The sequence below is a fragment of the Brevibacillus sp. NPDC003359 genome, from assembly GCF_042878995.1.
In the GTDB taxonomy this organism is placed as follows: domain Bacteria; phylum Bacillota; class Bacilli; order Brevibacillales; family Brevibacillaceae; genus Brevibacillus.
Genome location: NZ_JBIAOR010000011.1, coordinates 57672 through 115112, shown reverse-complemented (window position 1 = coordinate 115112; position 57441 = coordinate 57672). Strand labels below are relative to the sequence as shown.

Genomic DNA, 57441 nt, shown 5'->3' with positions numbered 1-57441 from the left:
TCCGTTCATTGATCTTATTGTACGGAATTTCCGTCCTATGAACTTCCATCATCAGGTTGGAACCAACTCATCCTGAAGTATGAGTTGACGCCTCCTACTAAAAAGACCCAGCGACTTAAAATGGCTGGGCAAGTATGGGGTATTTTGGCGGGTACCGTCACCTAGCCAAATCCACAGGCTGAGAATCGCCACCCGGTTGATCCGGTGGAGGTGCGTCATCCCCCGGTTCCTCTGGAGTTGGCGGTGCCAGACCGCTTGACTCCGTCGGTGGAGCTGTAGGAGTGCCGTTATCTGTTGGCGGTGGAGGAGGCGGTTCCGTTGAGCCTCCTCCAGGAGCAGGCGTATCAGGAGTTCCCGGCTGACTCGGTTGACCCGGCTCGGTCACTTCGCTCACATCCGATTTACTCTTATATGATGTTCGCAGCGTCAACGGGATTTTGTGCGTGTAGAAACCACCGAGGGCCGTTATTTGCAGCTCCCCTTTTTCCGTTTTCGATTCTCGTCCGACCATATGGCGGTTATGACCAATGCGAAACACAATTCCTTTTTCACCATCCATTGCCTCGACCACTTCTACTGTAACTTCTCCTTCTGAAAAACCTGTTACAGTTATATTTTCCGCACTCAATGTCAGATGTTCCCGCTTGGGTATAAACGAAATCCGTTGGACGCCTTCATGAACAATCAATCTGCTCTGCGAAGACTCTGAACTAGTGCCATCCGCATTTTTCTTCCTGGTAACCTTCATTTGCTTGATGACCTCTGTTTTCAGAACGATCTGCTCCGTGTCGGTCACAAAAACATCTTCATTGGTTCCAGTCGTGATCGGCGACTGCTGCTTTTTTTCGCTGGTCAAAAATGAGAAGGTTGTATCGAGGTGAGCGATGTTCAGCACAAAAGTGACTGTCACCAGCCCAATCGCCAGTTTTTTCAAGATCTCATCCCCTTATTCCGCAAAAATCGAATCAGCCGTCGCCTGCTTCGCTAAAAACCGTAGCTCCAGTTGCGCGCTCAAAGACTGAAAACTGTGGTCGACACCTTCTTCTGGCAGGTAAATCGTAAGGAAGAAGGCCTTATCCGCTTCATCCGCATGCATGACTTCTTCTGTGCTGTCGGAACGAATCATGCCGGGCGCTCCCTGGTGCAAGTCGCGCACCAAGCCTTCATAAATGACATCCTTGTCTTGTTCGATCTTGATCCGCAATACCTCTTCCAGCTTTTGAGCAGAGCCTGGCACTCCGGCATCCTTTACTTTCGCAATGATCTTGTAAATGAAATCAAGATCACTGGCTCCATTGGAAAGGGTCGCCTTTATTTTCCGAGTGTCACCAGGAATCATCCGGGACAAATCAACTACCTGATTACCACCACTCACTACCTGCCACTCATCGGCAAAGCGACTATCCGAGATATCGAGCAATCCGACGGCAAACTCATGCCCACCGTCCTTGGCTTCTTCCCACATCCAGCTATAGGTCGTAGCAGGCGGTCCCCACAACGAAAAGGTCACTCCCATCAAAAAAACACAGCCGATCACCTGATCACGCAGAGCTCTCCTGTTCGCCCGCGTTTTCGTCCTACTCATACTTGTTGTTTTCGAGGTACAGGTCCGCTTTCTGCAGATGGAGAGCCAGCTTCGGTGTTGTGTTGCCTTTTTGCGCGATCTCCTTAAATCCGTCAATGCCATCACCTACCCGGACTCCGTTACTTTCAACCGCGTGCTTGTTCACTTTCGTAAAATCGTTATTCACGATTTGGACTTGTGTTGCTTCTGTGTTTTCGATCACCACTGCATGATCCCCGCCATTGAAGGTGTTGTTAGCCAAAAGTACCGCCCGGATTGCCTGATCGAGGACAATTGCCTGCGCTGGTCCCTCAAAGACGCTGTCTTTTACCGTCAAGCCTTCCAAGTAGTTGCCTGCTTCTGTATTGGAGTCGGCCTCTGTTTGAGCTTCAGGCTTCTTGCCACCTGATTGGGTCCGGATCGCTACATCCAATCCGCCGTCAAATGTACAATTGCGGAAGCTGACATTGGAACCGACCAGGATGCCTGTCCCGCTGCCATCAAAGCGGATTCCTTCAAAAGACGCATGGCTTACTTCCAGCTCGTTTGCGTTGATGACGACTTTCCCTTCTTGCCCTGGGGCCGCTTTCCACGTACTATTTTTCGGCAAATCCAAGCCGCTCAAATCATAAGAACCTTCCGCCAAAATAAAGGTCATTCGTTTTTGTCCCACACTGTCTGCATCCTTCGCACTTTCTTCCTTTTCAACTCGTTTGGCTAGTTGCATCGTCGAAAGTAGTGCCGAGCCGCTCAAATCAGCAGGCGTAAATGTCATGACGGGCCCGCCTTGCGCGAAGTAATCTCCATTTTCTTGCTGGGTTGCGAGGAATCCGAAATTGACTTCTGCTGATTTTTCCTGAACTTCATTTCCAGTGCTCTCTGGGAGATACACCGTATAATTCAATTCATCCCGTCCGCCCTTTTCCAGCTCAGGAATGACGACATTCGCTTGTGTCAGCGTGCTGATTCGCCCATGGTACAGCAATTCACCATCACTGCCCCTACGAATCTCCGCCACGAGCTGATTATAGACAACATCATCACCCGCTGCTTTTTCTGCCAACAGGGCGTACTTCACTGGCACATCGCTTTCATTCTCGACACGCAATGTCTTTTCCAGTCGGACACCTGGTAAAAACGGTTGGTCATCCGCCGCTTGAAACTTCGCCATACTCTCTCCCAGGTTGATTCGCAGTTTGCCAGCAGCAAAAGTCGCATTGCTCTGTTCCTGACTCGTAAAGTAAGCATATGTACCAAAACTGGTGCTGGCAGCAATGGAGCTAATGAATGCTGTCCCCACCAAAATTCGTTTCCACGGCCAATTTTTCACTTGTTCCCACTTCATGCTTTTCATGCTTGTCTCCCCCTCTACGTTCGTTCAGGTTTGAATCGGTTCTTGGCTGTTACTCGGCTGGTTCGTCGCTCGTCTTTTGGAGGAAACGAGGTATATGACAAAACCTGCGAGAATCAGTAGCATGACCAAAGGCTGTTTGATAACCTGTTGCAACGTAGCAGCAAACGGAATCGTGAAGATGACCTTGCCAATCAGTCTGTTCGGATCCGTCCAGCCGCCATCTGCCTCTTGGTTGGCATCCCCTTTCGTTTGGAGATAACCGTTTTCCAGCCGCTGTATCACACGGTGGGTAATTAAAGAACGAGATTGTTCGTCCTTCCAATACGTAACAATATCGCCCGTCTGCGGGACGGTACTCTCATAGCGCTCCACGATAACCATGTCCCCGGTGTTAATCGCTGGCTCCATACTCCCTGTCAAAACAGAGAGTACCTTCCACTTGCCGATTCCCGGAATCCCATCAGCGTTCAGGCGGCTGCTCGTGAATAAAAAGAGATTGATGATCATAAAAAAGGCCAGTAACACGATGCCTGTACGCTTCACCCAGATTCTTCCCACACCGCTCACCTCTTTGTCTCATTGTACGTGGATTGTGTAGACTTCATCTTCCACCACCGGAAGGACTGTGCACACTCAAAAGGTGGAACATTTTTAGCGTTCAGCATGACCGGATCTCATACTGAAGGAGGAGGGAAAACAAAAAAACTGCCGCGTGGGCAGTTTGCGCTAACAGCTGGTATCTAGTTTTCCATCACGCAAGAGGAAGTGATACGTGCCTCGTGAAGGAATAAAATCAGCATCGTGCTGGGCAGGGATCGCCTTTTGCCTCGTAAGATCTGTTCCGCAATACGGGCAAAACCATGAATACGAGTCGCCACTACTGTACGAGATTTTTTTACAGACCAGACATTCTTTCTGCAACATGGTCACGTTCCTCCCCTCTCTCCTATTTTCCCAAGAGGAGAGGCACATGCCTATCGGAAATCAGATGGGTTGTGAGGTAGCCGTCAGTCTGATATATTACCCGACCATCGGCGGTACATTTGATACCCGGGTAGGGGAATGAATCTGTACAGCACGGGTAAACGCACGTACTACTTTTTCGTCGTAGGCCGTACCCGCCATCCCGCAAATCTCTTCAAACGCCTCTTCCAGGCTCACCGTTTCCCGATAGGCTCGCGGCGCTGTCATAGCCAGGAAGCATTCCACAATTCCCAGTATTTGCGCCAGCAAGCGGATTTCGTCGCCTTTTAGCTTGTTCGGATATCCTGACCCGTCGTATTTCTCATGATGATCCTGCAAGGCAAGCACTACGCGGGTAAAGGCCGGGTCATCCCGAAACATCTCAATCCCGAACATGCAATGCTCCTGAATGATCTCGAATTCAAACGTCGTCAGCTTCTCCCCTGTCTCGAATACATAGTCGGGAAACTTAATCCGACTGACGTAATGCAGAAGGGAAAGGAGCTTGATTTCCCAGTCTTGTACTTGTTCTTGCGGGAATTCGAGCAGCATCCGTTTCATCAAACGGCTCATTTGTTCAATTTCTTTGCTGCTCGTCTGTGTCTTCCTCTCCACGATCGGCACGAGCGTATTCAACAGCGTAATGGCCGCCTCCCGATTGTACGCCTCTGCCGATAGCTTGGACTCCCCCGCCACCTTTTTCATGGTAAGGTGTCCCGCCCAGGCACATAGCGCACTTCCTCCTGCCAGGATGAGCGAAAAGAAAATGTTCAAGGTGATGGTCTCTTCGTTTTCATAACCAAGAGAAAACGTAAAAATGAAGTAGCTGATCGCTCCCCAAACGACCAGAAGCAATCGATCAAGAAAGAAGCTAAGGAAAATCGGATAGAGCAAAAAAACAAACCATATACCCGTGAACTGATGCGGATTGTACAAGCATAAGAATAGCAACAAGGACATTCCCAAAAAGGCGGAAATATGATTCGAGTAAAGATCCGCAATCACGTAACGTTTGTGTAGCACATATACGGTCCAACTGACCGCAGCGCAGGCCGCTAGACCAACTTGTATGTTCCACTCCGATGCCATCATGCCTAATACATGTAACAAGAATGCCATGAAAGAAGTCAGGCTGACGAGGATCGAGATCCAGTAAAACATCCCATTCGCCAAAGTTGTGGAGTAGTTCCGGTTCTTCATTCGGAGTTTCATAGACAACCCCCTCTTCACTGTTTTCTAGGAATGCGGGTAAGTCATCTGTTAACGTGGAACTTTGACAAGTCCCTTTTTCAACGCATACAACACGGCTTGGGAGCGATTCGGCTGTCCCGTTTTTCGTAAAATACTGCTGACATGCGTCTTCACTGTCGCTTCCGAAATGTAGAGCTGCCCGGCGATTTCTTGATTGCTCAGATTCTCTACGATCAATTGGAAGATTTCCTGCTCCCGCTCTGTGAACGCGATCGCGTTTTCGTCCTTCTTTTTTCGCTGGAGCTTGGACTGAAAGCAAGAGTAGCCCATCATGACCATGTCCATGGTATGCAAGATTTGTTCAGGCACCGTATCTTTCATGATATAGCCGTCTATATTCGATTCCAATGCGCGGAAAACGTCCTCACTCTCGTCATATGCCGTCAGAATCAGCAGCTTGATATCGGGGAGTTGCTCCTTTAGCATTTTGCAGCTGTCAATAACGGACGCCCCAGGCATTTTCAGATCGGAAACGATCAAATCAGGCTTAAGCGCGAGCGCCTTTGTGACCAGCTCATCGCCATCGCTCGCCTCATCGATTACCGTATACCGGGGAGAGCTGTCCAAAATCATCTTGAGACCCTCACGTACAATTCGATGATCATCCACCAATAACAATCTCACTTTATCCAAACATCTCCACTCCTCTTCTCGGTATGATCGCCGTGATCTCGGTTCCTTCTTGGGGCTTGGAGCGAATGTGTAGGGTTCCTCCTACTTCATTGATTCGCTCCTTCATCCCGATGACTCCGTACGTATTCGCTCCTTCTTTCTCTTCCGGTAAAAATCCGATCCCGTCGTCTTTCACACGTACTTTTACTTGCACCGAGGAAGCCTCCACACTGACCGACAAATTCTGGGCACGAGCATGCTTGATCGCATTTGCCGTAGCTTCTTCCACCATCCGGTAGATCGCATCGAGAACCATTAGCTCCTCCTCGATCACATGTCCTTTGGCGGAAAAGCGAATTTGCAGATCTGTACCAGCCGTCATTCGTGTGAGTAATTGCTCGATCGCTTCTGCAATTTGCTCCGACTCCCGGAATTGACGCAAATGGGTAATGGTATGTCTGACTTCTTGATGACACCACTTAATCCGCTCTTCCATCTGCCCCAATCGTTCTGCTAGCGTATCCCTGATTTCCTCCGGGACGGCACGCTTTAGCTGGAACAGCTGGGCAGATAGAAAAAACAACTGCTGGGCAAGACCGTCATGCATGTCCTGCGCTAGCTTTCGCCGCATGTCGTTATGCAGAGATTGCGCCAGTTCATAGCGGGCCCGATTTTGCTTCCCATGCTGACAAATGACAGCAGATATAAAAAGCAACAAGATCCGATCTATCCGGTAAAAACCTCGCTTCGGATTAATCGAATAAATCAAGCAGCCCCACGCTTCTCCATCCAGTTGAAGTGGAATACAAGCATACGTATCCTCTTTGCCCGTATAGTCATTAAGTGTCTGTACAGAAAAGCGTCTCCACTTGTCTGCTCCGGCATCGAGCAAGGTATAGAGAAAAAATTCGCGCTTCCAATTCCCCTCAGCATCATGCTCTTGATACAAGCATAGGTACGCTTGCTGTGCATGGAACACCTTGCGTATCATGTGCTCCGTCACGGAACATAGATAGCTGGCAGGTACAGATGCGACTTTTACGAGGAATAGATAGACTTGATAGGACTTGGCGTAGAGATACCTCATCAGGCGTAAAACAGCCCGGGCCCAAAATAAAACACTGACCCAAATGGTGATGTCTAGCAGCAAACGAAGTTGGTTGAGTCTGGTTTGAGAGAGGATCATGGTGAAGTCAATGAATTCCGGGAGAAGGGAGATGACAATAACGAACAATCCGACAATGAGAAGAAGCTGCTCTAACCGCAGAATAAGCATGAGCCAAAGCAGTGTCGTGTAGGCGAAGAGCATAAAAGGACTGTCCCATTTACCTGTCTGGACGATAAAAAAAATGGCAATAGCCATGTCGATGAGTCCGAGCAAAAACCATAGCCTCTTCGGAATGGCATAGGCGAGAATGACCGCATAAACGGAAGTAACCATGAGAAACACGGTAAACACACGGTAATCCCAATTCGGCGCATTCATGTAAAAAAAGAAAAAAGCCAGTAGCAAGACCCATTGGAAGAGGTACATGACAAGGCGGAACTCATATAATAGTCGATTCATTCAAGTTAGGCTCCAATCCTATTGTCCTAACAAATCTGAAAAAATACATTTCTATCGTACCGTAAGTGAGCGAAATAATACAATATATGAAAAATGTCGAATAGCAAAATAACTTTTTAGACATATAGACCTATCACTTTGTAACACGCCGAAACCATCGGTAGGAAGATAGTCTTGCGCGTCCTTATCTGATATTCCGTTCGAAAATAGTTGAATTTTACATTCGGTATTTTTATAATACTATCATTCAAGAAAATTTTGGGAGAGTGCATAGACGTGAAAGTTTTGAACATCGGAAGTGAACGGAAAACGTATCGGGTGGAGATCTTGTATTCCCCTTTATTCGAAGCTGCCTTGGGAATCGCTGCCGCTACCTACGATCAATTGCACCACACGATGGAACACCCTCCTACCTATTGGCGTCAGCTGTTGAACGAGCTAGCGCCTTCTGTACGGCAAGAGGTCAACTATGCGAAGGAGCACAATACGTGGAAGACGCTTTTGCAACTGCTCGATCTTTGCCCTTTCGCTGATCTGGATTCATTTCTCTCGTATATCAGAGAGCTCTCAACAGAACAGCTCCGATACGAGGCCCTCCCTTATTTGGGTGAAAATATGCAGGAAGCACGGCGGAATGCTGCACGAGGAAGCAAGGATGATTGTGCCGCTTTGCAGGAAGCGTGCCGTGCGCACCTCTTTTTCGAATCGTACATCGGACATATTACTTCTGTTGATGTAGAAGAGCTGCGGAGTCATATTCTCAGACTGATGGAAGGCTGGTATACCACTCACATCAAGCCGCAAGAGGACGCGATCGCTCGCATGCTAGAACGGGATTGGTCGCAAAAGCAAGCCAAGCTAGGAAAACTCAGCCCGGAAGCCTTGGTGGAGTATGCGACGGGATCGAGCTACCTCCCAGAGCCTGCCGTGACACGCGTACTGCTGATCCCACAAGCGATCTATCGCCCGTGGACCGTACAAGCCGATGCTGTCGGGACGAAAATATTTTATTACCCTGTTGCTGACGAAAATTTGCACGATGCTGTAGATCCTTATCAGCCACCCCCTTCACTGGTGCAAGCCTTAAAAGCACTCGGAGATGAGCACAGGCTGCGCATGGTCAAAATGCTGGCGGAAAAGGATCTGAGCCTACAAGAGATAACAGATCAACTCTCCATGGCAAAATCGACCGTGCACCATCACCTATCCATGTTGCGTTCTGCCCATCTCGTTGAAACAGCAGGCTCCCGTTACAGACTCCGCCGTCATACGCTAGACAAGCTCCCCCTGTTGTGGGATGAATTCCTGGACAGGAGCAACCCATGAACCAAACCGTCGTACAAGCCTCTGTCTGGCAGCAGCGTTCTTATCGTTGGATTCTTTTCGGTCAGCTCATTTCAGAACTCGGCGCCTCACTCGGTACACTCGCCAATAGCTGGTTAATCTATCAGGCAACAGGCTCACAAGTTGCCGTCGGACAAATGTGGCTGCTGTATTTCTTGCCGTCGCTCGCCATTCAGTTGGTAGCCGGACCGTACATCGACCGATTTGACAAGAAGCGTGTCATGATTTTTTCTCAATGGATGAGGGCTGCTGCGTTTTGTTTGTCCTTTGTGGTTATTTCTTCCGGGACCGAATCCCTCTGGCCGCTGTATTTCACTGCCTTGATCAACGGTCTCGTTCAACCGCTGTATGTCCCAGCCAGTCAGTCGCTCCTCCCTGCTCTTGTCAAAAGAGAGCAGCTCCTCCAAGCCAACGCCTATTTGGATAGTGTCCTGCGAATTGCCTTGATAACAGGTCCTCCTTTAGGCGGGATTCTCGTGGCTGGTATCGGCGGTGAATCGGTACTCGCATTGGTCGCGATCAGCTATGCGTTCAGCGGTTTCTTTCTGGTTCTATGTCCAATCACCCCTATGGATACCGCCAACAAGAAGCAATCGTGGTTCGTCATGTTTAAGGCTGGCCTCGCAATTTTTTGGCAGAAGCCCCTTCTACTCTGGCTTGGCCTGTACTCCGCTCTCGTCCAATTTGCTGTCGGGGTCACGCTCGTACTAAACCTGCCTTTTGTAGTCGGCGAGCTACAAGGAACCTCGCTTCATGTGGGCTTGTTTTTGGCTGGCTATCCATTGGGATATTTCTTCGGCTCCATGCTCGTGCCACGCTTCGGAAATAGCTTCGGACAGCCCCTGATCATGTTGGGATCACTGGTATTAGGTGGCGTAAGCTTTGTTGCGATAGGCTTTACCCATGACATGTGGCTCGCGATTACCATCGAACTACTGGCTGGTCTGTTTGCTCCCTTTTTCCAGGTACACAGCACAAGCCTGTATCAGCTTCACGTTCCTTCCGAGCTAATGGGGCGTGTACTGTCTGTCCGCCTGCTCATCGTGCGTGCGACGATGCCCGTCGGTATTTGGCTCGGCGGACAGCTGAGCGATCAGGTCGGGATTCGCCCTCTTTACATCTCCGTAGGTGCCCTCATCGTGCTCGCTGCGCTGACGGGAATATTATTTCGAAAATTTGTAAATAACAGGATATTCCATATATAATGAGAACCGTATGACTCCTAAAATTTGAACGGGAAAAGGAGAATTTTCATGACTCATCCGACATTGGATAACCTTCAGCATGCCGTCAGCAGCGTCATCGTGGGAAAAGAAGGCCAGATTCGCCTTTTGGTAACGGCCTTGCTCGCCCGTGGTCACGTTTTACTGGAGGACTTGCCCGGAATGGGAAAAACCGTGCTTGCCAAGACATTGGCGCAAGCGATTGGCGGCTCTTACAACCGCCTGCAATTTACAGCGGATCTACTGCCATCTGATGTCGTCGGTCTACACGTATTCAATCAAAAAACAAGTGAATTCGAACTGCGCAAGGGACCTGTTTTTGCGGATGTCTTGCTCGCAGATGAAATAAACCGGGCCACTCCCCGGACGCAATCCGGCTTGCTGGAGTGCATGGAGGAACGCCAGGTTACGATTGAAGGCGTCACCTTGCCGCTTCCTTCCACTATGCTGGTCATTGCTACCCAAAATCCGATTGAATCAGAAGGCACCTATCCGTTGCCGGAAGCTCAATTGGATCGCTTCCTTTTCAAATTGTCTCTTGGCTATGGTACGAGAGAGGATGCCAAAGAAATTTTGCGGAGATTCCGCAGCGGTTCCCCATTAGAGGCCGTCGAGCCGGTCATCACTGTCGAGCAAATTGCGGCTCTGCAACGCGAGGTCACGACCGTTCATGTCAGCCAAGTGGTGGAAGACTATGTCATCGATCTGACAGAAGCGACTCGCCAGCATCGCTCGGTTGAGGTGGGCATTAGTCCACGCGCGATGCTTGCCCTGTTGCGATCCGCCCAGGCTTACGCGTTCGTTTCTGGTCGTACATATGTTTTGCCCGATGATGTGAAAGTGGTGTTCCCGAGTCTAACCGCTCACCGCATTCGCCTCTCCATGGAAGCAGAGCTGCATGTGACAGAGCAGGAAGTCGTGGAGCAAATCCTGACTAGCGTCCCCGCTCCCGTCGAAGAAAGCGTGTAGCGCTATGATCACCAAGCAAACCTTTCACGTAATCGGCTTTGTCTTGTTACTCTTCGCCCTTTTTTCCGGCCACTGGTTTTTCTTTCTGTTTGGGGGCTTTTTCTTTTTTCTCCCTGCTGCACAAGACTGGTGGGTCAAGTCCATGTCCAAATGGGTGTCACTCGAATGGTCCAGCGATCATACGCGCGTTCTGTCCGGGACACCCGTGCATGTTACCGTTCGCTTGCACAATCGTTCGTGGCTCCCATTGCCTGCTACCTGGCTTCGCTTCACACTGCCGGAGCATGTCGTAGTGGAAGGGGCAGACGAGGTGCGAACCCTCAATCACCGGACCAGCGTTCGCCTTCGGTTTGATCTGCCGATGCGGCAAAGTGCTACACGCACATTGATTCTCATCCCGAACAAGCGAGGCACAGTCTGGATGACTGATGTTCAATCCGAGACATTGCCGTTATTGGGCGAGGAGCCTACTGCGATGACATTGTCGATTTCCTTTTCCTTGCTGGTCTATCCGCTGCCTCTTGCTCTTTCTCCTGTCGTGCTCTCTGAAACGGAACCGGACGGGAATCGGCTTTCTCGTCAGCGTCAACAGGACGATGTCACGTTTCAGCGTGGTGTTCGGTCGTACATGCCAGGCGACCGCTTCAAGCACATCCATTGGAAAGCCACCGCCAAAACAGGCTCACTGGAGACGCGCCTTTTCGAGTTTACAGCCCATCCGAACTGGCGAATCGTCGGGCATATCCTGCCCTCCTATGAACCGATGATGCAAAAGTATAACGATACCACCAATGAACGGACGATCTCATGTCTTGCGGCTTTGTCTGGCCTGTGTAGGAGAAAATCGGTCGGATACGAGTTGTACCTCACCGTAAAGCAACGAGGACGTGAGCATTTTCATTTGCCTACGGGAAGTGGCAAGGCACACCACCTACACGTTATGACTCAGCTGGCGCAAATGCACCATTTTGTGACGACGTCTCTGGCACCTGTTCTCCGCCGTCTAGAAGGGGCACCCGGTAAGGAAACCATTCTCATTGTGACACCACGAATGGACCAATCTGTACAAGCCTCGGCGGAGCGTCTTGTTCAATGCGGTCATCAGGTTGCTGTGCTAGATGTCTCATCTGATCCTGTCACCATCCATCGTTTTGAGCATGCTCGCTTGAAAAAAAGGAGCGTGATGATGTTGCGATGACACTCTCGTTGATGGGCCGGTGGACGCTCGCCTTTTGGATGGAGGCACTGCTTACAGGTGTTTTCCTGATATTGTTTGGGTATATGACGGCAGGCTTTGGTCAACTACTCTCGTTTTGCTTGGTGGCTGCAATTCTGCTCATGGTTGGGAGCTGGTTGTATTATGGCGGTGGAGGACGTTTTCTGCTCCATCTGTTGCTGTATCCCATTGTGTTTGTCATAGGAATAGGCAGCTTCTACTTTTACGATTCCTGGCTCATCGCTCTGATACTAGCTGCTGTTTATTTTTGGAGAGTACAAAGCGCTGCCCAGGAAGGTTATCGACATGACAGTCTGCAACGCAGATTTGTTCTCGCGCTAATGGCGGGCCTGATACAGCTCGTAATAGCAGGACTTTACACCTCAATCGTCGACCCGGGGTCCTATTCGCTCGCAGCCTCTTTTTCCATGCTTGTCCTCATCACTCTCAGCTATTTTTTGGTGGCGATCGGGGCGTTCGTGTTGCGGGAAGGATCACTTTCTACGAGTCTGCCTGCTCGCGTCAGTTTGATTCTCGGCAGTCAAGTACTCGGCACTCGTATTCTTTTGATCGCGGGTTATTTGGCTGTCGGGTCTATCGTACTTGGTCTCTTTTATTGGATATGGACTTGGATAAAAGGACCACTCACCGCTGGACTGTACATACTCTTTGAGCCTGTACTTATTGCTATTGTGGAATTATTCGAGCGTTTGTACGAGAGAGCGAACCAAAAACAAGCAGGCATGCAGTTACTCATGGAAAGTACAGGGCAAAAAGCTGATAATCCCATGGTACAAATGCAGCTCGAAGAACCGCTCTTTTCTGTTTTGCAGCCATACTTAATCGTTGCCTTCATCCTCGTCTGTGTGATCCTGCTCGGCCGGTACATATGGAAAAAGCGCTTCAAAGCAACAACTACTCCGGATCCAAAAGCGATGGCTGCACAAAATACGGTGTTGACCACTATTCCCCCCTCTGCCAGCGAAGAAAGTACAGGGGACGGGGACGATACTGCTAAATGGTTCAAGCAGCCCATTGGCCCAGAGGATGATCCCACCCGATACGCCTACTATCAATTTCTCGTCCTCATGGAGCAGCAAGGAATGCCAATCGAGCTACATGAGACACCCCAAGAATTTCTCCATCGCCTACGCGAGCAGTCTTTGCTAGATGCAAGTCAAATCGATGCAGTTGGGCGCATTACACACTACTATCAGCAGTATCGCTATCAGGAGCAGTCGCTTCCCGAAGCGGATTTGACAGCGATGCAGCATGCCGTGCAGGCACTCGGCTCTCGTTTTTCTGAGACTTAGAACCGTTCCACAACCACGTGCTACCTTTTAGCCGTGGTTGTTTTCTTTTTCTCTTGACATCGAGCTGCCCCTCCGGCATAATTTCTTCAATTTTGCCCACTTCCAAATTGAATTCACCAACTGGTTAATTGAACAAGAAAGGAGAATGCTCGGTGCAAGATTTGCCTGACTGGCTGCGTAAGCATCTTCACGTCGCATACATACCCGGCTATGAGTTTTTCTTAAGTCTTCATGTACTTGCAAAGCCGGAGCATCACAGCGCCCGCTTGCATTGGGCGGAGGAGTTGCTCACTACCTTACCGCCCACGTTCTTGGAAAAGCTTCACTATTTTAGTTCCATGTCCAACCAGTTTCTCGATGCCATGGACTTTCTGGCGCCTTGGGAGGAGTGCTTTGAGCATTCTGTTGAGGCCGCACTGGAGCGTGTACAGGCGTTGGATGCTGGCGAGTTTGCCCAACTCATGATCGGTCCTGTCTATCATCCCAGACAACTTCATGCTTGGATGCAAGGACGTACGGACGAGATTTTTGATGAACTGAAACCGGAGCATCGGGAGCTTTTGCGCCATCCACTCTCGACCAAGCGCAGTTTTCTGGAGTTTTGCTACGACTATCTGCCTTTTTTCCAGACAGAAGAACGGCGGATTGAACCGTGGCTCGTCCGCGCTGTACATGAGGCACAAGAGCAGATCAAGCTTGATCCGATTCCGTTTTTGTCGCAGGTGCACCCGCGCTTGAAGGTACACGAAGACTTCTTGCAATTTCACAAGGCAAAAACGTACACATTTGACTATTCAAAGCTCGCTCGTATTCATTTGCGTGTCTCTACTTTTGTCTCGCCGCATTTGTTGCTCGGCATTTACGACGACCATATCTCGGTGTGTTTATCCGTTGACGTTCCCGGTACCTCAGCCACCTCGGTTATTCCCGCTGACTTCATCACCAAAATGAAGGTGTTCAGTGATCCGACGCGGACGGCGATTCTCAAATCGTTATTGGCTCATCCTTACTGCACGCAGCAGTTGGCTGACCTGCACAACATTAGTGAGCCTGCCGTCAACAAGCACTTGAATCTGTTGGTAGACACAGGTTTTATCTGGAGTGAACGGCGGGGAAGGTATGTGTTTTACCGCGCGGTTGCATCACGTCTGGAACAACTCGCCGTCGATCTGCATGAGTTCATCGATATGCCTGTTCCCGGCCTTGCCTCTCCACCTGCTTCATCACATCCCCCAGAACGGAGGAAATAACGTGTTTCATGTCGCCAAAGCTACCTTTATCCGCAATACCCGCGTAATGATGCGTGCTTACCCGTGGTCGTTTGTCCTCGGCCACATTTTTTCCGGGGTGTATACGGTGTTGTTCGCCTTCTTTGCCTATCACTATGTATTTGCCGGACAGCTGGACGGGAATTTCGTACATCTCACTGGCTCGTCCGATTACTTGTCGTACGCCATCCTCGGCGGAGCTTTTTATGCATTTGCCGTCTCAACCTTGATGAATGTCAGCCGCTCACTCATTACAGAGCTACGGGAAGGGACCTTGGAGGCTGTTTTGCTCACCCCTTCCTTGCGCAGGGGGTACTTTTTGGGGAATGTCACCCAACAGTTCATGCGTACTTTATTCGAATTTTCGGTGATTGTGCTTGTAGGGGCGTTGTTCGGACTCACCCTCTCTCATACGAACGTATGGAGCGCCACTCTTGTCTGGATATTGTCTACAGGGGCTTTCTTTTGCCAGGCACTCGTTTTGGGCAGTCTCATGCTTTACTTCCGCGATACGTACATCACACAAAACACGCTGTTTGCCATAATGGCCTTTGTCAGTGGGGTGACGTTTCCGATTCCGTATTTGCCTGAATGGCTGCAACCGCTCGGACTCATCATGCCGCTCGCGCCAGCTCTAGATGCTTTTCGGCAATGTGTGATTCAAGGAGCGCCACTGCAGGCCGTTTCACCACAGCTATTTCATATGGCGGCCCTATCCCTCATCTACCTCGTCATCGGAGTGTGGGGCATACGTAGGATGGAAAAACGCGTCATGGAATCGATTTTTGGATAACGAGGAGGACGACGATCATGCTGATTGCAGAAAATGTTCGGAAGGTATACCGGGTGAAGGAGAAAAAAGGCTGGTTTCGCCAGCAATGGACAGAGGTCGAGGCTGTTGCTGATCTGTCCTTTCGCATGGTACCCGGCAAAATCATCGGGTTATTAGGCATTAATGGGGCAGGAAAAACAACAACGATCAAGATGTGCTCCACACTACTCACCCCGACCAGCGGCACAATCACAGTAGACGGATATGATGCGGTAAAGGACGATCGGTTCGTCAAGGCGAAGGTCAACATGATCGCAGGGGGCGAGCGCATGCTGTACTGGCGGCTAACGGGGCGGGAAAACCTGCAATATTTCGGCAGTCTATACGGTTTGCAAGGACAGGCCTTGCGCAATCGGATCGATTCGTTGCTCTTGCAGGTTGGCCTGTATGAGTCCGCCAACACCCCTGTCGAGCGTTATTCCAAAGGCATGAAGCAACGACTGCAAATCGCCCGCGGACTGATCAATGATCCGCGCTACCTGTTCCTTGACGAACCGACGCTCGGCTTGGACGCTCCCATCGCCCGGCAGCTTCGCAAGCATGTGAGTGAGCTCGCTGCGCAGCATGGAAAAGCCATTCTGTTGACCAGCCACTACATTCATGAAGTCGAAGAGCTTTGCGACGAGGTATACATCATCGACAAAGGAAGGCTTGTGGCGCATGATACACCGGAGAACCTGACCAAATCACTCCGCTTGGATACAGCCTTACAGGTAGTGATCCCCTCTCTTTCCGACTCGCTCGATTACGATTTGCGCCAGCTGGCTCAAGACTACGGCGGCTCGCGTGAAATCGCAGAAACAGACGAGCAGACCTGGGAAGTGACGTTACGGGGAAAAACGGATATGACAACTCCGCTGCTTTCCCTTTTGGCTGCTCACCAATCCCCTGTCCTGCGCCTCTCTACCCAACAGCCATCACTGGAGGATGTCATCCTGCACATGGCAGATCGGAGGGGGGCATGAAACAGCTAGGCAGTCTGCTTTTGGCGGAAATCATCAAGGAGCATCGCCATTCGTTTCACAGCAAAATGATCTACTTCTCGCTCTTGGTCTGGCCCGTCATCAATTTCGTGACCGCGTATTATTCGTTTGCCCCGTTCCGGATGGGAGCTGATTCCCCTCTAGCCCGGTTCATCAGCTACGAGCAGTTGCCGTTGTTCCTTTTGACTGGCTATTTAGGCTACATCTTTTATTGGTGTCTGGTGCAATCGTCTTGGCAAATGAGCTTTGAGAGGCAAGCGGGAACCATGGAAATGATCTTCATCAGCCCGGTCAACCGACTCGCTTTTCTGTATGGACGTTCGCTTTCCTCGCTGATCGAGGGGGTCTGGCTGTTCTTTTGCTTTGTCCTATTAGCCTTGTTTTTTGTCGATGGCATTCAGCTGAGCGGCTGGTGGGCGCCTCCACTCGCCTTCCTCATTTTGCTGGTATCGGCCATCGTCTGGGGCGGCTTTCTCTGTGTGCTCTTTCTGTTTTCACGCGATTCGAGCTTTCTGTACACCGTTCTGGACGAGCCCATGCTGATTTTTTCCGGTGTACGTCTACCCCCGATGGCCTTTCCGGTTTGGGCCAAGGTCATTTCCTTCTGCTTTCCCCTGACCTACGCGCTTCAGTTGATTCGTGAGCTGCTGATGGAGGGAGCGTCGTTGCAAACCATGTTGCCGAATATGGGACTTCTCGCCGCTGTCTTACTGGTGCTCGTGACAGCGACCGTCGTGTTATTGAAGCAAGCGGAGAAGCATATGAAAAAGACCGGGAACATGGTGATGTATTAGTAAGGCAAAGAGAAGTTAATTAAAGAACGCCCTTTCCTAATTGGAAAAGGCGTTTTCTTATTTCCCTCTTACTCCACCGTAAGCAGCTTCTCCACAAATCCTCCAATTTCTCGTTCCCGATCAATAAAATGAACCTCCAAGATCCAATCACGCGGGTGTCCGTTATGATCCGGCTCACTCATTGGCTTGTGATTGTCAGGGTGAATATAGTTGACGATATCCTCCCCTTGAATTATTTCATGCGGGAATTCGCCGATGAGATGCCCTGCGTGCGGCCCTCCGAACTCCCAGCCGTATGCTTTGGCGCGCTCGCACATGTAGGCAAACAGCTCGCTGCTAGTTATATCCCGCTTGGACAAAAAGTAAGCCTTGCCCTCGTCCCACACTTTTTCAATATCGTCGCGCAGCTTTTGTTTTACCGGATCATTTCCAAGCACATACGTCCGCCCAAGATCGGCTTCCCAGTCCTCAAAAATTGGCCCGAAATCGAGAAAGACAATATCTTCGGGAGCGACAGTCAAATTCGTGGGTTTTCCCTGTACGGATACAGCGTGTTTCTTCCCGCTCGCACAATTCTCTTATGCCAATATTTTTTGATCCCGAACAATTGAAAGGCCAGCTCGTAAATCTCCTTGTTGATATCTTTTTCTGTCACATCACTGCGAATGATGCTCTTCTCTTCGATGGTGGCAAATAAAAACTCAGCTTTGGTCTCTGCTTCGCGCAGTGCCTGATGTCTCTTTTCCAATAATGGATTCATCATTTGATGGCCTCCTTTTCGGTTTACGGAAGAGCTAGCTCATACTTCTCGCCCAGCTCCCGCAATTTTGCGATAATGGACGGCTCCACCTGATCATCCATGGTGATTTTTTCTTTTGCTAGTGAAAGAAGCGGTTCATACTCGCCAATCAATACGGAATGATGCGCTTTTTCAAACAGTGGCAAATCATTCATATCATTGCCAAAGCAGATGAACGGCTCCCCTGCAACAACGAACTGATTCAGGGCAGCCCATTTGTTCACTCCCCGATAAGTGAGGTCGAGAATGCCTTCCGCCGAATGATAATGCAGCGTAACGTCGAGTTCCTTGATTCTCGCCATCAATTCTTCATAACGGTCACACGATAAAATCAGGATTTTCAGGACGGCATTCAATTGATCCACATCCACACGACTGGCTGACCGATTGGGATCGATTTGGCTCAAAAAAGGATGGGTCGACACACAATTATGTGCGTAATTCCACGAGTCATCGATAAAATACTGCGCCCGATAATCATCGAGAATGCTTATGATTTCATGTGCCAAACGATCCGGGATCGGCACGCAGCCCTGCAAGCTCCCTTCATGATGTGTCATCGCCCCATTCGCGCCAATGAGAAGATGATTGGCAAACCGCTCATCAAGGACAGGCAGCATGTCACGATATGGTCTTGCAGAGGCGAAACCTACAGTATGTCCCGCTTGCTCGAGTTCAAGTAGGCTATCCAAAATGTTCGTGGAGATCGGCTGACCCTTGAAACAGATCGTCCCGTCCAGATCAAAAATGAACTTCATTTTTTCCACCCTTTCTAATCGCTGTCCAGTCCATCGTAATGGATAGCCGTCCGAGGCCAAAGGGACAGATCGTTCAAGATGAGTGGGACAGAAAGCTGTGCTCTAATCGAACCAGGCGCTAGCCAACAAGCGAATCCCCTCCCGAATATCATCGGGGGTCAAAGCTCCGTACCCTAGCAATACCGTTGGATGCTCCCTTGTATCATGCAGCCAGTATCGGGCAGTTCCGTAGATTTTTACACCTTTTTGATAGGCACGCTCCATGAGTTCCGCTTCCGTACGCTGACTTTTCACGGTCAAAAATACATGCAGCCCCGTATCCTTCCCTTCTATTTCCACACATCCGTCCATGTAACGAGCTACTGCCTGAAGAAACACCTCTCGCTTTTCCACGTAGTTTTTTCGCATGTGCTGCAAGTGTCTGTGCCAATAACCATCGGACAAATACGCCGCTAAAGTCAGCTGGTCTAATCGGGAAACAGGCTGATCGTATTCAGGCATGCGCTGGTGAAAACGCGATAACAGCTCGTAAGGTAGGACGACGTAGCTGACGTTTACGAGCGGCAGCAATGCTTTGGAGAGCCTCCCAATGTAGACAACCTTTTGAGGAGACAGACTCTGGATCGAAGGGATGTAGCTCTCTTGATATTTGAACTCCCATTCGTAGTCATCCTCCACCAGATAAGAATGCAATAAGGATTGCGCCCACAGGGTCAATTGGTTTCTTTTTTCCAAAGGCATCGTCATTTTGTTGATGAATTGCTGTGAAGGGCTCACGTACATGACGCTCGCCCCGCTTTGCCTCAGCTCTTCTATGGATACCCCGTCTGCCTCCAAAGAAATGCCGTGTACACGGTAGCCACCGTTGAGAAACGTATTTCTCGCACCATCATAGCCCGGATTCTCCACGCCAATCACATGCTTCTCTCTGTCCAGCAGCTGGACGACAATCGACACCAACTGTTGCGGTGTGGCTCCAATAACGATCTGCTCCGGCGTGGCGAGGACTCCTCTCGTTTCATGCAGCAATTTCGAGAGTTCCTTTCGCAAGACGTACTCGCCTTGATCCAGCCCCTCCACCATATACGTGCGCTGATGGTAGGAAATGAGCTTGTTGCGCAGCTTATTCCACGGATGAAAAGGGAATGCCCCCAGTTCGATGTTGCCGTAGCGAAAGTCATAGCGAATCGGCGGTATACGAGAGTCTTCCAGTTCTGCTGCAGGCTGCCCGGAAGGAGGTCCTGCCGTGTACGTCACCTGATACCCTTTTTTCGGAATACTGCTGGCGTACCCTTCCGATACCAGTAGCTGATAGGCAGCTTCCACCGTGTTTTTGCTGACCGCAAGCGATTGGGCACAGCTTCTGATCGAGGGGAGAAATTCTTCGTACGTGATTTGGTTACGCAATATTTCGTCTTTTATAAAGTGATAGATTTGGATGAACAGTGGCTCTCCCTCTGTAAAACGAATGGCAGAAAGCTCTCGCAACGAACAGGCCCCCTTCCTTTTTGGCTTTAGTCTACCACATATTAGATGAAGCCTGATTGAACTAAGGTCAGCTATCCGCGAAAAGGCTCTGTCTCTTCGCCTTACCGAACTGAAAGTAGTAGAAGATCATAAGACACACGTGCATAAGGGCCATCATTAAATAAATATTGCTGTAAATGAAGCCGCTCGTATATGGATTCACCGGGTTCCAATTAGTTGTCGCGCCAAGATCGATAACCTTGCTGTATACCGCAGACGCGATCCCCATGGAAATGAAGCTCAGCATCGAAAACATTCCCATACCTACTCCCGCCTGCTCCTTCGTCAACGTCCTCGAGATCGAGTTCGCCATCGTAATTTGCATAAAAGACTGCCCCACATTACCTAGGATCAAAAAGAGCGCAATGCCTAAAAATGAGGTGCTTGTGAAAGTGGACAGCAAGCCAAAGCAGCAAATCAGTAAGCTAGAGGCAACGAAATACAGAAAAGCATTCCCCCGCCTGTCTGCGAGCTTTCCCCCCAAGCGTCCGAGCAATGCCGAAGCAATGGCCGCGGGAACCATCACAAAGCCGATCCAGCTCGTCGATAGCTGCTGCACCTGAGCCAAGAGCAACGGACTGAGATAATAAAGCGATATCCCCATTCCACTCAAGAGAAATGCCATAAGAATTCCGACTGTATACTCCTTGTTGGCAAAAACCTTCGGCTGAACAAACGGATCAGCTACCGAACGAATCCGTACGACAAACAGGAGCAAAGTAACCAAACTGCCCAATGCAGACCACCACGATCCATTCGTTACCCCCAAGAGCATTGACGTCACGCTGATCGCAAGCAAAGAGCCACCCACCCAATCAAACTTCCCACCAGACGCTTTCTCCTCGTCCTCCAAATATTTGCGGTAGAACGGCAGCGTAAGCAAGATCAGAAGCGGTATAGAAAACAGCCAGCGCCAATGGGCAAAGCTGACGACTAACGCCGCGACCACAGGGCCGAGTGCGCCGCCAAGAGCCAATCCTACTGCCGTTCTTCCTAAAACAGAACCCCTGCGCTTAGGCGGGAAGTATCGCAAAGGAATGAGCATCGCGGTAGCTGGAATGACAGCCGCCCCTACTGCCTGCAAGCATCTTCCGAAGAGGGCCATCGCAAAGGAATCGGAGACCAAACCGAAAAACGAACCAGCCGTAAACACTACGAGTCCAAACGTCAACAAATTCTTGAGCTTGTAACGATCCGCCAGCTTGCCATACGTCACGGTTCCGATTGCGTATAACAATCCATATGCGGTCGATAGCCAGCTCACCTGCGCTATGCTCAAACCAAATTCCTTGCTAATTTCGGGGAGTGCAATGTTAAACACCAAAGCACTCATGGAGGAAATGACCAATGTAAACATCAAGACCCGGATTAATATTTCCCTGTTTTGCTGCGTTTTTGTCGCTTCCATGCCGCATCTTCCCCTTCACTTTGTTAGTTACTTATTGACTGTCAGTACTGACTGACATTCGAGTGATAAAAAAACTAGGGAGTCAAACCCCTAGCAAAAACCTCTATACTCTCTTCGATAAATGCATCCAGCGATACCCCTGAAAAATTGCTTGTGCCATCCAGATCGTTCAAAAACGCCCCGAAATTCATTACCATGAAAGCAGTCGCCTGAGCCTCAGGGTTCGTCTGGATCAGCTTGCCTTTATTGCCCATCTCTTTGAAGTAATCCGTAAACAGTGCCATTAACTGACGGGGGTGCTTTTGAGTCCGCTCGCGGAATCCGGGCAAATGAGCCTCATCCTTTATGCTAATCAAAATCATTTTCCGATTGCGGTTCATCATTTCGTGATATGTTCGGCTGATCAATAGCAAATCCTCGCGCAAATTCCACACAAGCTTCTCCGCGAAAAGCTTTGTCAATCCTTCCGTGTAATGAAAACGGTCAAAGGCGCACTCAAGCAAATTCCGCTTGCTGCCGAAGTGACGAAACAACGTCTTCTCGCTCAATCCTGCCGCAGTGGCAATTTCTTGCGTGGTTACGCCGTTGTAGCCCCTTTCCGCGATGAGATCGATTGCGGCTATCATCAGTTTTTCGCTGCTTGTAAGACTTTTGCTGCTGCTCATTGCGACCCTCATTCCCGAAAACGATTGTCAGTACTGACTGACATTTATCATAAATGGATTGCCAAAAAGTGTCAAGGGCTCACATTACAAAAGGGCTCTCCTCCGACCGATGCAGTCGAAAGGAAAGCCCCTCGCTCTTTTCCTTGATTAAAACGCTCTTGAATATTGCTTCGGTGGCTGGAGTTCATCCGCCGACAGCTCATGAATCGCATGCAGTGCCCAATAAGGATCACGCAGCATGCCTCGTCCGACTGCTACCAGATCCGTATCGCCATTGCCAATCGCCGCTTCCGCTACCCTCGGATCATCGAGGTTGCCGACTGCAATAACTGGTACATCCAATGCCTGCTTAATCGCGCGTGCCAATGGTACCTGATAGCCAGGATGAATACCCGGACGGCCTCCTGAACCAATCGGTCCTTCCCCGCCACTGGAAAGATGGAAAATGTCTACGCCTGCTTCCTTGTAACGGCGGCACAGCTCTGTGCTGTAATCCAGCCCATATCCGCCATCCACGTACTCCACGGCAGATACGCGCATAATCAACGGCATGTCGGCTGGAATCACCTGTTTAATCGCCTGAATAATTTCCACACCAAACAGCGCTTTATCCCGCCCGTACTCATCGTCTCGCTGATTCGTCAGAGGGGAGTGGAACTGGTGAATCAAGTATCCGTGCGCACCGTGGATTTCAATGGTATCCACGCCAGCTTCCACCGCACGTCTTGCTGCGTCCTGGAACTTGACGACCATTTGCTTGACCTCTTCCGTCGTCAACGCCCGTGGCGTTTTGTAGCGTGCCCCTGGGAAAGCAATCGCGGACGCAGATACAGGCACTTCGGCGTCTTCCGCTTTGCGGCCCGCATGAGCAATCTGTATGCCAATCTTGGCCCCATACTTATGAACCTCGGAGACAATCCGTGCATACGCCGGAATCTGTTCGTCAGACCACAAGCTCAAATCGCCGTTGGAAATTCTGCCATCAGGCTCGACATCGGTCATTTCTACGATGATCAGACCTGTTCCGCCTACTGCGCGAGAAACATAATGAACGAAATGCCAGTCCGTTGGTGTTCCATCGTGTGCATCCACAGAGTATTGGCACATTGGTGGCATGACAATCCGATTTTTCAAGCTAAGTCCTTTGAACTGAAACGGTGTAGACAACAACGCCATTTGCTCCACTCCTCGACTCTTACTTTTTTTTATTATCATGCCAAAAGTAAGCATCTTCTGCAATCCCAATTTGCACTTTGTGAAAACGATATAATACTTTGTCCGGCTGTTGTGGTGGGGAGGAAACAGGAGAAAACGCTCAGCTTCTTGTCCCACCCGCTGAGGGATTCACTGCCCGCCTCCATGAAAAAAAGCGAAACCCGCGTCCAAAGTGGTCCATTCAGGAGGCGTCTCAGAAGTGGCCGCTAAAAGCTTGTTTCTCTTTTTTTCATTGCGTCTCGGTCGGTGTACCAAAGATCTTCGCTTATTTCTCCTGTTTCCTCTACGAGCTTTCCGTGTTAATCATTTTAAAAACCTTAAATGAATGTAGAATTTCATCAGTAACGCCAGAGAAGAATATTTCCAGACGTAGCGACTTGTGGAGTCCTACCGAGCGGAGAAGGGATTTGCGGGCAACAGAAACGCAACGTGCCCACGCGACGAAGCGGCTACCACTTTTGCGTTTCCCCGCGAATCCCTTCGGAGCGGGCAGTCTAATCCCCCAGTGGGACGGAGCCTGGAGCCTAGACTGGAAATATTCTTCTCCCCACCGCAGCCACATTTATAAACACGAAAAAAAGCTACCCGCATAACGGATAGCTTTCATGATAAACGTCTCGATTATTCTGGCATCGTGCCGATATAATTGGATTGCGGGCGAATAATGCGGTTTTTGCCTGCCTGCTCCAGTACATGCGCACTCCAACCGACCACACGGCTCACGGCAAATGTCGGTGTAAACAAATTGTCGTCCAAGCCCACCGCGCGCATGACAGCTGCGGCAAAAAACTCTACGTTTGTATTCAGTTTGCGGCCTGGTTTGTACTCTTCCAGCAGCTGCAAGCCAACTTTTTCTACGTGTGTCGCCAGATCGAACCACGGATCGTTGGACGACAGCTCGGATGCGACGACGCGCAGAGCAGTTGCACGCGGATCAATCGTTTTATAGACACGGTGTCCGAAGCCCATCAAGCGTCCGCCGCTCTCCAGCTTATTGCGCAGCCACGGCTCAGCATTTTCCTTCGTGCCGATAGCCTCGATCATTTCCGTCACTTCAGATGGAGCACCGCCGTGCAAAGGACCTTTCAGGCTTCCGATTGCCGCCGTAATCGAAGAAATCAGATCGGATTCGGTCGAGCTGACGACACGACCGGAGAATGTGGATGCATTCATGCCATGCTCCTGCGTCAAAATCAGGTACGCATCCAGTGCGCGAACATGTGCCGCTTTCGGCTTTTCGCCCTTGAGCATATATAGATAGTTCGCTGTATGATCCAGCTCCGGATTCGGTGCCAATGGCTCGCGGCCCTCCAGACAAGCGAAGCGATAGGCAACGATTGTCGGCATCTTGGCTGCCAGCGAAATCACTTCATCAATAGTCGGCGGGAAGCCGTGCGAGGAACTGCCCAGTGCGGAAACACCTGTACGCAGTACACTCATCATATCTACATCTGCCGGGATCAGCTTCAGGATTCCCTTTACGTGCTCCGGTAGCTCACGGTTTGCTTTGAGCTTATCTTTTAAACCAGTCAACTCCTGCTCGCTTGGCAAATGTCCGAACCAGAGCAGGTGTGCCACTTCCTCAAATGTGTGGTGAATAGCCAAATCACGCGCCCAATGACCGCGGTACACCAGCAGTCCATTAATCCCATCCACCAAACTAAGGTCTGTTTCTGCTACGGCGATACCATCCAAGCCGATAGCCAAAGGATGTTGTTTTGTCATCATCACCACTCCATTTTCGTCTCTTTTCTCTCCAGTATATCGATTCATAATCGTGAAGGGAAATAGAAGAAAACCGGAGTTTTGATCACGTTTTACAATCAGTTAGCAGGAGCTGGAACTATCTTCTTTTTACGTCCGTACGTCAGAAAACGCCACAGCTTTTCCATCGGTCCTCGGTTAAAACGCTTCAGCCATAGCCAGCTTGCGAGTAATTGAAACGCATAGATCGGCAGCGCGAGCAAAAACCAAGAAGAGAGTGGCATTGCCGTAATACCGAACAAAGGAATCAGGATGGTCATGATGACTGTCTGCCCCAAATAAGTCGTTAACCCCATTTGTCCTGTGTAGGCAAATGGCTGGAGAACCTTCCGTACCAGCTCACGATCCAGCAATAGAAACAAGCTGGCTATCAAACACAGCGCCATAGGCAGCGTACTCAGATCAACCAATATTTTGTTCACTTGTTCAAGCTTTGGACCAAAGCCGACACCGCTCGCCCAAACAATGCCTGCTGCGATTGGAAGACTGATTGTTAAGGTAGTAGCAGCGATTTTTTTCAATAACGGCTTGTGTTCGCGAATTTGAGCAATCAAACCGCGTTTTCCCGCATACAAACCAAACAGGAACATCACGAAAATTGGTATCATTGTCGACTGAAATGATGCGATAAACGGATAGACCTCTTGATTATTGAGCGTCTGCACGAGCGCCACGCCTTGAGTGAGCATGTACACTCCTCCCAGACTGGCCGCCCATGCTAGAATCGTAGAAGGCTTTCTTCGATAAAAAGGCATAAGTAAAAAGCCGAGCAGTGCATACACCGTCAAAATATCTCCAAACCAAAGAATGACGTGAATCACACCAATGAAAAACATCGCGAGCAACCGTCTGCTGAAGAGACGAAATACTTTTTGTCCACGCTGTTCAGCCCGTGACATGAAAATGTAAAAACCCAAGCCAAATAGAAATGAAAAAATCCCGAAAAATTTCGTCTGAATGAATAAATCATAGCTCAAGCGAAGCCATGCATCGATCCCTGCCTCTATTGGCATACGAACATCTTCCGAATACATGATAAAGCCCGGCAAGTTCACCAGCAAAATCCCGAACAAAGCCAATCCCCTTACAATATCTATAGAATAAATCCGATCCTTCTGTGCGATTGGTTCGGCCTGCATATTCGTCATTCCCCCCTGCTGTCATCTAGCAGGGATCAGTATAGGTTACATATACTGGTCAAAACTATCGATTCACCTTACATCTATCTTACAGGCTTGTTATCTTTTATGTCCGTCCACCCGACAGAACAAGCGGCATCGGTGGATACAACGATTGCAATATCTCCATAAAATGCTGTGCTGGCTCGCTAATCCCTGCTTTGGGTACCAGCAAATAAGAAGCGACCTTCGGCAAAACAAGGCCAGGTGTGGGCAGTTCAATAAAGCGGTTTTCAAATAAATCCCGATCGATAGCCGTCCGAGGCAAAAAGGAAACGCCCAATCCATCCTCGATGAATCGCTTCGTAATGTCTACCTGCGAAACAGCCATCGTGCGCAAGGAAAGCCCTCTCTGACGCAAAAGCAACAGCAACTCATCCCAGTAGCCCGGGTGATTGTGGGTCAGCAAACGGTTCGATTGCACCTCTTGCTCCCAATCAGGCAAAGGCGCTTCCATATCTCCGCCGCTGTGAGGAACTGCAAAAACAATAGGATCTTCGTACAAAAGATACGTAGACAACTGGAATTCTCCCGGCACCATCCGGGTTAAGCCCAGATCAGCCTGTCCATTTTGAACCAGCGGGCCGATTTCCACGGAGTCGACAATTTTTATCGAGATATCTACATCGGGATAGAGCTTGGTGTAACGGTGCAGCAAATGGGAAAAACGAGCACGGGCAATAATCGGTGAAACAGCCAGTTGAAACTTTTCCCGATAGCCCTGTCTCCAAGCCTGCAAGTCCTCCATACTGTTATGCCACTGTTCGAGAAGCCCTTTTGCATGTGGCAAGTAGCGTTTGCCCGCAGCCGTTAACCGAACGCGTTTGCCAACCCGTTCAAACAGCTTGATCCCCAATTCCTTTTCCAATTGTCGTATATGCTGGCTGACAGTAGGCTGCGCAATGAACAACGCTTCTGCTGTCTGGTGAAAATTTTCTGTCGTGGCCGCCACCACAAACGTTTGCAGCACGCGAAAATCCACGTGATCTCCCCCCTGCTGTCGCATTTTCTTTGTTCTATATGCATACAAAAGAAGGAAGAATGCAACCATTTGGGTCTTTCTTCCTCTTTTTTGAAGAATTTTACTGGAAATCGTTCCCCTTCATCCTCCTTATGGTACAATACAAAATCGAGTGCGCAAAATCATTACGCACATCGTACTCACCAAAGAGAGAGAGCAAAAAGGGGAGAGAAAAGATGGAAACTGCAACAAACGTGAACCCACCGCGCAAAAGTAAGAAAAAAGTATGGTTGATCGCGGGGGCAGCGGCTGTCGTTGTGTTGGGTGGATTAGGTACCGCCTATGCCAAGTACGATTTGTTTAAGAGCGCAAAAACGATTTACCTGCAAGCGGAAGCGGAGAGCATGATGAAGTTTTCAAGCGACGTATCCAAAGCTTACGGGGAATACCAAGACTACATGAAGCCATACCTGGAAAAACCAGTTCACTCCACTACTGAGGTGAGTGAAATTGCCCTAGATGCAACCATCCCAGACCCAGAAGCGCAAAAAATTGTCGACATGCTGGGCAAAGCGAAGCTCGTGATGCAAAGCAACATCGATGAACAGAAGAATCAGCAATCAGGGAACCTGGAAGTTCACCTTCAAGATAAAAAACTGGCTACTCTTGAGTACTTCATGAATGATTCCGTGATGGGCTTTAAGCTGCCAGAGTTTTACTCGAAATACGCTTATATGGACCTGAAAGATCGTGATGCACTTAAGGAAAAGATGGGCGGCGAGGAACTGCCGAAGCGCTTCGTAAGCTATAGCGATTTGTATGAAGCGATCAATTTTAACCAAGATGAACTCAAAACGGTCATGACTCCGTATGCCATGCTGTATGCTGACAGCATCAAAGACAGCCAGGTAAGCATCAAGAAAAACGTTTCTTTCTCTGAAGAAGGTCTCAAAGAAGATGCGCGTGAGATCACGATTACTTTTAACGACGCAGAAGGTGCAGCTCTGACGAAGCAAATTGCAGAGAAGGCAAAAGCTGACCAAAAGCTGTTTGACCTGATCTACAGCCGCTACCACAATGTGGCTACACTGATGCTCGACAGCGGCTACAAAGTAGAAGAAATCAGCAAAGAAGAATTCAAGAAAAATTACGAGCAAGCCTTCGATGACATCATCAAGGATACAAAAGATGCAGACGCCAAATCAACAGATCAATTGAGAATGGTCGTGCTCGTAAATAGCGATCATCAAATCTTGTCCCGCAAACTCTTGGTCGATGACAAAGAGAAAAAAGATCAATTGGTCTACAGCAGCGCTTCTTACGATAAAGGCGCAGAAACGTACTACCGTTACTCCCTGCACAACCTGTCTGATCAGCAAAGTGGCGAAATGTCCTTCACCTACAGAGCGACAGAAGAAAAAGACAAGACAAAGGGCAAGTTCAGCATCCTGGCGAAAGAGACCGACCAGCCAGTTCTGGACCTCGCGACTACTTTCGAGACAACCAAGCAAGACAAGACAAAAACCGGAAAGTATGACTTTGCACTCGTAGTGGCAGACGAATATTCCTCCAACCCTGTTGCTCTGACTGGTAATGTTACCGTGAACGAGACGAAGACGGACAATGGTGTAGATTCTGACGGCACGGTAAAAGTGAACTTCTCGAACCCTACTCCAGATATGCCAAAAGGCTTTAGCTTCAAGCTGAAGTCCAAAGCAGAATTCGGCAAAGCACTGGAAATTCCAGCTATGTCTGCTGACAACTCCATCAATTTCGCTACTGTGACTGACCAACAAATGATGGAAGCCCAACAAGAAGTCATGCAAAACGCAGATAAATTTATGACTGAAAACGCTGAGCTCGTGCAACAGTTCATGATGCCTTAGTTGTTTCGTGATAAGAAGAATCTGCTTATAATCGTTACTAGCAAGCTGGCATCGGTCCTAAACCGGTGTCAGCTTTTTTTGTTCTAATGAAAAAGGACCTCCTGAAGGGAGGTCCTTTCTCAATATCCATTCTTCTTACTGATAACCTTTGATCAAGATATACACAATTGCTACATAAAACACGATTCGATCCACAGTTCGATACATTGACTTGGAGACCCGAATGCCGAGCCATCCCACTCGCAACGGCCATAATAACTGAATGCGTCCCACCAGCATATCACTAAGCAAATGGGACAAAATCCCCCACAGCGCTGCCATTGCAGCCGGAGAATCACCGAATAGCAGAAATGGAAGGAACAATATTACCCATGAGTGTGTCACTGTACGATGACCGAATCCTTTTTGCAGCATTTTGGATACAGGTCCCATCAAGTTTCCGAGCTTGCTATTTGCTTGATCGATATCAGGTACGAGTGCCATCGTCGCGCCAATGACGCTTCCCTTCCATGAAGGATAGGCGCAGTAGCCTGCAATGGCACCAAGTGCCATATGTGTTTTCCAATTCATTCGCCTTTCACACCGTCTTTCTAGGATAGTCTAATGAGCTTATGTACGGTTGGTGGAATGGCAAACCAATACCATCATACATACGGATGCTACGTCTCCAACAAGGACATAAAGCTTTCCGGATCGAGTCCATCTCCTTCGATCACGATTGCCGTCATTCCGGTTTCACTGCCTGATTCATGCCCTTCTCCTATGATCCAGAATGCCGCCTGACCACTCTGGATCGGGATACGCTCTGTACCTTCGCCACGTACCCAGCCTTCTCCACTCACGACAAGGAAGAGTTGAGGACAAGCTGCCGGATGATAGCCAACAATCCCGCCTGCCTCCAAATGGATACACCCAATCGAAACTGAATCAGGTGTGCGCAAGACACGAGAAATCGTCGCATGGACGGAATTATAGCGATCAATTGTTTTGCCTACTTGCTGATCAAATCGGAATCGTTTCATACTTTCCTCTCCTCCTTTTGACATGTAAGCCTTATCATAGCGCAACTAGAGGCGCTGTGACAGACTCATCTTCCACGATTACTACCAAAACCAAATATTCCCTAGTCGGATTCCTTCGCACCGTGACGTTTAGAATCCGACCTTCTACTTCTCGGGATTTTGCGAATCTCACCCAGCCAAGCTTTGGCAGCTTGATTTGGTTACCGTCGATTCGGATGTTTGCATTCGTATGCTTCGTCGTATAAGACTGGACTTTATTCTTCTTGCTTTTGAACCGCGGTGCTTCATTTTGTTTTTTAAAAAATCAGGTGAATGCATCTGCGAGGTTTTGGAGGGAGGATTGAATGACGGTGCTATCTACTTCTTTGAGCCAGGGCCCAATGTTTTCGAGATGAGTACGGTTTGTTCCTGATTAGGGGAAATTCGAAAATGGAACGCTTTTTTACGGAGCATGGCGATTCATCTCCCCACAGGAAGAGTTTATCACAATAAGAACGTATGTTCTACAAAAATATTGAGAAATTTAAAGCCAGGATGATTTTTGTTTTGATGTGCAAACAAAAAACCGCCAGACAACATCCTGACGGTCCAAACCCCCTACATTAAACACCAAGTCTCTCGGCGAGTTTATCTTCTGTCGAGTAGTCGATTCCTTGCCAAACGTTTTCGGGAGGATGATCGAGCTCCCATGCAAGTGTGCGACGCATGGACTCCTCTGCGGCAGTTTGTTCTGTATACCCCAGCTCTCTCCTGATTTTTGCCGTATCCAACTGAACATGCTGCTTCGTTTCGATCTGCGGGACCCACTCATTTGGCAACTCAGCAGAAGGCGCTGTAATCACTTTGCCATTCCAACCGTAAACGCTGCCGATTCGTTCAATCCACTCTCGCATCGACAAGCATTGCTCTTCTGCTACGTGGTAAATCTGATTCTTTGCCCGATCGTCGGTGGCAACCAGGCAGATGGCATGCGCGATGTCTTCTACGTAGCCGCGTGCCCAACGCCAAGAAGCAAAGCCTTCTTCGATCAAAATAAACGGACTTCCGTCACGCATCTGCTGAAGGTACGGATAGACGCGATGCTGGTAATCATGTGGGCCATACACCATCGGCAAGCGTAAAATCGTGCCCGGCAGACTCTGCTTCCCCATCACGACTTGCTCCACGAGTACCTTGTCATAATATTCGCGATCTGATCTGTGCCCGCGGAACGGATAGCGCTTCTCGCAAAGCGTCGACTGCTCCGTAAGCGGCTCCGTCGTTATTGGACCCGACTCGATCTTGTTCACCCGTCCAAAAGCCTGATATACGTCACAGCTGCTGATCGCTACAACACGACCTGCTATATCCTGAAACGTTTCCATCAGCAGATGGGCATCTGCTTCTGTGTACGGAAACAGATCAACAACGACATCAGGTGCAAAGGAACGAAAAGCCTCCCGGTATTCATCCAGGCGGGAACGATCTCCCGTAATCGAGACGACACCTTGTGGAAGAGAGGCAGCACCGGGGGTAATCCCCCTATTGAATACCGCAACCTCATGACCTGAATCTACCAAACGCTTCACTGCATGTGGACCGATAAAACGCGTTCCCCCTAATAACAGGATCTTCACCCCGGGCACCCCCAGCTCTACAATTTTTCGATTACTTTATCAATCAAGCCGTATTCGAGCGCTTCTGCGGCAGTAAGGAAATAGTCGCGGTCTGCGTCTTTTTCGATTTGCTCGACTGTCTTTCCTGTACGCTCCGAGATGATCGTATACAGCATGTTGCGATGTCGCATAATACGGTCTGCTGCAATCTTGATATCGCTCGCCTGTCCTTGACTCCCTCCCCATGGCTGGTGGAGCATGACTTCTGCGTTCGGCAGGGCAAAGCGTTTGCCCGGCGCTCCTGCAACGAGAAGCATCGCACCCATGGACGCTGCCATCCCCGTGCAGATCGTGGACACCTCAGGTGCTACGAATTTCATGGTATCGATAATCGCCATTCCTGCCGTAACCGAGCCGCCAGGCGAATTGATATAAAGATGTATGTCTTTCTTCGGGTCTTCAGCTGCCAGAAACAGCAGCTGGGCGACGACTGCATTGGCTACCTGATCATCAATGGCACTACCGAGAAAAATGATGCGATCCTTCAACAATCGGGAGTAAATGTCATAGGACCTCTCTCCATAACTCGTTTGCTCGACTACTACCGGAATGAGATTCATGAAAAACCCTCCTTCGCTTGTTTGCGCTCGATTTTTTACGCGGCCATACGCATGCTGGTTGCTTGCGGTAACGCCACGGACTTTTTGTGAAATCCAGAAGAAACCTGCGTCACCACTGCCGGATTGTTAGCCGGGCCAACTGACCATGTCTGAACAGCTGCCTCTCTTTCGACAGCAACACCATTTCCATTTCGGGCTGGCATGGCGATGATCTGATCGGTTTCGGGCTTGACTCGACTTTCCCAGATGATTACGGGTTTGGACTTGTTTGACTCCGCAGCTTGTGCCTTCATGCCTCGTCTCCTCCTTGTTTTGGATAAACCGCGAGAACGACCTGATACGTTTCTTTTCCCTTTTCTTTTGGCTGATACTTCGCCACAAGCTGATTCACCAGTTGGACGTACTCCTCTACAAAAGCACTGCGCTGTTCCGCACTGGCAAGTTGAATACTCGCATTCAGCGTGGCACTCGGAACCTCCACCTCTTGATCAGAGCGCTCCAGCAAGAGCATGGCATCCCGCTTGATTCGTTCTGCTGTCTGGACCAGATGAGACAGCGACCCTTGATCCTTCATTTGCTGAACCGTATCGTTGGCCCAGTTCAGTCCTTCCGAGAGCACATACGTCCGCGCAATCGCCAAATAAAGCACCTCGACGAGATTGCGCACCTGTCGACTTCCTACCCGCCTGACCAATCCGACCTTTTCCAAGGCCTTCAAGTGATAATTGACACGCTGCGGGATTTCATTGATACCACGTGCGACTTCTGCTGCCGAAGCAGGCTCTGCCAAACGACTTAATATCTCGGCACGGAGCGGGTTCAATAGCGCCATCGCCTGTTCCGGCTTCTCGACTACATATGTTTCCAATTGTTCGTACGCCACAACAACACCTCATGACATTAATCATTTACGTAAAAATAGTTTATTACGTGAGTTTTTGTTTGTCAAATGATGGATGAGCCTTTTTTTCGACAACGAGAAAAGCCCCGCTATGACCTGCGGAGCTTTTCTCGTCATTCCATTTGTATTCTGTTTACTCACTGAAAAGAGATGATTTCGCCATCCTGCGGAACATGTACGCGACCGGACAGCTGTGTTTCCTGCAAAAATTCATTCAATTCCTGACGGCTGAGCAAGCAATGATTCCACGTCTCCATGTGAGCAACGAGGATACGGCTGTCTGGAGCAGCATCTGCGACATGCGCAATATCTGCCTTCGTCATCGTGATCGGATCTCCGGTCAAAAACTGCGCCGCACCTGCGAAAACGACGACCGCACCCGGATGATACGCCGAAATGGCCTGCTCGACCTCTTCACACCATATCGTATCTCCCGCCACATATAGCGTTGGCTCACCAGCCCGCTCCAAGACGAAGCCAGATACTGGCCCCATCTGCTGTCCAATTTCGCCTGTTCCGTGTTGACCACTCGTCCGATGCAAGTGTATCCCTTGCCATTCATACTCTTCTTCGATGGCGAATACTTGTTCAAAGCCATGCTGCACCAGCTTTTCCACATCAGATGGCTGGCAAAATACAGGCAAATGTTTCGGGAGAAGACGTATGGCCGCTTCATCCAGATGATCGAAATGGGTATGCGTCACCAAGAGAGCGTCCACGCCAACAAGTACCTCCTCCACAGATATAGGCAATTCTACGCCTGGATTCGGACGCTGATTCGGCGTATTGGGTACTGCTGGCATTTCGCCCTTGGAGCTAAACATCGGATCGACCAAAAATGTCAGCCCTGCATATTCCACACGCAAGGTAGCATGTCGTACAAGCTGAATCTGCATGTCATTTCTTCCTTTCCTCGTTATCGTTATAATGGATGTACGTTTATTGTATAAGGCCGCGAACGGTCGCCGCGAAACGATTGCTGGCTACCCACTTTCGCCGTGAAAGGAGATACGCATGCTAGACCAAATCGATCTCTCCATCCTTGCCTTGCTGCGCAAAAACAGCCGATTGCAGTGGAAGGACATCGGCGAACAGGTCCATCTAAGCGGTCAAGCCGTCGGCAACCGCATTAGACGAATGGAGGAGCAAGGCATTATTCAAGGCTACACAACGCTCATTGATGAAGCCAAAATCGCCCCATTCCTCACTGCTCTGGTCACCATGTTCATGACCACTACCGATCATTCTCTCTTCACTCGTTTTATCAAAAGTCGAAGCGAGATCGTAGAAGCGCACCGCATCAGCGGAGAAGGCTGCTATACCATGGTGATACATGTTCCAGATCAAGAGGCCCTCAATCACTTTTTAGATGCCCTGCTTCCTTTTGGGAACTACCGTGTCAATCTATCGATCAACAAATTGAAATAGTTGGCATTTTGGCAATGTATCCGCTCTCATGATTTTTCGGGGTTGCTCGATATTGTGAACAAGAGTAGAATGAGGAATACGAAAGGAGGAGAATCGCCATGGAAGATATGCTATTGCTGCTGCTTTCGCTGGAGGATTTCTTCGCCTTGGTCGCGCTTTTTGTAGGATGCTTCACTTCTGTTTTTTGTCTCAGACAGTGCTACCTGCAAAACCGGGCTCTTCATCAGAACGTCACGGATACGTACCGACCTTCCATTAACACGTTGTTGGTCGAGACTTATCCAATGGCGGCAAGGCAACCGCAGCGCCTTCGCTTATTCAGGCGCATACAGCATACAGACGGCGAAATGGATACATATGGTTCCTTCGTTTTGGATCGCGTAGCGTAACAAACATCCAAAAGGAGGTTGATCATATGATCGCCAAATATATCGGAGAAGTTTTGTTGTTTGCTGTAGGTCTGCCTATTTTCGCTTATCAAACATTCGAAGGAATGCACGCATTGGCAGATATCTTCGCACAAATGTCCGATTTTACCAATTTCAAATAAGTTTGACGCATATAAAAGCCTGGCCGCTTCTTTTGATGGTCAGGCTTTTTTTAATCTGCTTAGATGCGGTCTCCTCTTGTTGTCGGCTGCGAAATCACGAGAAATTCCACATCCTCTGCTCCCTCGTTTTTCATCTGGTGTTTGACTCCCGGAGGAACTTCTACTCCTTCTTGCCTGTTGATCACATGTCGGACGCCATCCACTTCTAGCATAGCCTGTCCTGACAGTACGAAGAAAAACTGACGCGACCGCTCGTGATAATGGCGCGCTTCTGCTGTATTTCCGGGCATCCGCTCATGAATGACGCTGAGCTCCTGGCCTTTGACCAGATGCCAGCCATCGCATTGATCGCCCCACATGTAATGCTCTGCATTCGCTTTGCTAATATTCGCCATACCTGCTCCGCCTCCGGTTTTTGCTCTATCTTCACACGCTGAGGAACATTTGTCACCAAGTGTTTACTTTTTCTGCCCAGTATGTTAAAATATTTTTGTATTATAAGTGAATATTTGATTCGTTACTGGAGGAGCCTGTCATCATAGGGTTCTTTTTGTCTTTTTTTAGCCGACAAAAAGAAAGCTGTGATTGCGGGCTCTTTTTTATTTCGCAAAAAGGGGGAAACCACATGCTTATTTTTCAACTGGCTGTCATTTTGATCGCCTCCAAAATTGCTGGTGACATCAGCGTGCGGCTGGGACAACCATCCGTTTTGGGGAAACTGCTCATCGGTATCGTGTTAGGTCCTACCGTTCTCGGGCTGGTCACGGACACAGAAATCCTCAAGGAAATTAGCCAAATCGGGGTTATCCTGCTCATGTTTATCGCGGGCTTGGAGACCGATATTGATGAGTTCAAACGCACCGCCAAGTCTTCAACCAGCGTAGGTATCGCCGGGATTGTCATACCACTTGCACTCGGCTATGGTGCCGGGATTGCGATTGGCCTCTCCAACATCGAAGCGATCTTCCTGGGACTGCTGCTCTCTGCTACCAGTGTAAGTATTTCCGTACAAACGTTGAAGGAATTGGGCAAGCTAAAATCAAGAGAAGGCGCAACGATCATGGGAGCCGCTGTTATTGATGACGTTTTGGTCATCCTGGCACTCGCTTTCTTGATGAGCTTCGCTGGCGGCGATGTGAATCTCGGCATGGTGGTTTTGAAAAAGGTCGCGTTTTTCGCCATCGTCATCGTTCTTTCCTGGAAGGTTGTCCCATGGATTTTGAAAAAATTCGCTCCGTTGCAGGTCACAGAATCGGTCATTTCCGCAGCGCTCATTATCTGTTTCATGTTCGCATATTTTGCTGAATATACAGGGGTTGCTGCCATCATCGGTTCCTACATCGCCGGTGTTGCCATCAGCTTGACCAATTACAGGCAAGAAGTAACACACAAGGTCGAAACCATCAGCTATGCGGTTTTCGTGCCAGTGTTCTTCACCTCGATCGGGGTAACGGCACAGTTTGCTGGCATCTGGGACAATCTAGGTCTGATTGTGCTCTTGAGCGTCCTCGCAATCATTTCCAAGCTCATCGGTGGTGCATTCGGTGCAAAAATCACGGGCTTCCCGTGGATAAACTCGATGGCCATTGGTGCAGCGATGGTATCACGTGGCGAAGTCGCCCTCATTATCGCCGCCATTGGCTTGGAGAACAATTTGCTCACACAAGACATGTTTGCCGTCCTGATTGTCGTCGTACTCTTAACAACCATCGTCACGCCACCAATGATGAAATGGTTCTTCTCGAAAACGGCACAGCCAGAAGAAATGGCATTGAAAAAGAACGCCTAACACATCCAAGACTGTTGCTCGCCATAGATGCGGGGGACAGTCTTTTTTATTATGATGAAGAAAACAGCCCTCTTTTCTGATAGGAGGAACACCTTCATGAAAATTGTGATCGCTCCAGACTCCTTTAAGGGTAGCCTGACTGCCAAACAAGTGGGCGAAGCCATTCGCTCAGGGATTCAACGCGTGCTCCCGCATAGTGAACTAATAGTGAAACCGATGGCAGACGGCGGAGAAGGTACCATGCAATGCCTGGTTGATGCCACAAATGGCAGAATACTGACCACCACTGTAAAAAACCCGCTCGGACAGAACATTTCTGCAGAATTCGGCATCTTGGGCGACGGTGTAACCTGTGTGATTGAAATGGCTGCTGCATCTGGTCTTTACTTGATTTCTACTGAAGAACGCAACCCGCTTGTCACGACGACCTATGGCTTTGGTCAGTTGATTACAGCCGGACTGGATCAAGGATGCCGTAAGTTCATTCTGGGACTGGGCGGCAGCGCTACCAATGACGGAGGCGCTGGCATGCTCCAAGCTCTCGGATATGTGCTTCTCGATCAATACGATCAGCCACTCTCTTTTGGAGGTGGTGAATTATCACGACTGAGCCGTATTGATACGAGTCAGGCTGATAAGCGGCTGTCTGACTGTCACTTCATCATCGCGTGTGATGTCACCAATCCTTTTGTTGGACCCAATGGCGCTTCTCACGTTTTCGGTCCGCAAAAAGGAGCGACACCGGAAATGGTGCTGCAACTGGATGACCATTTGCGCCATTTCGCTGACTTGATCGAAAGGATCCGCGGCGTCGCTATTCACGATTTACCTGGAACAGGTGCTGCGGGTGGTGTCGCTGGTGCCCTTCTCGCTTTTCTGAATGGTCAGCTGCGTTCCGGGATTGAGATTGTGATCGAGACGACCCGACTCGCGGAAGCCATGGAAAAAGCCCAGCTTGTTATCACAGGTGAGGGACAGGTCGACTTCCAGACGGCCCAAGGAAAGACGCCATGCGGAGTTGCCCAAGTCGCGCAACGATACGGCATTCCCGTCATCGTCCTCGCTGGTTCCATTGGAAACGGTATCGAAGCCCTTTATGAAAAAGGCGTTTCTGCCGTTTTCAGTATCACCACCAAACCGATGACGCTGGATCAATCGATGCGCGAAACCGCCTCGCTCCTAGAGCAGACAGCCGAGCAGGTCATGCGGATTTATAGCCTGAAATCTTGAGTGCATTGTATTAACCGTATAGGAGTGCATCGACAAGCCATTGATAGCCGATATCGGAAAAGAAATCGAAGGTAGCTTCGGCGTAATCATCACTCCCATCGGACTCGTCATCATTTTCGGTAGGCAAATCGGCAAGATTTTGGAAAACTCGATTGCTGGTGATGCTGTGGGTGCAGTCACCAAAGCCACTCCAATCGTGGACGATGTCAAATTGTTGCAGGATGGCATCACAGCATTGATCGGGGTCGGAGGCGCAATGATCATCAGTCATGTTAACGACTCTTATTTCTGGGTCGTGTTCCAATTCTCCAACATGAATTTGACCACCGCTTATCGTGTCCAGACATTGGTCACACTCAGCTTTTTCAGATTCATAAATGTGGTTGAGCCTATCCGCTGTGGCACGCCAACTAAACTTTTCCAAGGCAATCTGGCGAGCTTCTTGCTTCATTTTCAAATACAGTGGCTTATTCATGATCAGCGAACGGATCGCATCGGCGAAGGCCTGCGGATTTCTATATTCTTTGATCAGCAATCCAGAACGGCCATGCTGAATCACTTCTTTTATGCCCCCGTTTTTCGAGGCAACGACTGGCAATCCGGAAGACATCGCTTCGACGTTAACAAGGCCGAACGATTCATGCTTTTGCGAAGGACAAATGAACAAATCGGCTTTTCTAAAAACGCGGTGAATTCTACGATGGGGGATCGTACCTAGAAATTCGGCATGTACGCCAAATTTACGAGAGAGCGACTGCAATTGCCTTGCATATTTGCTTGTTGGTGATCCTCCGGCAATCATTACTTTGACAGGTTGGGCTATCTGTTTTTTCACGAGCTTAGCCGCTTGAAGCAATACAGGAACGCCTTTGCGTGGGATAAGCCTGCCCGCGAACAACAAGGTGAAGGCACGGGGATGAGAGGTTTTTTGAGTAGGGGAAAAGCGAGATGTATCGACGCCGAGCCATGCAACCCGGATTTTTCTCGATATACGAGGAAAACGAGCAGAAAGTCGACTTTTAAGTGATGAACTGTTGGTGATGATCAAGTCTGCTTTTCGTAATCCGGCCAAAGTCTCTGCCCTGCTGGTATGGGGAAGGTTGACAAAAGTCAGCGAGTGAAGATACAAGGACACCGTAGCTTTCGGAGACATCGTTTTTATCGGCCTGACGAACTCCGGACGGTTATCAATTTGCAAAACGTCAAATCGGCGTTTTTTCAGGATTTTTTTCACATGGGTCAAATATTTCGCAGGACCGCCGGTAGGAACACGATAAACGTGCACTCCATCAATAACGGAATACTTTGGATAACGAGAATGCGCTCTGCTGATAATCGAGACCGAGTGTCGTTTACTCAATTCTTTGGCGATCGCCAGAATCGTAATTTCGACGGAACCCCCAAGAATGGGGGGGACGGGGATTTGCTCGGGGGCGATGATGACGATTTTCATATCGAACCCTCTCCTGTTTAAGAGCTAGGACTTGCAGCATACTCATCAAGTTCCTGCAAAAAAGGACCGATTCTCCTCTCTGAATCAAGTGCCCATCGTAACCGCTTCATGTTAAACGGGATTCTTTTGAATGGGGACAGTACTAAAAATGTCGAGAACGGAAATCGCAGCCAGGCGCGCATCAGTTTATAGTCGCTATTGTTTAGTGTGGCAACCTGACGATAACCATCCAGAATAGCTTTGGCAATGGAAAAATCCCATTGATAATCTTTGCATGAATTATAAATGATCCGATATAAATCATAGGCCCGCAGATCGACATGCAAGGTTTCAAAGTCGATCAGGTAGGTCCCTTCATCATTGAGAATAAAATTGCTGGGTCCCCCATCACCATGACACAGGACTCCATGTTTACGCGGATTGCGACGGCAATTGTTATATTCGCTGCTATTCAATAATGCTTCTGCTTGTCTGGAGTAACGCATGATTTCCGCCTCGTGCTGTTTGATAAAACGGTTAATAGGCTGGCTAAAGCCATTTCTCTTCGCTTTTGCCATCTTGTTTTGTATATATCGGTGCCTGTTACGTAAAGTGGCGTACCATGTCCCGATCTGACTGTAAGCGAAACTCCCTTTGAGAGCTGTACGTCCAGACTCATGAAAACATGCCAACGCGGCACCACATGCCCTCATATCAGCGAAAGAGCGCGGTGAGGGTTTCCTCCCCGAAATCCAGGGAGTGAGTACGAAAACCTCTCCTTTTTTCGAGAGTCGATAGATTCTGCGCCCCTCCGGCCTCTTTGGGTTCCGCCATGCCAAAAGTGATCCACTTTGTCGGACGTGCATCAGCATCCGGTCGACCCACCGTATTCGTGCTACTCCTTTTGGCATCCGCTTTAAACTGAACGTACGGCCCCCTGGCGTTACAATCCGATGGATTCCTCCTCGAATTTTCTTTTGTTGGCGTACCCGTACTCCAAACTGTTTGGCTATACCGGTAATGGTGTGTTTGCTCATTGTCATTCCGCCTTGTTCAGGTTTGTAAACAATGATTGATATTGAAGCGCAATCGAAGACCATTTATATTGTTCGGCAGTTGAGTGGGCATTGCGTACTCTATTTTTCGCTAGGGAAGGATTATTCCAAAACGCTTTAACGGCTCGGGCTATATTAGGGCTATTTACTATGGAAATGATTTGGGCATTTTGGGCATTTACAAATTCCTTTAATCCTCCCGACAAGGTCGAAATAAGTGGTACACCATTCGCCATCGCTTCCAATGCAACCAAGCAAAACGATTCTTTTTTACTTGGCACAATAACGGCACCGTAAGAAGCGTACATCCGTTGCACGGCTCCGAATTTGCACTGTTTGACCCAGCGAATTCTCTTCGTGACGCCAACTCGTCTTGTAAGGGCTTTGAGTTTTCTTTGATAGCTGGCATTGCCGCTTCCTACAATGGTTACATGTACACGTTTTTGGTTTCGTGACAGAAGGCCAATGGCTTTTATTAAGGCGTCTATCCCTTTGGAAGGGATCAGTCTTCCTACGTACAGCAATTTGGTTGGGGCAGCTTTCGACTGCTTGGTTATAGGTTTCACACCGTGGGGGATCACAGAGAATTTATGGATAGTTGTATGGGGATAACGTCCCCTTGTTGCAGCTATTTGCCACCTGCTCGGCACAATGATTTGACTTGCACTCCGAATTAATTTTGTCTGGTTTTTTCCAAACGGCGAATAGATACCTTGAGAGGCCAGGGAGTGGCATGAATAGACGATTGGCACATGGAACTGGGCTTTGGCCATTTTGGAAGTATCCGCAAATTCCGTACTATGCACATGAATGATATCAGGTTTGGCGAATCCCGCTGTGGACATCGCATGCAAGACGGATTTCGCTTTGAAAGATTGTTTTGTGCGATTAAAGTAACGAGGAACTTTTGGAAATCGAAGAAGGCGCAAATTTTCGTTTGGTTTTGAGATCGTCAATCGATTGGATTTTCCGGTGCATAGTACCGTTACCTCCACACCATTCCTACTCAACTCTCTACACAAATGAGTAGCAACGATCCCTAGTCCTCCGATTATTTTGGGTAGATACTCATTCGTCATGACCAACACTTTTAGTTTGTTGTCGTTCTCCAAATAGTACCCTCCTCGTATACTCGCTTTGATCGCATCGCGCATCCGGGAAACATTCTTCATTGTTAGATACAAGTATATTTTATGTTTGGGTGGTAAGAAGGTGTTGGGCACGGTGCCTACGGCCTTCTGACATTTTTCGGCCTCACTTTGTTTCCCTGTGAAGGGTATAGCGTTTTAGGCGCGGTGAGTATTTTTTCAGTTCCAATCGCTCGGGATGATTCCGCTTGTTTTTGGATGTGATATAGTTGCGATCTCCTGTTTCCGTGCATTGTAGGGTAACTGTTCACACGCATGGATGCAGCCTCCTCTTTTTTGGTTACAAGGTCGTCTCGATTACAGCATCTGCCGTTGGGAGTGGATCAGGCAGCTTACTCCAGTCTGCCTCGTATTCCTCGTCGTTCAGGAGACATGCATCGAGATGCTTCACGATTTGCTCCTGGTTCAGATCGATCCCGATAAAGACGAGCTCTGTGGTTCGATCTCCATGTACGGGATGCCATGTTTGCTGCCAGTCCTGCTCCTCTACCAGAATGGCTTGTTGCTCTTCTGCCGATAACGCCGCTGTCCAATAGCCTGCCGTTCCGATTTCGATGGATGGGCCCGCCTGACTAAGTGTCATCGCCACGTCATTTCGTGTCGCCAACCAGAAAAAGCCTTTAGCACGCACGACTTCTTCTGGCCAATTCTCCAACCACTTTTCAAAACGGGCTGGATGAAACGGCCTGCGTCTGCGATAAACGAAGGAGGAAATTCCGTACTCGTCCGTCTCAGGTGTATGCACTTCCTTTTGCAGCTCAGCAAGCCATCCCGCTGATTGACTGGCAGCCTCGAAGTCGAACAGATTGGTATTCAAAATTTCTTGCGGGTCTACCTGCCCACGAACAGCGCGGATGAAGCGAGCTTTTGGCTGTAGCTTGCGCAGAATGGCTTCCAGTTGTATCAAATCGTCTGGAGCGACACGGTCGCATTTATTCAAGATCAACACATCACAGAATTCAATCTGGTCGATTAAAAGATCCGCGACCTCACGGATATCCTCATCGCCCACTGCCTGCCCTCTGTCCAAAAGGTTTTCACCAGACGAAAAGTCATGCCAGAAGCGGTACGCATCCACTACGGTCACCATCGTGTCCAGGCGGCACAGGGACGATAAATTGATGCCATTTTCTTCGTCTACGTATGTGAAAGTTTGGGCGACAGGAACCGGCTCTCCTACTCCCGTCGATTCAATCAGTATGTAGTCATACCGTCCTTCCAAAGCCAGACGCTCTACTTCCGTCAGCAAATCCTCTCGCAAGGTGCAGCAGATGCAGCCATTCGACAGCTCCACGACCTTTTCGTCCACACGTGAAAGACCACTGCCCGTTGAGATAAGAGCGGCGTCGACGTTTACTTCGCTCAAATCGTTTACGATTACAGCGACTCGTAGCCCGTCCCGATTGTTCAGGACATGGTTCAGTAGCGTCGTTTTGCCCGCTCCCAAGTACCCGCTCAGGACTGTGACGGGGATTTTGTTTTCGTTCATGTTCATGCTGGGTTCTCCTTTTTGGCTTAATTAAAACGTAATGATTACGATTTGTTTGTTATCATAACGCATCGAAATAACCGAAGTCAACATAAAACGTAATTATTACGATTTGAAAATCAGAGAAAACCCTTTTAAAATTTGGGAACGATTACTCCTGCAAAGAAGTATCAAAAAAAATCAGCCAGATTTCACTCTGACTGATTTCATCCACGCCTGCTCCACTATTGTTTTTTCGCCTTATTCATCCCAACCGCTTCCCCATAAGCCCCAATGACTGGCTGGTACGCCTGACGATCATTCAGTTTCCCCTGATCGACCACGGGCTGCGGGCGATTTTCTTTCCACGTAATCTGACTGTACACATGACCTGTCGCAGTCGGCATCGTGACGAGGATGTCTTTCACCTGATCGGCATTGCCATCCGTGATGGCGAGCTTCGGAAGAATACCGCTGTCGCGTTTTCCTACAGAGATAAATGTCTGCTGATTATTCTTTCCTTCGCGAACCACGACACGCAGGTTATGGGCTGTCTGATTCATCGATACGCCCATCTTATCGCCTACAAGCAAAATCAGATCTTTGATGTTGTCTCCAGTCACATCTGCATACTTCGTATCAAGGACAAAGGTACTATCGCTGCCCATATTGAAGCCGCTATTGATCGTCACATCCAGCGAAGGCATATTGTCCCAGTCCGCCTTTTGAACCGTTACCTGTAGAAGCTGCGGCTCTTTATTGACAATGTTCCACACACTGGTCGCTACTGCCAAGCGATCCTCCGTGTTCAGTCCCCACAAGGTTTGCTTGCCCATATAACGCAGGTTGCCTTTCGCATCCCGGAATGGCACCAGCTCTACTAGCTTTTGCGTATAGCCATTGGTTGCCTTTTGCAGTTTTCCATTGCCATAATAAATCCCTTGCTTCACGTATGTTGCCTTATTGGTCGATATATCTACTGTACTCGTCGCTTTTGTTTTTGTGTTCGTTACTTTTGCCACAAATCCATCGACAAATTGTATCGTAAACGGGATATTTTGCTCTGGTTGCAATAAGACTACTGGCGCGTACGCCTGCGATTGGGTACCGCTCGCTTGAACCGGGTCAGCCCCAACACCCGAAGCCATGAGAACCGCGCCGCTGCAAAGAACTGCCGCCATCGTTTTGTGCCATGCTTTCATTCTATTCTCCTCCTTCGTATAGATAACATCCAACTCCTATCCTACATTTTTAAACGAAATTGCTAGGTCAATTGTTGCTAGTAAAATATTCCCTGTTCTCTCGCACTTTTTTCCTGTATAAGGAAGCTTAGAGCACGTTCGCTCGTTACTAAAAAGCTCGAAAACGGTTTTTTTTACCGTTTTGCAACAATTTTGCGGGATGGGCAAGCTACAATATAGTCAAATGGATGCAGCAACAGAAAGGAACATTTGAAATGAAAAAGGCTTGGCTCGTAACGACAGCACTCTGCGCCTCGCTTGTTAGCGGTTGCGGACTCACAGATACACCCAATGAATTGATGCGCGCTCCGTCAGCAGACGGCGATCAAAAATCGATCAATCAGGCCGTCATGCAATTTTTGCCGGCTGGTTCGCAATTATCTGTGCCCCTTCATCCCGCAGAAGCCAGTGCCGTCTCCCTACAGGATCTGAACGGCGATGGGATAGCAGAGGTTGTCGCTTTTTACAAAACCGAAAAAACTGATTACGAAATCGGTGTGCTCGTGCTTACCCAAAAGCAAGGAAACTGGGAAAAGCTCTCCTCCTTTACTGGGGTCGGCAGCGAATTGGATTACGTCTCCTTTCAAGATCTCACAGGTGACAATGTTCCGGAAATGCTAATTGGAATGGGGGGCGGCGAAGATTTGAACAAGGAGCTCTCCGTTTATTCGCTAGCCAATAATATGACCCAGGAATTGATGAAGCAGCCCTATTCCATTATGGCAGTAGGCGATTTGACAGGAGATGATCACGCAGATCTTGCTCTCATTGTTCTCGATAAAAATAACTTCACATCCAAAGCCGAGCTGTATGGGGCGACGAATGGCACCATTGCGAAACAAACTGAGCTAGCCCTTGACGGGTATGTAAATGGTTACTATCAGGCTGTCATCGGAAAAGCCTCTCCTACCCGAAACGGACTATTTATTGATGCTGGGTTAGGTGCTCACTCTGCTTCCACTGAACTACTCCTCTGGGACAATGGACAATTGGCCAACCCTTTGGCAAAAATAGAAGGAGAGATGGACCCAACCTTCAAGCCATATTCTTTGGAAAGTGAAGATATCAATGGTGATGGCATCATCGAGATCGGCACGATGATACAACCCGCTGGGACAGAGGATTTGGCCATGGCAGAAATCCCTTGGGTCTCCTCCTACTTCCAATGGGACGGGAAAACGGGCTTGAAGCACATCGAGAATCATTATCAAAATTACACACAAGGACTGAACCTCAAGATTCCGGCAAAATGGGGCGATAAATACACCATCTCCATCAACCATGATACGAATCCACTTCTCGTTCGATTCCTTTATTATGGAACGAATGGAAAAAATAAGCCGGAATTACTAACGGTCCAAAGCATCCCTCAAAGCGAATGGCCCAAATTTGAAAGCGGATTGAAGCAAAAGCAAGTTCCCTACGTTTTGCTGAAGGAAGAGGGAAAACAAGTCTTGATCGCCATTTTACCGCAAACGACGCCTAACATTGGAAAGGCTGCTCTCGCGGAATACCGATCTATGCAGCTTACCGCAGAGGAGGTTCGTCAGCTCTTCCAACCGATGACGAACCGGGAATAAAGTGAAATAGTAAATCCTTATCAAGGAGATTTGCCCTATGAAGGTTCTATTACTGGAAGACGAGAAATCCATCCGGGATTTTGTGCGCATCAATCTCAAACGCGAGGGCTATGAGGTGATCGAGGCTGGAACCGGCGAAGAGGCACTTGCTCTCGCAGATCAACAATCGGACATCGTCATTGCGATTCTCGACGTCATGCTCCCCGGCATCGATGGCTTCGAAGTATGCGGGCAGCTGCGGAAAAAATATCCACGTCTCGGGATCATTATGCTGACGGCCAAAAGTCAGGAGCTGGACAAGGTCATGGGTCTCGAATTCGGGGCAGACGATTACGTGTCCAAGCCGTTTAGCCCTGCGGAACTGTTGGCCCGTGTCAAAGCGTTGCATCGCAGACTGACACCCATTCCAGAATCTGAGGACAAAAATGAAATTAACATTGCCCCCTTCAAGCTTTTGCTCGACGAACGCAAGCTGATTCGGGTGGAACAAGAAATTGACCTCACGCCAAAAGAATTTGCCATCATCAAATTACTTGCAGAAAATGCGAACAAAGCTATCAGTCGCGACGAGATTTTGACAGCAGTTTGGGGTCAATTTTTTGTCGGGGACTTAAAAATCGTTGATGTGAACATCCGCCGCATCCGACAAAAAATCGAGGACGATCCGGCTCATCCAACTTTCCTGGAGACAGTCTGGGGGTATGGCTACCTCTGGCGAAAGGACGTCCCAGATGAAAGGCATTAAGAGCAGGCTGGTTCTACATTTCGGCCTGATCCTCCTTCTGATCGTACTGCTCTTGGAAGGACTGTTTTACTGGGCCGTTCATACGTATTACATCGGGACTGCGACCGAAGCATTAGTAACCCGCAGCACGACCTTCACCAATTTCATTAACAAGTACGCCACCGGCTATCGGTTAAAAGACAAGGCACGCTACATTTTGGAAAATGTTTCGAATCAGGAATACGCCAAAATTGAGGTCTTGGACCCAGGAGGAAAAGTCATTCTCAACTCCTACGGCTTTCAGACCAGCGAGATCATCAATACCCCTGACGTCATGGATGCCATCAAGGGGCAAAGTGGTTTGTACATCGGGAAAAGCCCGCAGTCGCGGGAGCGTGTCATCGCGGTGTCCAATCCGCTTACGTACAGCGGAGAATTTGTAGGGGTTCTGCGGTACACGATCTCCGCTGAACCGCTCTATCAAGCAGTGAATCGCATTGCCTTGTACGGCGCTGGCGTTGGGACAAGCGTAGTCGTCCTCGCTTTTGCACTCAGCCTGCTCATGGCAAAACGAATTGTTGACCCCATCGAGGATTTAACCAATGCGGCTAAACAAATGGCAGAAGGAAATTTCGCTGTCCGCGCGCCAAAACGATTCGATGATGAGGTAGGAACCCTCGCGGATACCTTCAATTACATGGCGGCGGAGATCGGGAAAAATGAAAAGCTGAAAAATGACTTCATCTCCTCTGTCTCCCATGAGCTGCGTACTCCGCTCACGTCGATTAAAGGGTGGGGCGAAACGCTCATTTCGGGAGGCTTGGATGAGCCAGAAGAAACGATGCTCGGTCTGGAAGTCATCTCCAAGGAGACAGATCGTCTGATCGGGCTCGTCGAGGAATTGCTCGATTTCTCGAAGTTTCAATCCGGTGAGATGAATTTGTCTCGTGAACGCATGGATGTCCGGGAGCTTCTCCATGATTTGCATCTTCAATTTTCAGTACGCGCCAACGCAAAACAAATCGAGTTGAAGCTGGATACTCCCCCTACCCCACTCATGGTTATGGGAGACCCGAATCGGCTGAAGCAAGTCTTTGTGAATCTATTGGACAACGCGTTGAAATTCACGCCACAAAACGGCTCGATCGTCATCGCAGCTTCTTTGTCAGGCGACAGGCTCCTTGCCACCGTCACTGATACGGGTGAAGGCATTAACCCGGAAGACCTGCCGCATGTTACAGAAAAGTTTTACAAGGGACGCTCCAAGCTCTCCGGCAGTGGTCTGGGACTGTCGATCTGCAAAGAGATCATTCAACTCCACGCTGGGCGGTTTTCGGTCAGCAGTGCCCTTGGTCAAGGAACATCGATTATGGTGGATTTACCTCTGTTGTCAAATCAATAAGGCAGGAAGAGCGGATTGCTCTCCTGCCTTTCGCCACTTCCCGTGTCGATTTCCCCATAAAAAAACTCACCCTGGCCGCATGTTATGAGGCGTGGATGAGTTTTTTGCTGTTAGAACACGATATTAGAAGCTGTTTTGAATAACCAATTCTTCCAGGCCAAAGCGGGAAGTCGAATAAGCTTGCACGCTTGCTTTTCCCAAAGTCAACATCAGTGATGGCAAATAGCGGGATGGGATGTTCAGCTCTTTAATGAGCGCATCACGGTTGTAGCCACCCATTGGGCACGTGTCGTATCCTTTTGCTTTTGCCGCCAGCATGAGCTGCATCGCTGCATAGGACGAATTACGGATCGCTTCATCACGCGCGATTTCCGGGTTGTTATTGTAAGCCCCTTCGATTTGCGCGATCATGGTCTCACGCACTTCCTCTGTCACGTATCCTTTTGCCAATGCTTCATCATAAACCGGACGAGCTGACTTGTAAGCCTCCAGATCGCCGAGAATGATGATCGTAGCGTAAGCATCCACTACCTGCTGCTGATTGTAAGCAATAGGTAGCAGTTTTTCTTTGATAGCAGGATCGGTCACGACGAGAAAACGCCAATGCTGCAAATTCCAGGACGATGGCGCACTTGCTGCAAGACGAAGGATCTCGTTCAGCTCGCCTTGTGGAATTTTTTCATTCGGATCGTATTTACGCACGCTGTGACGGGCTTCCATTACCTGTTCAGCGGTGATTTTCAGTTCTGTATTCATGGTTGAATCTCCTCCATACTGTATAGTACGATGTTCAAAAGATATTACTAACTTACTTTATTATCGTTACACACATTTTGCAATGACTTTTTACAGTTCACTTCATACCCTATTGTTTGGAGGCACTCTCGATGAAATACACGGATAACATTGTCATTGTCACTGGCGGTGGCCAAGGCATCGGACGGGCTGTTGCCACCATGTATGCTGCCGAAGGAGCACATGTCGTCATCGCCGAATACAATCGTGCTGCGGGAGAAGAAACTGCCTCGCTAATCAACACGGCAGAAGCGGTGAAAGGCACGGCACACTTCGAGCACATCGACGTCGGCGTACCAGTGCAGATCGAACATTTGATGAGAACCGTCGATGAACGCTGGGGGCGTCTCGATGTTTTGATCAACAACGCGGGCTTGTCCGTATGGGAATCTCCCTATGAACTGACCGTCGAAGCGTGGGACCATATTTTGAACACAAATTTGCGCAGTGTCTTTCTCGCGTCGAGAGAAGCAGCCAAAATCATGCGTCGCCATGGCGGAGGTGCTATCCTGAATCTTTGTTCGACGCGGGCGCACATGTCTGAGCCACACTCTGAGGCATATGCAGCTTCCAAAGGAGGCATTTTGTCGTTAACACATGCACTTGGCGTCTCACTTGGCCCCGATGGGATTCGTGTCAACGCGATCTCTCCCGGCTGGATTGAACACCGCGATTATGCCGCTCTTCGTCCTGGAGATCATGCCCAGCATCCGGCAGGTCGCGTAGGTACACCCGAGGATATTGCCCGTGCGTGCCTATTTTTGACGCAAAAGGACAACGATTTCATTACGGGTACTGAGCTGATTGTGGATGGCGGAATGACCCGCAAGATGATATACGAGCCATAAACTAAACCAATGCCCTCCCTCTTGAATATGTTGTGCTAACAAGAGAAAAAGGAGGAGTTGTATGCCATTTGAAGAGGAGGACCTCAAAATTCTCGCCCTATGGCTTTTGGCAATCGGGTATCTGATTCTTGCCTTTACCGAATTGGCAGCGCTTGAGTTTTTTTAAAAATAAAGAGCCGCTCACTTCCAAGCGAAAATGAGCGGCTCTTTGTGTATACATTATGCTACCAAGTCACAAACGGCGGCGAGCCTGGTGCCTGGTGCTGAATTTGTTCCATAATCGGATAACCGTAAGCGAGAATAATCAGAAAGACAACGAGCCCAATCCATACAGGCCAGCGCTCCAAAATTTTTGGAACCTCTTGTGTTGTCTCTGTTTCCGCAATCGGATATTCTGTATTACCCTTTGGTGCGTAGAACGTCAGATACAGCAAGATCAGGATCAAGAGAATCGCGGATACAAACAACAGTCCTCCACCGAAAGCCATCACGCGCTGATAATCCATCCAGCCCAGAGCTAATGGATGATCCATATACGTCGTGTAGTCTGTGCGGCGTGGCGCCCCTTGCAAGCCCATCGTGTGCATGGCGAGGGACATCAAGAGCATTCCTACTGCCCAGAATACAGTTTGCACCATTCCCATCCGATTCGCGGTCTTGGTCAATTGCCGTCCAGTCAATGCTGGAATCAACCAAAAGCTGACCCCGAAGAAGGTGAGCGCAACAGCTGCCCCTACAGTGATGTGGAAGTGACCGGTAACCCAAATCGTATTGTGCACAACCGCGTTAATCTGGTTACTTGCGTTAATAATTCCCCCAGCTCCGCCAGGAATGAAGAACAGCATCCCTACAAATGGAGCAAAGAAGCGCACGTCTGTCCAAGGCAGTTTTTTGAACCAACCGAAAAGTCCAACTCCGCCTTTTTTACGTCCTGTCGTTTCAAAGATGGCAAACATCGAAAATGCTGTCATCAAAGATGGGATTACAACAATCAGCGTCAGTGTAACGTGGATCATTTTCCATGCCGGTGAAATACCTGGCTCCATCAATTGATGGTGGAACCCTACAGGAATCGAGAACAACAGCAAGCATATAAAAGCGAGTCGACTGAGCGAATCACTGAAGACGTGACCGCCAATGATTCTTGGTACACATACATACCACGCCATATAAGCAGGCAAAAGCCAGAAATAAACGAGTGGATGACCGAAAAACCAGAACAATGTACGGCTAAGCATCACGTTAATCGTCGGAACCAGCCCGAGTGACCACGGGATGAGTTGGAACAGAACCTCCACCGCTACAGGAATCGTCGCCGTAATCCACAGGATGTAAGTAATGACCCCCATGTAGAGGAAAAGCGGAGACGTTTTCCCTTTATTTTCGCGTTTCCATTTGCGATAGCTGGCAAAAACCCCGAATCCAGCCAGCCAGCTGCCTACTACGAGCAAGGCAGAGCCAATGTAAAAGTACGGAGATGCTTTCAGTGGTGCATAGAACGTATAAAGGACAGAGGCTTCATTCAACAGAATGGTGACAACAGCCATCAGCGTCCCGACCGTCATGAGAATCCAGCCAGCCCATCCAAATTTCAGAGCGGCTCCGTGCAGGGAACCGCCTGTCGTACGAGCGACTCCTGAGAAAATAAATCCGACGATGAAGTACGTGGTAAAAATAAGTGCCATCAACACGCCATGCGCGGTCAAAATTTGATAGTAATTCGTCCAACTCGGCAGTTCCATGATTCCACCGCGAACCATACCCTGTACCATCCCTGCCAAAGCAGCCAATCCAAATGCAATATAAGCGACCCACACATAGGCCAAACTTAGCTTTGCCGCAGAACGCTGCACTGGAACATGCGGGATTGTATCCTCGACCTTCCTTGCGATTACCATAGGATTCACCTACCTTTATTTCACAATAATCGTGGTCGCCATTACCTGATGACCTGCGCCACAGTATTCGTTACAAAGGATCAAATACTCTCCTGGCTCGTCAAACGTGTGTGTCGCCGAGCTGATATGTCCAGGCAGAACCATGAAGTTGATGTTGGTCTCTGGAATCTGGAATCCGTGAATAACATCTGGACTCGTGACGTGGAAATTCACCGTTGCGCCAACTGGTATCTCCATCTTGGCCGGAGCGAAGCCGAACGCAAATGCCGTCATGTAAGCGTCGTATTCGTTTTCTCCTACCTGTTTCAAGCCTGGTTTATCAAAAGGAGGCGTCTCTGTTACCTTCTCCGGATCAATCATTTCCATATTACTTGGCGGAGCCATCCCCATTGCAAACGCATTGACGCACAATAATACAATAAATAAGGCCAAACCACCTGCGCCGAGCATCAACCAGATTTTTTCATACCGATGCAAATGCATACGTACCCTCCTTTACTTCCACTATTACGCCCTATCCAGGAAAAGCCCGAATACACCCAACCAACCGAATAGAATGATACCCCCGACGATCAGAACCGCGACAAACGTCCCCTTCAAGTCTTCCTGGTTCGTTTGCAGCTTGCTGGATTTTGATTTCTTGTCTTTCGCCGCTTTGTCTACTTGCGTCTCCATCGCGCTCTTCTCCTTTCCACGTGCCTTACAGGCGCGGTGTACATTTCACGCCTTCATTCTACCCCTGGAACCCCTTGGAAGTAATTCGGGGAAATCCCCTAAAATGTTCCGGGAAACCCCTGATTTCGACCGAATTATGACCATTTTCGGTCACAGGTTCGACACAAAAAAAGACGACCCCGTATTGGGATCGTCCGCTAAAAATTTCTTCTATAAAATCTAGTACCTTTCACAGAACAGTAGTAAAATTAAGACAAGTACACAGACACGGCTCTCAAGGGTGGTCGGCTCATCTCCCATGTCGGAAACGGAAGGGGGGTGAGATCGTGGCAATTACTAGCGAAACGTTTACACTCATGCTCCAATTTGGTAGCTTCATTGTTGCCCTTCTTGGACTTGTTGTAGCAATCGTTGTAGCCCTGACCAAAAAGAATGACCGCTCTTGAGCTAGCAGGCACCTGAGCGGTCATAACCCGTTTTAAATTCTGCTGAGCCGATCCCCTTACAGGGTACCGTCTACTGTACGTTAGATCAGAGTGTTCCAGCACTCTGGTCTATTTATTTTAGCCGTAATTTCTTAGCTTTATCATAGCATACGATTTTTCTGTTGACTATATACAACAGATCGTACGCTACTCAAAATCAAGCCAGCCCTTCTTAATCGCATACCGCACCAGATCAGGCCGCGTACGCAGATGGAGCTTTTCCATAATGTGCGCTTTATGCGATTCAACCGTCTTGACGGAAACGGTGAGCTGCTCCGCAATTTCCTTGTTGCTAAAGCCTTTTGCGATCAAGACCAGCACTTCTTTTTCCCGATCAGTCAGGATGTCGTACTTGACCTGCTCCTCTCCGTTCTTGACCATTTGCAGAAATTCCTCGATCAGAGATTTCGTCGCGGACGGATACAAATACGCCATGCCCTGATTGACCGAACGGATCGCCGTGATCAAATCGAGGTCAGGGGCGCTCTTTAAAATATAGCCGGCAGCACCGGCTTGCAGCACGCGAAACAGGTATTCCTCGTCATCATGCATCGTGAGCACAAGCACCTGAATGTCAGGTGCCGTTTCCTTCAATCTGGCCGTTGCCGTCAAGCCGTTTTCCCCAGGCGGCATGCTCAAATCCATCAAGACGACGTCGGGCCGGACTTCCCATGCTTTTTCACATGCTTCTTTTCCGTCAGCTGCATAACCGATGACTTCCATGTCCTCCTGGGCGTTGATCAGCATCCCCAGCCCAGAGCGTACTATCGCATGATCATCAGCGATCAAGACGCGAATGGTCATTCTCTACCCCCTCCTTCGGCACCGGAATTCGGACGATCACTGTCGTACCTTCCTCGGGTGCGGAGCGAATATCAACGGTTCCGCCAAGCAATTGGGCACGCTCCTTCATGCCAAACACACCGAGACCTTTGCCGATGTTCAATGTTTTCTCTACTTCAAACCCTACACCGTCATCCACAATCGTGACGACGATTTCCTTCTCCCTGTTCTCGAACATAATCCCCAGATGGCTCGCCTTTGCATATTTTGCTGTATTGGTCATGGCTTCCTGTACAATTCGGTACAACGCTGTTTCCATCGCAGCGGAGTATCTGCGTTTCTCCCCCTGAACATGCAGCTCCACCTGAATATGGAAAGTCTTTTCCACCCGTTTCATCAACGAGCGTAATGCCGGCAGTAAACCGAGATCATCTAGCGCAGACGGACGCAGCTCCAGCGCCATGCGCTTTACTTCCTCCATCGCCTTAGAAGTCATATTCACCAATTCGGTAACGTGTTGCATAGTCGGTTCACTTAATTCTCTTTGTCTGACGACGTTCAGTCCCACTAAAATACTATAAAGCGCCTGCCCTACGCCATCATGCAGCTCCCGGGCGATGCGCTTTCGTTCTTCTTCTTGTGCTTGAATCGCAAAATTCGTCAGTTTGTACTGGTAACGCTCTTTTTCCACTCGCTGTTGGGCAGACATATCACGCAAAATCATGACCAGCTTCCCTTGTGATTCATCCTCCAGTCTCGCAGAGCTGGCGGCGACAGGGTAATCTACACCCGACTTCGTACGGAGCTTCATCTCGAATGAAGGCATTTGCACGCGCTTAAAAAAGCAATCCGTGCAGCTCGTTTCTTCCATACACGTTGCCATTCCGAGACACAGCTCGCAAATATGTTTATCTCGAATCAACTCTTCTTCTGTCCAGCCCGTCATCTGCTCCAACGCAGCATTGGCCTTTACGATTCGTCCCTCATTATCAATCACCAGGATCGCATCACTGACGTTGGCAAAGATGGACTGCATCAGGGAAAGCACTTCACTCGACGTACCCATGCGCTCCTCCTTTTGAGACAATCATCCTATCGTTATTGTAGAGTTTCCAGAACGGAAAGTGTATCAGGGAATTCCCTGAACATCATTCGGATTGACTTTTTATGAAATTAGAATATTATCTAATTAGATGAATATCAAATTTATTGAGAGGAGTTTTTGAAATGACTAGCACTACTCCGTTTCCACCCCATAGCGCTCGATTGGTTTTTCAGCCCGTCACGGAACATGATTTCCCCGAGTTGCTAACGGTGTACAATTCTAACCCCGATTATATGGAGTTTGCCTTCGGGCAACGAGTTGTCACTATAAAGACAGTAGAAGATGACCATCAAGATAATTTGGCGCTGGCAGACTCCTACAGCTTTTCCTTTCGAGAAATAAATGGAACCGAGCTCATCGGGATCGCCCAGTTCATTTTGCGAAATCCACGAGATGGCCACCCTTGGCTGGGATTAATCATGCTGCACAGTGCATACCAAAATCATGGCTATGCCAAGGAGTTTCTCGATACTTTGATAGGCTGGTACCAGGAGAACGACTATACTTCCCTCCATTTAGCCGTTCTGGAAAAGAACAAGCGCGTCATCCCTTTTTATGAAAAGTACGGCTTTTTCGCCTATGAGGAGCGAGAGCACGAAAAGCTCGGTCCGGTCATCTGTATGGCATATCCTATTCGATCATGACAGGAAGAAATCCGCTGCCTAACAAGCAAGCAGCGGATTAGAAAAAAGGGACGGCAGCTGCCATCCCTTCTCTCACTTATTCTACTACGATTTTCTCAGCCGCAGCGATTGCCGGCAGGCTGCGCGTCATCATTGGGCTATAGAAAGCAAATACTTTGCTGTCTTCTTTCAGTTCTTCTGGCTTGAGTACTTTATTGTCTTTTGCGCTCATAATAACCGTTTTTTCGTTAATCGTTAGCATGATTTTTTCTTGAGATTTTGGTGTAATTGCATGACCCTCTACGAACATTTTGTAGGTTCCTTCTTTGTCAGAGGAGATGCTTGCTACTTTGCCCGCTGTTCCCAATACTTCCTCAGCTTTCAAGCTGTCTTTCACTACGATGCTGATTGCACCGGATTGAGGTGGCAAGCTCATGGTCATGAATTTTTGGGATGTTCCCTCTACTTCCATACCTAGCTTCAAATCTTCTGGCTTCAGTGCTTTTCCTTGTGCATCTGTGATTTTTGTCTCTTCATTCAGATGGAGCATGATGCCTGTTTCATAGCCACCCAGCATCACGGAGTATTGGCCTTTATCGGACTTGGTGATGCTTGTAATGGTACCTGTGCGCACTGGTGCTACATCTTCATCTACGATTTCCTGATCGGGTACATCTACGACGATTTTCTCAGCCACAGCGATTGGCGGCAGGCTGTGCGTCATCGTGGGGCTATAGAAAGCAAATACTTTGCTGTCTGCTGTCAGTTCTTCTGGTACGAGAACTCTATTGTCTTTTGCACTCACAATAACTGTTTCTTCGTTAATCGTCAGCATGACTTTTTCCTGAGAGTTTGGTGTAATCGCACTACCCTCTACGAGCATATTGTAGATCCCCTCTTTGTCAGAGGAAATACTCGTTACTTTTCCTGATGTACCCAATACTTCCTGAGACTTCAGGCTGTCTTTTACTACGATGCTGATCGCACTAGTTTGAGGTGGCAAGCTCGCGGTCATGAATGGTTGGATGCTTCCATCTACCTGCATGCCCAGCTTCAAATCTTCTGGCTTCAAAGCTTTGCCCTCTGCATCTGTAATTTTTGTGTCTTCGGTCAGATGAAGCAAGATGCCCGTCTGGAAGCCGCCTAGCATCACGGAGTATTGACCTTTATCGGATTTGGTGATTTTTGTAATTGTACCCGTGCGAATCGGTGCTACATCTTCATCCATGACTGTCACTGCATCATCCGATACATTCACTTCTGCTTGCAGAATTTCATCTACGAAAGCAACTGGCACATAAGTGCTTCCGTTTATCATACGTGGCTCTGCACCCAGCGTTTTGTACATTTTCGCGTAAGGATAGCGATCCTCACCAGCTTTTGCATAGCTAGAGATTGCACCTTTTTGTACCTCGGCAGCTTGCATTTGGTTGTTCCAGCTCACTTTAAATCCGAGTGATTCGGCAATTGGACGAAGCGGAACAAGTACGGTTTGCTGTCCTTTATCTAAGATCGCCGCTTCTGCGATTGCTTGACCATTTACGTTTACGGAAAATCCTTTTACCGGTTCGGAGGTTGCAGATACCACGCTAGTTCCCAAAACGGCCAGTGCCGCGATTGTCATCATGCC

Annotated in this window: 56 protein-coding genes and 5 pseudogenes (1 of these 61 cut by a window edge); 22 read left to right on the top strand and 39 right to left on the bottom strand. The window is 49.0% G+C overall.

All coding sequences use genetic code 11. The features are described 5' to 3' along the window. Positions 1-157: 157 nt before the first annotated feature. The 8 genes from ACFYU8_RS22575 to ACFYU8_RS22540 all read right to left on the bottom strand — a co-directional run bounded on the left by ACFYU8_RS22575 (position 158) and on the right by ACFYU8_RS22540 (position 7311). Positions 158-934: a hypothetical protein gene (locus tag ACFYU8_RS22575; protein WP_390304004.1), complete on the bottom strand. Its 777-nt coding sequence runs from the start codon at positions 932-934 to the stop codon at positions 158-160. Positions 935-946: 12 nt separating this feature from the next. Continuing rightward, complete coding sequence (locus ACFYU8_RS22570) at positions 947-1585, bottom strand: hypothetical protein (protein ID WP_390304002.1); 639 nt, start codon at positions 1583-1585, stop codon at positions 947-949. After that, positions 1578-2918 carry a TasA family protein gene (locus tag ACFYU8_RS22565; protein ID WP_390304000.1) on the bottom strand — a complete coding sequence of 447 codons (1341 nt, stop codon included), beginning with the start codon at positions 2916-2918 and terminating at the stop codon, positions 1578-1580. The genes ACFYU8_RS22570 and ACFYU8_RS22565 overlap by 8 nt, the downstream gene beginning before the upstream one ends. Positions 2919-2942: 24 nt before the next feature. After that, positions 2943-3476, bottom strand: coding sequence for a signal peptidase I (locus ACFYU8_RS22560; protein WP_390303998.1), 534 nt, complete (start codon positions 3474-3476; stop codon positions 2943-2945). Between the two features lie 168 nt (positions 3477-3644). Then, positions 3645-3842 (bottom strand): hypothetical protein, encoded by a 198-nt coding sequence (locus ACFYU8_RS22555; RefSeq protein WP_390303996.1) that lies wholly within the window; start codon positions 3840-3842, stop codon positions 3645-3647. Positions 3843-3938: 96 nt separating this feature from the next. Beyond that, entirely contained in the window at positions 3939-5093 is a 1155-nt protein-coding gene (locus tag ACFYU8_RS22550; protein WP_390303994.1) for an HD-GYP domain-containing protein, read from the bottom strand. 48 nt (positions 5094-5141) lie between these two features. Beyond that, positions 5142-5756 carry a response regulator gene (locus tag ACFYU8_RS22545; protein ID WP_390304154.1) on the bottom strand — a complete coding sequence of 205 codons (615 nt, stop codon included), beginning with the start codon at positions 5754-5756 and terminating at the stop codon, positions 5142-5144. Between the two features lies 1 nt (position 5757). Then, a complete protein-coding gene (locus ACFYU8_RS22540; protein WP_390303992.1) occupies positions 5758-7311 on the bottom strand; it encodes a sensor histidine kinase in 1554 nt (517 codons plus the stop codon). 276 nt (positions 7312-7587) lie between these two features. On the opposite strand from ACFYU8_RS22540, the gene ACFYU8_RS22535 reads away from it, so the two are divergent. The 9 genes from ACFYU8_RS22535 (at position 7588) to ACFYU8_RS22495 (ending at position 17253) form a co-directional block, all read left to right on the top strand. Continuing rightward, complete coding sequence (locus ACFYU8_RS22535) at positions 7588-8637, top strand: ArsR/SmtB family transcription factor (protein WP_390303990.1); 1050 nt, start codon at positions 7588-7590, stop codon at positions 8635-8637. Then, positions 8634-9860, top strand: a complete 1227-nt coding sequence (locus ACFYU8_RS22530; protein WP_390303988.1) for an MFS transporter — start codon at positions 8634-8636, stop codon at positions 9858-9860. Before ACFYU8_RS22535 ends, ACFYU8_RS22530 begins: the two co-directional genes overlap by 4 nt. 48 nt (positions 9861-9908) lie before the next feature. After that, positions 9909-10847: an AAA family ATPase gene (locus ACFYU8_RS22525; protein WP_390303986.1), complete on the top strand. Its 939-nt coding sequence runs from the start codon at positions 9909-9911 to the stop codon at positions 10845-10847. A gap of 4 nt (positions 10848-10851) precedes the next feature. Further along, positions 10852-12045, top strand: a complete 1194-nt coding sequence (locus tag ACFYU8_RS22520) for a DUF58 domain-containing protein (RefSeq protein ID WP_390303984.1) — start codon at positions 10852-10854, stop codon at positions 12043-12045. Beyond that, complete coding sequence (locus tag ACFYU8_RS22515; protein ID WP_390303982.1) at positions 12042-13376, top strand: DUF4129 domain-containing protein; 1335 nt, start codon at positions 12042-12044, stop codon at positions 13374-13376. Before ACFYU8_RS22520 ends, ACFYU8_RS22515 begins: the two co-directional genes overlap by 4 nt. Before the next feature lie 152 nt (positions 13377-13528). Further along, positions 13529-14626: an ArsR/SmtB family transcription factor gene (locus tag ACFYU8_RS22510; protein ID WP_390303980.1), complete on the top strand. Its 1098-nt coding sequence runs from the start codon at positions 13529-13531 to the stop codon at positions 14624-14626. Between the two features lies 1 nt (position 14627). Next, on the top strand, positions 14628-15437 hold the full coding sequence (locus ACFYU8_RS22505) for an ABC transporter permease (RefSeq protein ID WP_390303978.1): 810 nt from the start codon (positions 14628-14630) through the stop codon (positions 15435-15437). 17 nt (positions 15438-15454) lie between these two features. Further along, positions 15455-16441, top strand: a complete 987-nt coding sequence (locus ACFYU8_RS22500) for an ABC transporter ATP-binding protein (protein ID WP_390303976.1) — start codon at positions 15455-15457, stop codon at positions 16439-16441. Beyond that, positions 16438-17253 (top strand): ABC transporter permease, encoded by an 816-nt coding sequence (locus ACFYU8_RS22495; protein WP_390303974.1) that lies wholly within the window; start codon positions 16438-16440, stop codon positions 17251-17253. The genes ACFYU8_RS22500 and ACFYU8_RS22495 overlap by 4 nt, the downstream gene beginning before the upstream one ends. Positions 17254-17321: 68 nt before the next feature. Here ACFYU8_RS22495 and ACFYU8_RS22490 read toward each other — a convergent pair. The 9 genes and pseudogenes from ACFYU8_RS22490 to ACFYU8_RS22450 form a co-directional block, all read right to left on the bottom strand. Continuing rightward, positions 17322-18016, bottom strand: a pseudogene (locus ACFYU8_RS22490) (M24 family metallopeptidase). A 20-nt stretch (positions 18017-18036) separates the two neighbouring features. Beyond that, positions 18037-18810: an HAD-IIB family hydrolase gene (locus tag ACFYU8_RS22485; RefSeq protein ID WP_390303972.1), complete on the bottom strand. Its 774-nt coding sequence runs from the start codon at positions 18808-18810 to the stop codon at positions 18037-18039. Positions 18811-18912: 102 nt separating this feature from the next. Beyond that, the gene (pdxR, locus tag ACFYU8_RS22480; RefSeq protein ID WP_390303970.1) at positions 18913-20298 is read right to left on the bottom strand and encodes a MocR-like pyridoxine biosynthesis transcription factor PdxR; all 1386 of its coding nucleotides are present in this window, start codon (positions 20296-20298) and stop codon (positions 18913-18915) included. Between the two features lie 67 nt (positions 20299-20365). Then, entirely contained in the window at positions 20366-21745 is a 1380-nt protein-coding gene (locus ACFYU8_RS22475) for an MFS transporter (protein WP_390303968.1), read from the bottom strand. 74 nt (positions 21746-21819) lie between these two features. Beyond that, positions 21820-22410, bottom strand: a complete 591-nt coding sequence (locus ACFYU8_RS22470) for a TetR/AcrR family transcriptional regulator (RefSeq protein WP_390303966.1) — start codon at positions 22408-22410, stop codon at positions 21820-21822. 147 nt (positions 22411-22557) lie between these two features. Then, positions 22558-23586 carry an NADH:flavin oxidoreductase/NADH oxidase gene (locus tag ACFYU8_RS22465; RefSeq protein ID WP_390303964.1) on the bottom strand — a complete coding sequence of 343 codons (1029 nt, stop codon included), beginning with the start codon at positions 23584-23586 and terminating at the stop codon, positions 22558-22560. Between the two features lie 660 nt (positions 23587-24246). Continuing rightward, positions 24247-25350: a citrate/2-methylcitrate synthase gene (locus tag ACFYU8_RS22460; protein ID WP_390304152.1), complete on the bottom strand. Its 1104-nt coding sequence runs from the start codon at positions 25348-25350 to the stop codon at positions 24247-24249. A gap of 98 nt (positions 25351-25448) precedes the next feature. Next, positions 25449-26537 carry a DUF418 domain-containing protein gene (locus tag ACFYU8_RS22455; protein WP_390303963.1) on the bottom strand — a complete coding sequence of 363 codons (1089 nt, stop codon included), beginning with the start codon at positions 26535-26537 and terminating at the stop codon, positions 25449-25451. 97 nt (positions 26538-26634) lie between these two features. Beyond that, positions 26635-27549 (bottom strand): LysR family transcriptional regulator, encoded by a 915-nt coding sequence (locus ACFYU8_RS22450; RefSeq protein WP_390303961.1) that lies wholly within the window; start codon positions 27547-27549, stop codon positions 26635-26637. Between the two features lie 215 nt (positions 27550-27764). On the opposite strand from ACFYU8_RS22450, the gene ACFYU8_RS22445 reads away from it, so the two are divergent. Further along, positions 27765-29414, top strand: coding sequence for a hypothetical protein (locus ACFYU8_RS22445; protein WP_390303959.1), 1650 nt, complete (start codon positions 27765-27767; stop codon positions 29412-29414). A gap of 135 nt (positions 29415-29549) precedes the next feature. Here the strand turns inward: ACFYU8_RS22445 and ACFYU8_RS22440 are convergent, their stop codons facing one another. The 8 genes and pseudogenes from ACFYU8_RS22440 to ACFYU8_RS22405 form a co-directional block, all read right to left on the bottom strand. Beyond that, complete coding sequence (locus ACFYU8_RS22440) at positions 29550-29984, bottom strand: metal-dependent hydrolase (protein WP_390303957.1); 435 nt, start codon at positions 29982-29984, stop codon at positions 29550-29552. Positions 29985-30073: 89 nt separating this feature from the next. Continuing rightward, a complete protein-coding gene (locus tag ACFYU8_RS22435; protein WP_390303955.1) occupies positions 30074-30436 on the bottom strand; it encodes a cupin in 363 nt (120 codons plus the stop codon). A gap of 76 nt (positions 30437-30512) precedes the next feature. Then, a pseudogene (locus ACFYU8_RS22430) lies at positions 30513-30889 on the bottom strand (helix-turn-helix domain-containing protein); the annotation flags it as partial. A 149-nt stretch (positions 30890-31038) separates the two neighbouring features. After that, positions 31039-32052, bottom strand: coding sequence for an NAD-dependent epimerase/dehydratase family protein (locus ACFYU8_RS22425; protein ID WP_390303953.1), 1014 nt, complete (start codon positions 32050-32052; stop codon positions 31039-31041). Between the two features lie 17 nt (positions 32053-32069). Further along, a complete protein-coding gene (gene clpP / locus ACFYU8_RS22420; RefSeq protein ID WP_390303951.1) occupies positions 32070-32651 on the bottom strand; it encodes an ATP-dependent Clp endopeptidase proteolytic subunit ClpP in 582 nt (193 codons plus the stop codon). A gap of 35 nt (positions 32652-32686) precedes the next feature. Further along, positions 32687-32944 carry a hypothetical protein gene (locus ACFYU8_RS22415; RefSeq protein WP_390303949.1) on the bottom strand — a complete coding sequence of 86 codons (258 nt, stop codon included), beginning with the start codon at positions 32942-32944 and terminating at the stop codon, positions 32687-32689. Further along, entirely contained in the window at positions 32941-33534 is a 594-nt protein-coding gene (locus ACFYU8_RS22410) for a winged helix-turn-helix domain-containing protein (RefSeq protein WP_390303947.1), read from the bottom strand. The genes ACFYU8_RS22415 and ACFYU8_RS22410 overlap by 4 nt, the downstream gene beginning before the upstream one ends. Before the next feature lie 155 nt (positions 33535-33689). Further along, positions 33690-34448, bottom strand: coding sequence for an MBL fold metallo-hydrolase (locus tag ACFYU8_RS22405; protein WP_390303945.1), 759 nt, complete (start codon positions 34446-34448; stop codon positions 33690-33692). 118 nt (positions 34449-34566) lie between these two features. Here ACFYU8_RS22405 and ACFYU8_RS22400 point away from each other — a divergent pair, with 118 nt between their 5' ends. The 3 genes from ACFYU8_RS22400 to ACFYU8_RS22390 all read left to right on the top strand — a co-directional run bounded on the left by ACFYU8_RS22400 (position 34567) and on the right by ACFYU8_RS22390 (position 35530). Further along, on the top strand, positions 34567-34980 hold the full coding sequence (locus ACFYU8_RS22400) for an Lrp/AsnC family transcriptional regulator (protein WP_390303943.1): 414 nt from the start codon (positions 34567-34569) through the stop codon (positions 34978-34980). Between the two features lie 98 nt (positions 34981-35078). Continuing rightward, positions 35079-35369 (top strand): hypothetical protein, encoded by a 291-nt coding sequence (locus ACFYU8_RS22395; RefSeq protein ID WP_390303941.1) that lies wholly within the window; start codon positions 35079-35081, stop codon positions 35367-35369. A 26-nt stretch (positions 35370-35395) separates the two neighbouring features. After that, positions 35396-35530 (top strand): hypothetical protein, encoded by a 135-nt coding sequence (locus ACFYU8_RS22390; protein WP_390303940.1) that lies wholly within the window; start codon positions 35396-35398, stop codon positions 35528-35530. A gap of 59 nt (positions 35531-35589) precedes the next feature. Here ACFYU8_RS22390 and ACFYU8_RS22385 read toward each other — a convergent pair whose 3' ends face one another. Beyond that, positions 35590-35925, bottom strand: coding sequence for a cupin domain-containing protein (locus ACFYU8_RS22385; protein ID WP_390303938.1), 336 nt, complete (start codon positions 35923-35925; stop codon positions 35590-35592). Between the two features lie 230 nt (positions 35926-36155). Here ACFYU8_RS22385 and ACFYU8_RS22380 point away from each other — a divergent pair, with 230 nt between their 5' ends. The 3 genes and pseudogenes from ACFYU8_RS22380 to ACFYU8_RS22370 all read left to right on the top strand — a co-directional run. Then, positions 36156-37319 carry a cation:proton antiporter gene (locus tag ACFYU8_RS22380; RefSeq protein ID WP_390303937.1) on the top strand — a complete coding sequence of 388 codons (1164 nt, stop codon included), beginning with the start codon at positions 36156-36158 and terminating at the stop codon, positions 37317-37319. 96 nt (positions 37320-37415) lie between these two features. Then, on the top strand, positions 37416-38549 hold the full coding sequence (locus ACFYU8_RS22375; RefSeq protein WP_390303935.1) for a glycerate kinase: 1134 nt from the start codon (positions 37416-37418) through the stop codon (positions 38547-38549). Between the two features lie 166 nt (positions 38550-38715). Continuing rightward, positions 38716-38844: pseudogene (locus tag ACFYU8_RS22370) on the top strand (hypothetical protein); the annotation flags it as partial. A 102-nt stretch (positions 38845-38946) separates the two neighbouring features. Here the strand turns inward: ACFYU8_RS22370 and ACFYU8_RS22365 are convergent. The 6 genes and pseudogenes from ACFYU8_RS22365 to ACFYU8_RS22340 all read right to left on the bottom strand — a co-directional run. Beyond that, positions 38947-40002 (bottom strand): annotated as a pseudogene (locus tag ACFYU8_RS22365) (glycosyltransferase family 4 protein); the annotation flags it as partial. A 17-nt stretch (positions 40003-40019) separates the two neighbouring features. Then, positions 40020-41018: a phosphotransferase gene (locus tag ACFYU8_RS22360; protein WP_390303933.1), complete on the bottom strand. Its 999-nt coding sequence runs from the start codon at positions 41016-41018 to the stop codon at positions 40020-40022. A gap of 2 nt (positions 41019-41020) precedes the next feature. Then, entirely contained in the window at positions 41021-42148 is a 1128-nt protein-coding gene (locus ACFYU8_RS22355) for a glycosyltransferase family 4 protein (RefSeq protein ID WP_390303931.1), read from the bottom strand. A gap of 142 nt (positions 42149-42290) precedes the next feature. Continuing rightward, positions 42291-42441 (bottom strand): annotated as a pseudogene (rpmG, locus tag ACFYU8_RS22350) (50S ribosomal protein L33). A gap of 23 nt (positions 42442-42464) precedes the next feature. After that, positions 42465-43679, bottom strand: a complete 1215-nt coding sequence (locus ACFYU8_RS22345) for a GTP-binding protein (RefSeq protein WP_390303929.1) — start codon at positions 43677-43679, stop codon at positions 42465-42467. Between the two features lie 218 nt (positions 43680-43897). Beyond that, positions 43898-44854 (bottom strand): hypothetical protein, encoded by a 957-nt coding sequence (locus ACFYU8_RS22340; protein ID WP_390303927.1) that lies wholly within the window; start codon positions 44852-44854, stop codon positions 43898-43900. Positions 44855-45108: 254 nt separating this feature from the next. Here ACFYU8_RS22340 and ACFYU8_RS22335 point away from each other — a divergent pair, with 254 nt between their 5' ends. Genes ACFYU8_RS22335 through ACFYU8_RS22325 form a run of 3 tightly spaced genes read left to right on the top strand, consistent with a single transcriptional unit; the run spans position 45109 to position 48599 of the window. After that, positions 45109-46473: a VCBS repeat-containing protein gene (locus ACFYU8_RS22335; protein ID WP_390303925.1), complete on the top strand. Its 1365-nt coding sequence runs from the start codon at positions 45109-45111 to the stop codon at positions 46471-46473. Positions 46474-46510: 37 nt separating this feature from the next. After that, positions 46511-47218 carry a response regulator transcription factor gene (locus ACFYU8_RS22330; protein WP_390303923.1) on the top strand — a complete coding sequence of 236 codons (708 nt, stop codon included), beginning with the start codon at positions 46511-46513 and terminating at the stop codon, positions 47216-47218. Next, on the top strand, positions 47205-48599 hold the full coding sequence (locus tag ACFYU8_RS22325; protein ID WP_390303921.1) for an ATP-binding protein: 1395 nt from the start codon (positions 47205-47207) through the stop codon (positions 48597-48599). Before ACFYU8_RS22330 ends, ACFYU8_RS22325 begins: the two co-directional genes overlap by 14 nt. Before the next feature lie 123 nt (positions 48600-48722). On the opposite strand, the gene ACFYU8_RS22320 is transcribed toward ACFYU8_RS22325, so the two are convergent. After that, complete coding sequence (locus tag ACFYU8_RS22320) at positions 48723-49355, bottom strand: nitroreductase family protein (protein WP_390303919.1); 633 nt, start codon at positions 49353-49355, stop codon at positions 48723-48725. Positions 49356-49486: 131 nt separating this feature from the next. Here ACFYU8_RS22320 and ACFYU8_RS22315 point away from each other — a divergent pair, with 131 nt between their 5' ends. Beyond that, on the top strand, positions 49487-50242 hold the full coding sequence (locus tag ACFYU8_RS22315) for an SDR family NAD(P)-dependent oxidoreductase (protein ID WP_390303917.1): 756 nt from the start codon (positions 49487-49489) through the stop codon (positions 50240-50242). A 224-nt stretch (positions 50243-50466) separates the two neighbouring features. Here the strand turns inward: ACFYU8_RS22315 and ACFYU8_RS22310 are convergent, their stop codons facing one another. From ACFYU8_RS22310 to ACFYU8_RS22300, 3 genes are read right to left on the bottom strand one after another with little or no spacing between them, the layout of a single operon-like run. Further along, positions 50467-52140 (bottom strand): b(o/a)3-type cytochrome-c oxidase subunit 1, encoded by a 1674-nt coding sequence (locus tag ACFYU8_RS22310; RefSeq protein WP_390303915.1) that lies wholly within the window; start codon positions 52138-52140, stop codon positions 50467-50469. 15 nt (positions 52141-52155) lie between these two features. Further along, complete coding sequence (locus ACFYU8_RS22305) at positions 52156-52623, bottom strand: cytochrome c oxidase subunit II (protein ID WP_390303913.1); 468 nt, start codon at positions 52621-52623, stop codon at positions 52156-52158. A 24-nt stretch (positions 52624-52647) separates the two neighbouring features. After that, on the bottom strand, positions 52648-52815 hold the full coding sequence (locus tag ACFYU8_RS22300; RefSeq protein ID WP_390303911.1) for a cytochrome c oxidase subunit 2A: 168 nt from the start codon (positions 52813-52815) through the stop codon (positions 52648-52650). A gap of 326 nt (positions 52816-53141) precedes the next feature. Between ACFYU8_RS22300 and ACFYU8_RS22295 the strand changes: the two genes are divergently transcribed. Next, a complete protein-coding gene (locus tag ACFYU8_RS22295; RefSeq protein WP_390303909.1) occupies positions 53142-53261 on the top strand; it encodes a putative holin-like toxin in 120 nt (39 codons plus the stop codon). A 186-nt stretch (positions 53262-53447) separates the two neighbouring features. Here the strand turns inward: ACFYU8_RS22295 and ACFYU8_RS22290 are convergent, their stop codons facing one another. Both ACFYU8_RS22290 and ACFYU8_RS22285 read right to left on the bottom strand, forming a co-directional pair. Then, positions 53448-54104, bottom strand: coding sequence for a response regulator transcription factor (locus ACFYU8_RS22290; RefSeq protein WP_390303907.1), 657 nt, complete (start codon positions 54102-54104; stop codon positions 53448-53450). Beyond that, on the bottom strand, positions 54079-55149 hold the full coding sequence (locus ACFYU8_RS22285; RefSeq protein WP_390303905.1) for a PAS domain-containing sensor histidine kinase: 1071 nt from the start codon (positions 55147-55149) through the stop codon (positions 54079-54081). The genes ACFYU8_RS22290 and ACFYU8_RS22285 overlap by 26 nt, the downstream gene beginning before the upstream one ends. A 161-nt stretch (positions 55150-55310) precedes the next feature. Here ACFYU8_RS22285 and ACFYU8_RS22280 point away from each other — a divergent pair, with 161 nt between their 5' ends. Next, on the top strand, positions 55311-55832 hold the full coding sequence (locus ACFYU8_RS22280) for a GNAT family N-acetyltransferase (RefSeq protein ID WP_390303903.1): 522 nt from the start codon (positions 55311-55313) through the stop codon (positions 55830-55832). Between the two features lie 76 nt (positions 55833-55908). Here the strand turns inward: ACFYU8_RS22280 and ACFYU8_RS22275 are convergent, their stop codons facing one another. Continuing rightward, on the bottom strand, positions 55909-57441 hold the 3' portion of the coding sequence (locus ACFYU8_RS22275) for a copper amine oxidase N-terminal domain-containing protein (RefSeq protein WP_390303901.1). Its footprint extends 18 nt past the window's final position; 1533 of the gene's 1551 nt are visible here — the last part of the coding sequence; the start codon falls outside the window, past its right edge; it ends in the stop codon at positions 55909-55911.

Bases quoted from the DNA above. Each gene is read 5' to 3' on its own strand.
- ACFYU8_RS22570 (WP_390304002.1), bottom strand. From the start codon at position 1,585: ATGAGTAGGACGAAAACGCGGGCGAACAGGAGAGCTCTGCGTGATCAG.
- ACFYU8_RS22565 (WP_390304000.1), bottom strand. From the start codon at position 2,918: ATGAAAAGCATGAAGTGGGAACAAGTGAAAAATTGGCCGTGGAAACGA.
- ACFYU8_RS22555 (WP_390303996.1), bottom strand. From the start codon at position 3,842: ATGTTGCAGAAAGAATGTCTGGTCTGTAAAAAAATCTCGTACAGTAGT.
- ACFYU8_RS22550 (WP_390303994.1), bottom strand. From the start codon at position 5,093: ATGAAACTCCGAATGAAGAACCGGAACTACTCCACAACTTTGGCGAAT.
- ACFYU8_RS22540 (WP_390303992.1), bottom strand. From the start codon at position 7,311: ATGAATCGACTATTATATGAGTTCCGCCTTGTCATGTACCTCTTCCAA.
- ACFYU8_RS22530 (WP_390303988.1), top strand. From the start codon at position 8,634: ATGAACCAAACCGTCGTACAAGCCTCTGTCTGGCAGCAGCGTTCTTAT.
- ACFYU8_RS22525 (WP_390303986.1), top strand. From the start codon at position 9,909: ATGACTCATCCGACATTGGATAACCTTCAGCATGCCGTCAGCAGCGTC.
- ACFYU8_RS22520 (WP_390303984.1), top strand. From the start codon at position 10,852: ATGATCACCAAGCAAACCTTTCACGTAATCGGCTTTGTCTTGTTACTC.
- ACFYU8_RS22515 (WP_390303982.1), top strand. From the start codon at position 12,042: ATGACACTCTCGTTGATGGGCCGGTGGACGCTCGCCTTTTGGATGGAG.
- ACFYU8_RS22500 (WP_390303976.1), top strand. From the start codon at position 15,455: ATGCTGATTGCAGAAAATGTTCGGAAGGTATACCGGGTGAAGGAGAAA.
- ACFYU8_RS22495 (WP_390303974.1), top strand. From the start codon at position 16,438: ATGAAACAGCTAGGCAGTCTGCTTTTGGCGGAAATCATCAAGGAGCAT.
- ACFYU8_RS22485 (WP_390303972.1), bottom strand. From the start codon at position 18,810: ATGAAGTTCATTTTTGATCTGGACGGGACGATCTGTTTCAAGGGTCAG.
- ACFYU8_RS22475 (WP_390303968.1), bottom strand. From the start codon at position 21,745: ATGGAAGCGACAAAAACGCAGCAAAACAGGGAAATATTAATCCGGGTC.
- ACFYU8_RS22470 (WP_390303966.1), bottom strand. From the start codon at position 22,410: ATGAGCAGCAGCAAAAGTCTTACAAGCAGCGAAAAACTGATGATAGCC.
- ACFYU8_RS22465 (WP_390303964.1), bottom strand. From the start codon at position 23,586: ATGGCGTTGTTGTCTACACCGTTTCAGTTCAAAGGACTTAGCTTGAAA.
- ACFYU8_RS22460 (WP_390304152.1), bottom strand. From the start codon at position 25,350: ATGACAAAACAACATCCTTTGGCTATCGGCTTGGATGGTATCGCCGTA.
- ACFYU8_RS22455 (WP_390303963.1), bottom strand. From the start codon at position 26,537: ATGACGAATATGCAGGCCGAACCAATCGCACAGAAGGATCGGATTTAT.
- ACFYU8_RS22445 (WP_390303959.1), top strand. From the start codon at position 27,765: ATGGAAACTGCAACAAACGTGAACCCACCGCGCAAAAGTAAGAAAAAA.
- ACFYU8_RS22440 (WP_390303957.1), bottom strand. From the start codon at position 29,984: ATGAATTGGAAAACACATATGGCACTTGGTGCCATTGCAGGCTACTGC.
- ACFYU8_RS22435 (WP_390303955.1), bottom strand. From the start codon at position 30,436: ATGAAACGATTCCGATTTGATCAGCAAGTAGGCAAAACAATTGATCGC.
- clpP (WP_390303951.1), bottom strand. From the start codon at position 32,651: ATGAATCTCATTCCGGTAGTAGTCGAGCAAACGAGTTATGGAGAGAGG.
- ACFYU8_RS22415 (WP_390303949.1), bottom strand. From the start codon at position 32,944: ATGAAGGCACAAGCTGCGGAGTCAAACAAGTCCAAACCCGTAATCATC.
- ACFYU8_RS22405 (WP_390303945.1), bottom strand. From the start codon at position 34,448: ATGCAGATTCAGCTTGTACGACATGCTACCTTGCGTGTGGAATATGCA.
- ACFYU8_RS22400 (WP_390303943.1), top strand. From the start codon at position 34,567: ATGCTAGACCAAATCGATCTCTCCATCCTTGCCTTGCTGCGCAAAAAC.
- ACFYU8_RS22395 (WP_390303941.1), top strand. From the start codon at position 35,079: ATGGAAGATATGCTATTGCTGCTGCTTTCGCTGGAGGATTTCTTCGCC.
- ACFYU8_RS22390 (WP_390303940.1), top strand. From the start codon at position 35,396: ATGATCGCCAAATATATCGGAGAAGTTTTGTTGTTTGCTGTAGGTCTG.
- ACFYU8_RS22385 (WP_390303938.1), bottom strand. From the start codon at position 35,925: ATGGCGAATATTAGCAAAGCGAATGCAGAGCATTACATGTGGGGCGAT.
- ACFYU8_RS22380 (WP_390303937.1), top strand. From the start codon at position 36,156: ATGCTTATTTTTCAACTGGCTGTCATTTTGATCGCCTCCAAAATTGCT.
- ACFYU8_RS22375 (WP_390303935.1), top strand. From the start codon at position 37,416: ATGAAAATTGTGATCGCTCCAGACTCCTTTAAGGGTAGCCTGACTGCC.
- ACFYU8_RS22360 (WP_390303933.1), bottom strand. From the start codon at position 41,018: ATGAGCAAACACACCATTACCGGTATAGCCAAACAGTTTGGAGTACGG.
- ACFYU8_RS22345 (WP_390303929.1), bottom strand. From the start codon at position 43,679: ATGAACATGAACGAAAACAAAATCCCCGTCACAGTCCTGAGCGGGTAC.
- ACFYU8_RS22340 (WP_390303927.1), bottom strand. From the start codon at position 44,854: ATGAAAGCATGGCACAAAACGATGGCGGCAGTTCTTTGCAGCGGCGCG.
- ACFYU8_RS22335 (WP_390303925.1), top strand. From the start codon at position 45,109: ATGAAAAAGGCTTGGCTCGTAACGACAGCACTCTGCGCCTCGCTTGTT.
- ACFYU8_RS22330 (WP_390303923.1), top strand. From the start codon at position 46,511: ATGAAGGTTCTATTACTGGAAGACGAGAAATCCATCCGGGATTTTGTG.
- ACFYU8_RS22325 (WP_390303921.1), top strand. From the start codon at position 47,205: ATGAAAGGCATTAAGAGCAGGCTGGTTCTACATTTCGGCCTGATCCTC.
- ACFYU8_RS22320 (WP_390303919.1), bottom strand. From the start codon at position 49,355: ATGAATACAGAACTGAAAATCACCGCTGAACAGGTAATGGAAGCCCGT.
- ACFYU8_RS22315 (WP_390303917.1), top strand. From the start codon at position 49,487: ATGAAATACACGGATAACATTGTCATTGTCACTGGCGGTGGCCAAGGC.
- ACFYU8_RS22310 (WP_390303915.1), bottom strand. From the start codon at position 52,140: ATGGTAATCGCAAGGAAGGTCGAGGATACAATCCCGCATGTTCCAGTG.
- ACFYU8_RS22305 (WP_390303913.1), bottom strand. From the start codon at position 52,623: ATGCATTTGCATCGGTATGAAAAAATCTGGTTGATGCTCGGCGCAGGT.
- ACFYU8_RS22300 (WP_390303911.1), bottom strand. From the start codon at position 52,815: ATGGAGACGCAAGTAGACAAAGCGGCGAAAGACAAGAAATCAAAATCC.
- ACFYU8_RS22290 (WP_390303907.1), bottom strand. From the start codon at position 54,104: ATGACCATTCGCGTCTTGATCGCTGATGATCATGCGATAGTACGCTCT.
- ACFYU8_RS22285 (WP_390303905.1), bottom strand. From the start codon at position 55,149: ATGGGTACGTCGAGTGAAGTGCTTTCCCTGATGCAGTCCATCTTTGCC.
- ACFYU8_RS22280 (WP_390303903.1), top strand. From the start codon at position 55,311: ATGACTAGCACTACTCCGTTTCCACCCCATAGCGCTCGATTGGTTTTT.